Here is a 55,704-nt window from a genome sequence, read left to right as displayed (position 1 = left end):
GTCGACAAACCCATTGGCCTCGGTACCTTCGAGCACGACACTGATGCCGGGGTTGGTGCAGAACTGGCCCGCCCCCAGGGTGAGTGAGGCCGCCCAGCCGTTGCCGATCTCGGTACCGCGCGCGGCAACCGCATGGGGCAACAGGAACATCGGGTTCACCGAGCCCAGCTCACCGAAAAATGGAATGGGTTCGAAACGCCTCGCGCACAGGTCGAACAGCGCCCTGCCCGCTCCCAGCGAGCCGGTGAAGCCGACCGCCTTGATCAACGGATGCTGGACCAGGTGCTGCCCGACGATCCGGGAGCCACCATGGACCAGGCTGAACACCCCGGGATGAACGGCGCATTTTTCGATGGCGGCACGGATCGCCTCGGCAACGATCTCACTGGTCCCCGGATGAGCCTCATGGCCTTTGACCACAACCGGGCAACCCGCTGCCAGGGCGGACGCCACATCGCCACCGGCCGTTGAGAAAGCCAGGGGGAAATTAGAGGCGCCGAACACCGCCACCGGTCCGATCGGACGTTGCATCAGGCGGATGTCGGGGCGCGGCACGGGCTGGCGCTCCGGCAGCGCCTGGTCATGCCGGCGATCAAGGTAGTCGCCCGCCAGGATATGCGCGGCAAACGACCGTAGCTGTCCCACGGTACGCCCGCGTTCGCCCTGCAACCGCGCCTCGGGCAGACCGGTTTCCAGCGAACCGATGCTGGTGATGATCGCCGCTCGGGCCTCGATTTCATCGGCGATGGCTTCCAGGAACGTCGCACGCGACTCCCGGCTGGCCTGGCCGTAACTGCAGAAGGCCTCCTCCGCCGCTTCGCACGCACGGTTCACCAGGTCGACATCGCCTGCCGAAAAGCGCTGGGCCGGCCCGCGGATCGGGGTGTTGGAAAAGCTGCTGTCGCTTGCCACCCATCGGCCGGCGATAAGGTGTTTGCCATGCGGAGTAAAAGACATTGCACTGTCCTGAAGTTGGGATAAGTCAGCCGAAGTAGCGCACGCGAATGGCGTCGATAGCGACCGCGATAAAGATCATCACCCCGCCGATCATGCCGACATAGAATGACGGCACATTGACGATGGCCAGGCCGACCTGGATCACGGTCAGCAGCAACACCCCGCCCAGCACGCCCTTCACATTGCCGCGCCCGCCGAACACGCTGACGCCACCAATGATCGGCGCGGCGATGGCATACAGCAGGTAGCTCGAACCCTGGCTGGAGGTGATCGCCATCTGCCAGGAAGCCAGGAGAAAACCGGCCAGCGCCGCCAGGAAGCCGGAGATCGTGTAGGTGATGATCTTGACCCGGTTGACCCGTATACCGGCGGAATTCGACGCGATCGCATTCCCCCCCACGGCATAGATCGAACGCCCCAGCACCGTGCGCTTGAGCACCACGCCGATCACCGTCAGGGCCACCAGGAACACCACCGGCATCAGCGGCCAGCCGTCGATCGTCACCTGGCCGATCCAGATATAGCCGTCGGCCATGTTGGTCAGGGTCGTGCCCTGGGTCAGCGCCAGCAAGGCGCCCTGCAGAATGATCATCATCGCCAGGGTTTCGATCAGCGAGACCATTTTCAGGCGGGTGATGCACAGCCCGTTGAAGAAGCCGATCAGCGTGCCGACCGCCAGGCCGATGGCCACCGCGACGAACCAGGGCAGGCCCCAACTGGAGTACGCGAGCGCCCCCACCGCCGAGGAAAAACCGGCATTGGCCGGAATCGACAGGTCGATCTCGGCCACCAGCAGCGGCAACGCCACCGCCAGTCCCAGGGTTCCCAGCACCGTCGCCTGAACCATCACGTTCTGCAGGTTGAACAAGGTGAAGAAAAACTCGTTGAACGCACCGAACAGGACCACCAGGGCGATGAGCCAGATCCAGACGACATTGTGTAATACCCAGCCCAATACGGCCGGGCCGTTGATTCTGGTCGCGGCAGGCGACACCTCGTTGCCGGGACTGGCCAGAGTTCTCATACCCGTGTCTCCACTCTTTTTATTGTTCAACTGCCTGATCCCTGTACGGATGCGCGGATGCGCTCGACGGTGATGTCCTCTCCCGTCAATGTTTCCTTGATCGTGCCCTGGTCGAAAATGCACACCCGATCCACCGCGCGAACCAGTTCGTCGGTATCGCTGGACACGATGATCACCGCTACGCCAGCATCGCTGAGTTCGTCGATGATGCGCAGCACGTCCTGCTTGACGCCCATGTCGATGCCACGGGTCGGCTCGTCGACCATCAGCAAGCGTGGTCGGGTGGCGAGCACGCGCCCCAGGCACACCTTCTGCTGGTTACCGCCACTGAGGGTATTGACCGGATAGTCGGGGTTGGGCGCCTTGACCCCCATCGCGGCAAAGTAGTGCCCGATCACCGACGCTTCGGCCCGGGTATCGATAAAACCGAGCCGGGTCCGAGCGCCCAGGGACGACATGGCGATATTGCTGCCGATCGACATCGGTCCCACCGCGCCATCGCGCCGGCGATCGTCGGAGAGATAGGCGATACCGGCATCGAACGCCGCACGCGGGGAGCGTGGCAACACCCGCTCGGCTTCACCGGCGATGGAAAGCGTACCCAGTGCCGGATGCAGGCCGAAGATCGCGCGGGCCATTTCCTTCGCGCCAGCCCCCGGCAGACCGGTGAACCCCACCACTTCCCCCGGACCGATGTCGAGGCGATCCAGGGACAGCCACTTGCCCCGTACGCCGCGCAGCGAAATCGCCGGCGGCTTGCCGGAATGGTCGCGACGCTTGCGCTGGAACAGCTCGACGCCATGACCGATCACCAGTTCAGTCAGTTGCTCGGAGGTCATCGAGGCGATGTCCTCGCAAGTCCCGGCGAGGCTGCCGTCGCGTAACACGGTGACCGCGTCGCAGATCTCGAGGATCTCGTCGTTGTAGTGGGAGATGAAGATGAAGGTCACTCCTTCGCCCTTCAGGCGCAGCATGAAGTCGAACAGCTGGCGGCGGTCGACCACGGTCAGCGACGCCGTCGGCTCATCGAGGATGATCACCTTGCCCCCCGAAAACATGGCCCGGAGGATGTTCAGCTTGCGCCGCGCCACTGCATCCAGCTGGCCAGCCAGGACTGTCGGGTCGATGCCGGAGCCATCGAGCATCCGCGCGGCATCGGCGCCCAGCTGTTTCCAGTCGACAAAACCGTTGCGGGTCGGCCAGATCCCCAGCATCAGGTTTTCCGCGGCCGTCAGGTTGCCGATGATCATCGGTTCCTGCGTCACCAGGAATACCCCGGCCTGCTCCATGGCCTTGACGTCCACCTGTTTGAGCGGCCGACCGTCCATGAGAATCTGTCCGGAGCTGGGGATCACCTGGCCGGAGATGATCCCCACCAGCGTGGACTTGCCGGCGCCGTTCTCCCCCAGCAGGCCATGGATCGAACCCCGGCGGATCTGCGTGGTGACACCGCGCAGGGCGTGCACGGGACCGTAGCTCTTGGCGATGTTGTCGATCCGCAGGATCGTGTCGTCCATCGCTGCCCCGGCCTGGGTGTCGTGTAGGGTCATGTTGTTTTCTCACCATCAGCTTGTCGGATGAACATCGCGGCAGAGCCTCGCTCTGCTGCGACAACCGCAACCGTCACTTGGAGGGAACGCCCCAGACTTTTTCCGCGACATAACCCCAATGGCGCTTGTCGTCGATGTTGTCGGAGTTGATCACAAAGGCCGGGATGATCAGGGTCGGACCGGTCTTGCCCTGGACAATCTCTCCCGATTCCCAGAAGTAGTCCTTGTTCTGGTAGGTGCCCAGCGGCACCGCCTGGCCATTGAGGGAATACCTGGTGATCATCTCCACGGCAATGCCCCCATAGGCCACAGGGTCCTGGGACACACAGGCGTCCATGTAGCCGTCCTTGATCCAGTCAAGGGCCACCGGCTCACCGTCGATGTTGATGAAAATGACATGGCCTTTCTCGCCGACCTTCTTCCAGCGATCCTTCTGCTTGAGCGCCGCCGCGATACCGCGCGAGGGAGAATCCGAAGGGGCATGTACCGCATCGAGGTCGGGGAACTCCGACAGGGTCGACAGCGTGACCGCCTGCATCTTGTCCAGCAGTCCTTCGGTAGGACGGGCCAGGTACTTGATCTGCGGGTACTTGGCGAACACCGAGTCCATACCCTCCTTGCGCAGGCGCCAGGCCACCGAGGCCAGGGCGCCGAAGCAATTGAGCACGGTGCCCTTGGGGCTGCCGTACTTCGCGACCAGGCGCTTGACGATTTCCTCGGCGGCCATCACCCCACCCTTGAAGTTGTCGAAACTCACGGTAATCGCGACATCGCCGCCATCGGCCGGAGTGTCGATGATGCCCACCGGAATCTTGCGCTGGTTGTAGCGCTTGATGGCCGAGACAATGGCCTGGCTGTCGATCGGGTCGGAGATGATCGCCGACTGCTGGGACAACATGAGGCTTTGCCATTGGCCGAGCTGGGTGGTGGTGTCGAAGCTGGCGTTGGTTGCCTGGAACTTGCCCGATTGTGCCTGGACGGCGCGCTTGACCGACTCTTCCTGAATGACGAAGAAGTAGTAGTCCAGGCTCTTGTTGGAGTAGGCGACCGACAGCGGGGTCTGCGCGAAGGCACTGCGTCCCAGCATCGCGCCCAGTCCTAGGACCACACCGCCGGCCAACACGCTACGACGACTCACGCTAGATAGATTGACTTTTTTCATGGGATTAACTCCGACTTATTATTGTAGGTTTAATACTATCTTCAGCCTTGTTTCACGCAGGTGCGGCCTTGCCTGGAGCACCGGTTATCGCAAACGAACGTAGGAAGAGCCGTCGAAACAACCTACGACCATACCCACGGCTTCGCGGGTGAACAGGCCGTTCTCGACCACACCCGGAATACGGTTGAGCTCGATTTCCAGCGGCGCCGGATCGCGGATAACCGGTCCGCAATGGCAGTCGAGAATGAAGTTGCCGCTGTCGGTGACCACCGGCTGACCATCGCGCAGCCGGCGAATGATCGTCACCTCGTTGATGCCCTGCCCGGCCAGGATCCGCTTGACCAGGCGCTCGGTCTGCTTCCAGCCGAACTGCACCACTTCCACCGGCAGCGGGAACTGGCCCAGGCAGTCGACGATCTTGGTCTCGTCACACACACAGATCATGCGTTTGGAAGCATGGGCGATGATCTTCTCCCAGAGCAGGCAGGCACCGCCGCCCTTGATCATGTTGAACTGGCGGTCGATCTCGTCCGGGCCGTCGACGGTCAGATCGAGCTCGCCGATCTCGTTCGGATCAATGATCTCGATGCCCACTTCCCGCGCCACATCGTTGGTCGAACGGGAAGTGGTGGTGCAGGTCAGTTGCAGGCCATTGGCGACATGCTTGCCCAGTTCGCGAACGAAGAAATGCGAGGTGGTGCCGGACCCCAGGCCCAGCTTCATGCCATCGCGCACGAATTCCTCGATCACCCGGCGGGCGGCGACCTTCTTCGCTTCGTTCTGTTGGTTGCTCATCTGCTACTCCTATCGGGCAGTTCCCCCACAGGTCATGGGGGTCAAATCTTGTCGGTCCGCCATGAGTCGAGGGCGGTCAGTTGATCGGGGAACTGGCTGCCACTGGCAACGGCGATGGCGGCTACCAGCATGTTGGTGACCAGGTGATGGTTCAGCCGCGACGCCAGGGGTGTCATCAGTTCGGTATGTTCATAGGGTTTGACCGCGATCAGCACATCGGAGACCCGCGCCAGGGGACTGTCATCGGCGGCGATGGACACCACCCTGGCCCCGGCCTTGCGGGCAGCCACGGCGACATCGACCATCTGCCGGGTGTGGCCGGACTGGGAAAAGATCAGCGCCACTTCGCCTTCCCGAGCGCCTTCGGCGTGCATCTCCTGGCGCTTGCTGCCCAGCAGTGCCTGGCACCGCAGGCCCAGGCGCTGGAACTTGTGCTCGGCATCCAGGGCGTTGACCACGGAAATCCCCGTGGCGTAGATGCCGATCCAGCTTGCCGCCTGCAACAGTCGGGCACCTTCGCCCACCCGCTCGGGCGCCAGGTCCTCGGCCAGGCGCTGGATCGCATTCAGCGAGTTGCGGCAGGTCTTGCGGACGATGTTGTCGATACTGTCATCGGGAATGATCTGCTCGTAGGCAAACGGCGCCGACGGCACCAGGCTTTGAACCAGGTGCAGCTTCAATTCCTGATAACTCTCGAAGCCGAAGCGCCGGCAGAAACGCATCACGGTCGGGTCGCTGACCGAACAGGTTTCCGAGAGCTTGGCCATGCTCATCTGCAGGACCTTCGAAGGCGAAGTGGAAACAAAGTTGGCGACCCGACGCTCGGCCCGGTGCATGTCTTTGCTTTCAAGAATGATGCGTTGCAGCAAACTGACGGTCATATCCGCTCCTTGGCGATTAGTGGGCTGCGTTGTAACAGATCGGCCAGACGGTTCAAGCGCTGCTCCGCTGAAATGTCCACATGAGGACCGCCACCCCAGGGCACCACGAAGAACGGCACGCCCGCGGCATACGCAGTCATCTGGTCGACACGGGTGTCACCGACATAGGCCCACTCCTCCGATGCCAGGTCCATCGCCTGCGCCACGGCCAGCAAATGCCCGGGGTCCGGCTTGCACGCCGGCACCGCATCGGCGCCCAGCGCGACCTCGAACAAGTCCGCCAGCCCCAGCTGCTCCAGGACCTTGCCGGTGACGGCGTGGTTCTTGTTGGTACAGATACCCAGGCGGATACCGGCCTGGCGCAGAGCCGCGAGGTCTTCGCGCACATGAGGGAAAAACCGCGTGCACCCCGCCGGATCGTCCATATAGGCATGCAGGTAGCCATCGAAGGCCCGCTGTACCTGGGCATCGTCATAAGGGATCGCGAGGTCCTCGAGGATGTCGACGATCAGGCGCCGCGGTCCGTTGCCGAGAAACGTCTCGACATGCGCGGGATCGAGTTCAGGCCAGTCGTTCAGCGCGAAACCGACATTCAGGGCCTTCGCGATATCGGATGCGCTGTCGATAAGCGTCCCGTCAAGATCGAAAATAAGCGCGGAATAGACGGACATGAATCAGACTCCAGAAAAAATGACTAATCGAAAATGGGGGCACCGAGCGCTACGAAGGTTTCCCGGAGCGTCGGATAAAGGCTGTGGTAGATACGATGGGCACGGGCGAAGACCTCGGCCGTCGCGCCATCGGGCGCCTGGCGGGTAATGGCGCGACAGCTCGCCGCCGCACTCGCCGGATCGGCCCAGACACCCATCGCCAGCCCGGCCACCAGCGCCGCGCCGAACGCCGCACCCTCGGCGGCCCCTTCGGTGGTCAGCACGTCGCAACCGAAGATGTCCGCCTGGAGCTGGCGCCACAGCGCTGAGCGTGCACCACCGCCGGAAGCCTTGATCACGTGTCCGTCGATGCCCAGGGGCTTCATCAGGGCATGCATGTCGGCCAGCGCATGCACCGCCCCCTCCATGACGGCCCGGGCCATGTCGCCGCGGTCGTGGCGCGCGGTCAGGCCGACGAAGGCAGCACGCAAGAGCGGATCGGGATGCGGGCAACGCTCACCGTTCAGATAGGGAAGAAACAGCAGGCCATGGGCACCGGCCGGGCTCTTCTCCGCTTCGGCGACGATCTGCTCGAATGACGGCACCACGCCGTTGGCCCCTGCGCAGAAGGTGTCGCGAAACCAGTTCATCGAGCCGCCGGCGTTCAACGACACCCCCATGCAATGCCATTTGTCCGCGGCCACGTTGCAGAAAATCTGCAGGCGACCGTCCGGATTGTCCCGGGGCTCGTCCAGGGCGGCGGCGAGAATGCCCGCCGTACCGATGGTGGTCTGCAGTTCGCCGGGCGCGATCACGCCGGAACCGAGGGTCTGGATAACCGAATCGCCACCGCCGCCGGCCACCGGCGTGCCCACGGGCAGGCCGAACAACGCGGCGCCCCGGGCACTGACCCGACCCGAAACGACCTGGGACTCGAACACCGGTGGCAACAACCCGGGGTCGATGCCCAGTTGCTCGATCAACCCGCTCGCCCATTGCCGCGAACGCACATTGAACAGGCCCGTGCCCGAGGCGTCGGAGACTTCGCTGGCAATTTCGCCGGTCAGGCGCAGGCGCAGATAGTCCTTGGGATTGAGCACAGTGCTCAAGCGCGCGAAAAGCTCGGGCTCATGCCGCTGCATCCAGACGATCTTGCCGCCGGTATACCCCACCAGCATCCGGTTGTCGGTGGCCTTCAGCAAACCGTCCAGGCCACCGGCGGTGGCGGTGATCCACTCGCACTCCGCGGCATTGCGCTGGTCGTTCCACAGGATCGCCGGGCGCAGCACCTGCTGCGCCGCATCGAGCGGCACCAGCCCGTGCATCTGACCGGAGAGCCCGACGCCGAGCAGCTCCACGCCTGGGGCCTTGGCCAACACACCGGCGATGGCGCGCCGGGCGCCGTCGATCCACAGTTCAGGGTCCTGCTCGGTCCAGCCGGGTCGAGGTTGCGAGAGCGGATAAGTCGCCGTATCGGCGGCAATCACCGCGCCATGGACGTCGAGCAGCAATGCCTTGCAGCCCGAGGTGCCGATGTCGATGCCAATGAGCGCCTGCATGGCTCAATTCCCGACGCCATGGTGCAGGCGGACATGCTTGAAGTTGAAGTACTCCAGCAACCCTTCGCGACCGTGTTCGTAACCCACGCCACTCTGTTTGCGCCCACCGTAGGGGGCATTCATGATCCCGGCATCGACGTTATTGATGGCAACGTTGCCATAGTCCAGTTGCGCCGACAGGGTATGGATGTCGGTCAGGTCCCGAGCATAGACATAGGAGGCAAGGCCGTAAGGCGTGTCATTGGCCAGTTGAATAGCTTCGGCGAGATCGTCGAAGGCGGCGACCCCCACCAGCGGACCGAAGGTTTCCTCGGTCATCACCAGCATCCGGTGCGTGCAATCGGCGATCACCGTCGGCCGGAAGAAATGCCCATGGGCAAATTCGGCGCCTTGTGGTGCCTGGCCGCCGGCGACCAGTCGAGCGCCCTTGGCCAGGGCATCCTCGAGGTGCGCACGGGTCTTGGCCAGCGGCTCGGCGGAAGCCATGGCGCCCAGGTCGGCAGCAGGCTCTTCCAGGCCGTTGCGCACCGTCAGCGCATCAGCGGCCGCGCCCAGCTTGCTGACGAACGCCTCATACAGGGAACGATGGACATAGATGCGATTGATGGCAATGCAGATCTGTCCGCAGTTACGGAAACTGCGCCGTGTCGCTCCCTTCACCGCCGCTTCCACGTCGGCGCTGGCGGTCACCACCATGGGGCAATTACCACCCAGTTCGAGGGACAGGCGCTTGACCTGCGGGCAACTGCGCTGGATATGCAGACCCACTGCGCTAGACCCGGTAAAGGCCACCTTGCTCACCTGCGGGTGTTCGACCAGGGCCTGCCCGACCTGCGAGCCCTTGCCGGTCAATACATTCACCACACCGGCCGGAATACCGGCCTCGGCGCATTTGCCGGCGATCATCAGGGCGGTGTACGGCGTCAGTTCGGCGGGCTTGATCACGATAGTGCAGCCCGCAGCCAGGCTGGCGCACAGCTTCCAGCCCACCAGCTCGGCCGGGTAGTTCCATGGGGTGATCGCCGCGACGACGCCGATCGGCTCGCGTACCACCAGGCTCTGGAAGCCGGGCTGATCGTTGGGCACGATCTCGCCATGCACGCGGCTCGCTTCTTCAGCATAAAAGTGGCAGGCCTCGGCAAGCTTGAGCACCTCGCCCTTGGCTTCATTGACCGGCTTGCCCTGTTCCAGGGTCATGATCCGCGCCATGTTCAGTGCATCGGCGGCGATCAGGTCGCCCAGGCGGTGCAAGGCAATGGCTCGGGTCTTCGGTAACTCGCGGGACCAGGAAGCAAAGGCGCGATGGGCGCCAGACACCGCCGCTTCAATCTCTTGTGCAGTCGCGGCGGCGATATGACCGATCAGTTCCCCGGTCGCCGGATTCTCCACCGGCAAGCGAGCCCCTGCGCCCTTGTGCCACTCACCATTGATAAACAAGGCGCCTTCCAGGGCGGCAATCGACTCGTAGAGAGAATTATTGTTATGCATGGGACTTCTCCGTCGCCTTTCTCTGCGGTGGAACCACTGACTTGATTCAAAAATATAGTATTGCTAGCTTTTTGCAATAGCCCTTTCGAAAATCACCCGGACAAGTGACGCACCGCCATCGCTGGCGAATGCCTGAAACACTTAATATTCGCCTTATTATTCAGAATATTAGCTATAAAAAAGGGAAAAAACCGAGAAAATGCCGATTTCTTTCATGCAAGACTGCTTGACCGTGCTCAAAATCGAAACGTAGCATTACTAGATATCAACAATAAGGAAACCGCTCATGCTGCCCACCTCACTCAAACACGCCAAACTGGTCGGTCGGGTCTGGCTACCAGGCAAAGGTCCTTCGGTAGTCATCCTGCGGGACAACCTGCTGGTCGACATTACCGAGTCGGTCGTGTCGATGGCCGACTTCCTCGACAACAACCCGGCAGAACGTTTCGACTCATTGGCCGGCGAAGCGGTTGGCGATCTGGCCGACCTGATCCTCGACCCCTCCGAGATGGGCTATCACTCCGACCGTCCCTGCCTGCTGGCGCCCTGTGACTTCCAGGCACTCAAGGCCTGTGGCGTGACGTTTGCCCGCAGCATGGTCGAGCGCGTGATCGACGAACGCACCGCTGGCGATCCGGCCCGCGCCGATGAGCTGCGGGCACGGATCGGCTCGCTGATCGGCGACAGCCTTTCCAACGTCCAGGCCGGTTCGCCCAAGGCCGCCGAGATCAAGGCTGCGCTGATCGCCGAAGGCCTCTGGTCGCAGTACCTGGAAGTCGGCATCGGTCCGGACGCCGAAGTCTTCACCAAATCCCAGCCCATGGCGGCGGTCGGTTATGGCGCCCAGGTCGGTATCAACCGGATCTCGGAATGGAACAACCCCGAGCCCGAAGTCGTGCTGGCGGTGGACAGCCAGGGCAATATCCGTGGCGCCACCCTCGGCAACGACGTCAACCTGCGCGATGTCGAAGGGCGTTCGGCCCTGCTGCTGGGCAAGGCCAAGGACAACAATGCCTCCTGCTCGATCGGTCCGTTCATCCGTCTCTTCGACGAACACTTCACCCTCGACGATATCGAGAACGCCACCCTGACCCTGTCCGTCAGCGGCCTGGACGGTTTTGAAATGTCGGGAGGCTCGAACATGGCCGAGATCAGCCGCAAGCCGGCCAACCTGGTGGCGCAGACCCGCAACACCTCGCACCAGTACCCCGATGGTTTCATGCTGTTTCTCGGCACCATGTTCGCGCCGACCCAGGATCGTGAACAAAAGGGTTCGGGTTTCACCCACAAGGCCGGTGACCTGGTGGAAATCTCGACGCCGCTGTTGGGCACCCTGCGTAATACCGTCGTCTACTCCGACGAAGCCGCGCCCTGGACCTACGGCACCCGCGCACTGATGCGCAACCTGGCAAAGCGGGGGCTGCTATGAGCCGCACAACGATGAAACTGGTGGTCACCGACCAGGCCTTCGGCAACACCCGCCATGAAAAAGCCGCGGCGGAGGCTGCCGGCGCCGGGTTCTTCGAGCATCAGTGCCGCACCGAAGAAGAAACCCTGGAAGCGGTACGGGATGCGCATGCCGTACTGAACAACTTTGCGCCGATGACCCGCCGCGTGATGCAGGCGATGGCGCCGGGCGCGGTGATCGTGCGCTACGGCGTCGGTGTCGACAACGTCGATCTCGCCGCGGCCAGGGAAGTGGGAGTGCGCGTGTGCAACGTGCCGGACTACGGCATCGAAGAAGTGGCCGATCATGCTGCCGCCATGACCCTGGCCCTGGCGCGCAAACTCGACCACTACGGCACGGGCATCCGTGAGGGCGAATGGAAGATCGCGCAAATGGTCGATGGCGTGCGCTCATTGCGCGACACCACCGTCGGCCTGATCGGCCTCGGGCGGATTGCCCGTGCCTACGCGACCCGCATGGCGGTGTTCGGTTGCCGCATCATTGGCTTCGATCCCTATGTCACCCACCAGCAGGCCCGTGCCGCCGGGATCGAGCCGATGTCCCGCGAAGAGGTCATCAGCATGGCCAACGTGCTGTCGCTGCATGTGCCACTGACGCCCGAAACCCGCCATGTCATCGATGCCGCCGCCATCGCGCGCATGCCTCGTGGGACGATCCTGATCAACTGCTCCCGGGGTGGCCTGATCGACGAAACAGCCCTGAGCGCGGCGCTGGTCGGCGGCCACCTCTCCGGTGCCGGACTGGATGTCTTCGAGCAGGAGCCCCTGCCCACCGGTTCGCCACTGCGTACCGCGCCCCATGTGCTGATGTCGCCCCACGCGGCGTTCTTCTCGGACGCCTCGGTAGACACCCTGCAGCGCCTGGCCAGCGAAGAAGCGTTGCGCGGCCTGCGCGGCGAAGCGTTGCGTTGTGCGCTGACCTGAGAGCAGACCTGGAGGGACGGACGATGAACTACCGTGAAAAACAATCGCTGACCGGCAAGCTCGCACTGGTGACCGGCGCGGGCCAAGGCATCGGCGCGGCGATCGCCGAGGCGCTGGCCGCAACGGGTGCCGAGGTGATCTGCACCGATATCCTGCGCGAACGCGCCGAGGCCACCGCGCAGGCACTCAACGCCAAGGGCTACCAGGCCCGGGCCGAGGCCCTCGACGTGACCGACAGCACGGCGGTCAATGCCCTGGCCGCCGCGCTGCCGGCGCTGGACATCCTCGTCTGCAATGCCGGCATCGTGACCAATACCCCGGCAGAAGACATGAGCGACGCCGAATGGGACAAGGTCATCGGCGTCAACCTGGGCGGCGTGTTCCGCACATGCCGCGGCTTCGGCCGGCGGATGCTCGAGGCCGGGCGCGGCTCGATCATCAATATCGGCTCGATGTCCGGGCAGATCGTCAATGTTCCGCAGCCCCAGTGTCACTACAACGCCTCCAAGGCGGGGGTGCACCATCTGACCCGGTCCCTGGCGGTGGAATGGGCCGCACGCGGTGTCCGGGTCAATGCCGTTGCGCCCACCTATATAGAGACGCCCCTGCTGCAAGGGCTGGAAAGCCAGCCCGGGCTGATCGAGAGGTGGCTCGAAATGACGCCCGCCGGGCGCATGGGCCAGCCCCACGAAATAGCATCCCTGGTGCAGTTCCTGGCATCGGATGCAGCCAGCCTGCTGACGGGCTCCATCATCACGGCCGATGCCGGCTATACATGCATATGAGGTGTCACCATGGCACAGGCTCTTGTTCTCGAAAGTCCGCGTCAACTCGCCCTGCGCGAGATCGAACTGCCCGCCGTGCTGGGCACCAGGGACGTGCGCATACGCATGGATGTAGTCGGTATCTGTGGCAGCGACATTCACTACTATCGCCATGGCCGTATCGGCCCCTTTGTGGTCGATGCACCGATGGTCCTGGGTCATGAGGCCGCCGGCACGGTGCTGGAGTGTGGCGCGGAGGTGGTCGACCTGAGTCCGGGCGATCGGGTCTGCATCGAGCCCGGCATCCCGGATTTTTCCAGCCGCCCCAGCCGTATCGGCCAGTACAACCTCGATCCGTCGCTGACCTTCTGGGCAACGCCGCCAATCCATGGCTGCCTGACCTCGGAGGTGATACACCCGGCGACGCTGGTCTATCGCTTGCCCGCCACCATCAGCCAGGCCGAAGGGGCCATGGTCGAGCCCCTGGCCGTGGGTATGCAGGCTGCCACCAAGGCCGGCGTGCAACCGGGCGACGTGGCGCTGGTGCTGGGCGCCGGGACCATCGGCATTCTCACCGCACTCTGTGCATTGGCCGCCGGCTGTGCCCGTGTGCTGATCTTCGACCCGGCCGCCGAAAAGCTGCAGAACGTCGCACACTACCCGGGAATCGAGGCACTGACCGGCCCCGACCTGAGCGGCCAGGTGGCCGCATTGACGCAAAAGCGCGGTGTCGACCTGGTCTTCGAGTGCTCCGGCGCCGCCGCGGCCTTTGTCGATCTGGCGAGTCACCTGCGTCCCGGCGGCACCGTGATCTGTGTCGGCATGCCGGCATCCACGGTGGCCCTGGATATCGTCGCGCTGATGGTCAAGGAAATCCGCCTGGTGACGGTGTTCCGTTACGCCAACGTCTATGAACGCGCGATCGCCCTGCTGGCGAGCGGCAAGATCGACGTGAAGCCGCTGATCACCGCCAGCTACCCGTTCGACCGCTCGATCGAAGCCTTCGAGCGCGCCGACCAGGCGCTGCCACGGGACGTCAAGTTGCAGATCACCCTGCCCGCATGAGCGGCATTTGAACCTCACTTTCGGGCCACGCCTGCATGGGCATGGCCCGATTGCAAGGACTGATCACTTATAATGATGCGTATACAAACGCTTCGAAGGCTGCCGCTCTAGTCGGGTTCATATTTTTTTTGCTTCGGCAATAATGTCATTCGGGTCAGCAAAACTGCTTTTGCCCTTCGCAGATACAAGCGTGACAGGACTGCCCGCTGCAAAAGTGATTGTGCCACCGGAATCAACCATATTAATGGTCACATTTGAAGCGGAGGTGAGTACGTCAATCTGACGAGCTTCTCTTTCGCTGCAGGGCCAAACATACTCAATATTGGTATCTATCTCTGTGTATCGAAGACGCCCCATAAACACCTCAATTCCCTTTCCATAAGTAAATGCAGCCTTGAACAAACACGGCTTATTTGAACAACCGAGTATCTAGTCCAAACCCTTCCTGCGAGACAAGCCTGAACTGCCCTGCCGCCAGATCGCAACTCACCAGCAGATTCCACAAGTGCAGAGTCACTGCCGAAGGAGTCAGTACAAAAGGATACGACATTTGACCCAATCAAAACGCCAAATGTCGCCAACTGACCAACAATCTATATCGCCTCGCCGCCAGCAAACATCGGCAAACGCTGCAGCATCCAGCGCAACAACTCCTGGGGCGCTGCGGCCAGTGGCCGGCCAGACTTCACCAGCAGTTTCGCCTCGATGCCGAGGAACAATGGGTGATCGATCGGGACCGCTGCCAGCTCTCCCCGGGCGATTTCCCGGTAGGCGGCGAACTCGCCGAGCAACGAGGCAAAATCCCCGGATGCCACCAGGCGCTTGAGGGCGACCAGGGAGTTGCTCAGCAGGGCCGGCCGCACCTCGATCCCTTCGGCGAACTCCAGCATCTTCAGCGCATGACCGATGCCAAATGTGCTGGGCGTCAATACCAGCGGACAGGCCAGCATGTCCGCGACGGTGGCCGACCCTCCGCGTAAAGCCAGCGGATGATCGGGGCGCACCAGCAGAATCAGCGGTTGCGGCGACGTGGCCCGGTACTGGATATGCGGATGCGCGGGAGGATTGTAGGCCAGCCCGATGTGCGCACGATTCTCGGCGACCTCGCCCAGCACGTCGTCGACCGGCAGGATATCCAGGCTGATATCGAGTTTCGGATACTGCTTGCAGAACGGCGCCAGAACGCTGTCTGCCAGGGTCTCGACATAGCCCTCGCTGGTGACCACCCGCACATGCCCCTGCTGCAGGCCCTTGATGGCCTGCAACTGGTCTTCGAGCCGCTCCTGGTGCGATCGATAGCCACGCCAGAACTCCAGCAGGTGCGCGGCGGCCTCGGTTGGCCGGACACCACGGGCCTGGCGTTCGAACAGCCTGGCGCCGAGTTCTTCTTCCAGCAGCTTGATCTGGCGCGTGATGACCGAAGGCGAGGTATTGATGTTGTCCGCCGCCCCACGAATCGAACCGTGGACCAGCACCTCATGAAAATACCGCAGCCGTTGTTGATTGATCTCGCGCACGACGGGGCACTCCTCCGGACATGACTGTTGCTTGCAGGGCAACGATACATGAACTTGGTTGCTCTTGCTGATACCGACAGGCCGGAGCACCATGACTGGCAACAAACACAGACCCACGAGGAACCCACATGCTTTTACACCTGTCGACCTGGGCCGAGATCGGACAATTTCTCCAACGCAGCCGGACCATCGTGGTTCCCATCGGGTCCAACGAGCAGCATGGACCGACCGGCCTGCTGGGCACCGACTGGATGTGCCCGCAGATCATTGCCCATGAGGCGCAGAAAAACGCCGATATCCTCATCGCACCGACCTTCAATATCGGTATGGCCCAACACCATCTCGGCTTCGCCGGAACCATTTCCCTGCGGCCTTCGACTTTTATCGCCGCCATCGGCGACTGGACACGCTCGCTGGCCGGCCATGGCTTCGAGAAAATCCTTTTCCTCAATGGCCACGGCGGCAATATCGCCTCGATTGAAGCGGCGTTCTCGGAGCTTTACGCCGAAGCCAGTTTCGCCCGGCGCCCGGCAGGATTCGCCCTGAAGCTGTGCAACTGGTGGGATCTGGAGGGAGTCGGTGAACTGGCCCGCCAACAGTTTCCGACCGGGCATGGCTCCCATGCCACGCCATCGGAGATTGCGATCACGCAATGGGCCTATCCGGAAGCCATCAAGTCCGCCGAGTACTCACCGCAGATCGCACCCTCGGGCCCCATCCGCGAAGCCCTCGACTTCCGTGCCCGTCACCCGGACGGCCGCATGGGTTCGGACCCGGCCCTGGCGACACCGGAAAAAGGTCGCGAACTGGTGATGCTGGCGGCACAGAGCCTGGTGCGCGAACTCGATGCCTTCAGCCGGGAACCGATGCCCGGTTGAGTCGGCGCCCGAGACACGAGCGCACTCCCGCGGCGGACCGTCCAAAGCCCGCCCCGGGAAGGACATGCCGTCCGGGCGCTCAGCAGGTCCAGGCACTGTCGCTGTCGACCGCCAGGGCGTAGCGCTCGATAGCCTGGGCACACAGGCTGCGATCGAGATGCCCTTCGTCGGCCAGTGCCGACAAGGCGGCCAGGACGATGTGATGACGGTCCACCTCGAAAAAGTCGCGCAACGCCGCCCGGGTATCGCTGCGCCCGAAGCCGTCTGTCCCCAGCACGCAGTAGCGCGACTCGATGTATGAGCCGATCAGCTGCGGCAAGGCGCGGACATAGTCCGACACCGCAATCACCGGCGCGCCCTTGGGCAGGCAGTCGGCCAGATGGCTTTGCCTGGCGTGTTCCAGCGGGTGCAAACGGTTCCAGCGTTCGACCTCACGGGCCTCCCGGGCCAGTTCGCTGAAACTGGTGACGCTCCAGACTTCACTGTCGATCTGCCAGTCGCTGGCCAACAGTTCGGCGGCCGCCTGGGCTTCGCGCAGGATCGTGCCCGAGCCCAGCAGCCGCACCTGGCCTTTCGGCGTCGGTTCCCCCGGCTCGCTCAAACGGTACATGCCACGAATGATGGATGACTCTACCCCCTCAGGCAGCGAGGGTTGCGCGTAGTTTTCATTCATCAGGGTGACGTAGTAGAACTCGTCGACCTCATGTTCCATCATCTGGCGCATACCGTGATCGAGGATGACCGCGAACTCGCTGGCAAAGGCCGGATCGTAGGCGCGACAGTTCGGGATGGTGGAGGCGATCAGGTGGCTGGAGCCGTCCTGGTGCTGCAGCCCCTCGCCACCCAGGGTGGTACGCCCCGCGGTCGCGCCCAGCAGGAAACCTCGCGCCCGCTGGTCGGCAGCGGCCCAGATCAGGTCACCGACACGCTGGAAACCGAACATCGAGTAGTAGATGTAGAACGGCAGCATGCGCAAGCCGTGGACCGAATAGCTGGTGGCCGCCGCCACCCAGGAGCTGATGGCGCTGGCCTCGCTGATCCCTTCTTCGAGTATCTGGCCGTCGGTAGCTTCGCGATAGCTGAGAATCGAACCGATGTCCTCCGGCTCGTAGCGCTGCCCGACGCTGGAGTAGATGCCGATCTGTCGGAACAGGTTGGCCATGCCGAAGGTACGGGCCTCGTCGGCGACGATGGGAACGATCCTCGGTCCCAGTTGCCTGTCCTTGAGCAGGTTGCCGAGCATCCGCACAAAGGCCATCGTGGTGGACATCTCCTTGCCCTCGGCCCGGGTGGAGAACCCCGCATACCCGTCGATGGCCGGGACAGTCACCGGCGCGGCTTCGCGGTTGCGCGACGGTACGCTGCCGCCGAGCAGTTCGCGGCGATGGCGCAGATAACGCATTTCCGCACTGTCTTCAGCCGGTTTATAGAAGCTCAGGGTTTCCACTTGTTCATCCGACAGCGGCAGGCGGAAACGGTCGCGAAAGGCCAGCAGCGCTTCCCGATCGAGTTTCTTCTGCTGGTGCGTGGTCATCTTGCCCTGCCCGGCCTCCCCCATGCCGAAGCCTTTCTTGGTCTGGGCCAGGATCACCGTCGGCCGGCCTTCGTGCAGGCTCGCCGCCCGGTAGGCGGCATGGATCTTGAGCATGTCATGGCCGCCGCGCTTGAGACGGTCGATCTGTTCATCGCTCATGCCTCGAACCAGCCGGGCCAGGGCTTCGTCCTGTCCAAAGAAGTGTTCGCGGTTATAGGCGCCGTCCTTGGCGGCAAAGGTCTGGAACTGGCCATCGACGGTTTGCGACAGCGTACGCACCAGCAGGCCGTCATCGTCCCGCGCCAGCAGCGCGTCCCAGTCCGAGCCCCAGACCAGCTTGATCACGTTCCAGCCAGCTCCCTGGAACAACGCTTCCAGTTCATCGATGATCCGCCCGTTGCCGCGCACCGGACCGTCCAGGCGCTGCAGGTTGCAGTTGACCACCCAAGTCAGGTTGTCCAGCCCTTCCCGGGCCGCCAGGGTCAGGGCCGACATGCTTTCCGGCTCATCCATCTCGCCATCGCCGAAGACGCCCCACACATGGCGGTCGGTGGTGTCCTGCAGGCCGCGATGGTGCAGGTAGCGCATGAACCGCGCCTGGAAAATCGAGCTGATGGGACCGATGCCCATCGAGCCGGTGGGGAACTGCCAGAAGTCCGGCATCAGCCAGGGATGCGGGTAACTGGACAAGCCCTGGACACCGGCCTTGCGCGCGCTGATCTCCTGGCGATAGTGCTCCAGTTCGCGCTCGCCCAGGCGCCCTTCGAGAAAGGCGCGGGCATAGATGCCCGGTGCCGAGTGCGGCTGGTAGAACACCAGGTCGCCGTCGAAGCGATCGCCACGGGCCCGGAAGAAATGGTTGAAGCCGACCTCGAACAGGTCCGCCGCACTGGCATAACTGGCGATATGTCCGCCCAGTTCGCCATAGGCGCGATTGGCGCGGACCACCATGGCCAGGGCATTCCAGCGGGTAATCGATGCCAGGCGTTCCTCGGTGGCGAGGTCGCCGGGAAAGCGCGGTTGTTGCTCGACCGCAATGCTGTTCACGTAGGGACTGTTGGAGGGCGGCTGCCAGGCGACTGCCGGGGTCCGCGCGATCTCGGCCAGCATGTCGAGCACCTGCCTGGTTCTCTGCGGGCCGCTGTTGGCCAACAGCGACTGCAAGGCGTCACGCCACTCCTGCAGTTCATCGCTGTCTGCCGTGGCTTGTGCAATGGAATCGATAGAGTCAAAACGGTTCATTGGCGCCTCCTCTTTTTCTTATTAGTCTATGCCGGGCCAGGCAATTTTTTTGACCGTTATGAAGCAAAAACCGCATGCTTTGCGGCATAAAAGTCCGCCAACAATAAAACTGGAAGCATAATGAACTTCGATAATATCGACTTGAAGATCCTCCGGGAGCTGCAAAGGGACAGCAGCCTGTCCAACGTGGAATTGGCCAGGCGCGTGCATCTCTCGCCCTCGCCCTGCCTGACTCGCGTCAAGGCCCTGGAGGCCTCCGGCTGCATCCGCGAATACGTGGCCCTGCTGGCGCCCGAGCACCTGGGCCTGCGTTTGAACGTGTTTATCTCCATCAGCCTGAAACAGCAGGGACGCGAGGCGCTGCAGAATTTCGAACGGCAGATCTGCGAATGCGACGAAGTGATGGAGTGCTACCTGATGACGGGCGACGCCGATTATCTGATCCGCGTGGTCATGGCGGACATGCAGGCGCTGGAGCATTTCATCATCGAACGGCTGTCGCCGATGCCGGAAGTCGAAAAAATCCGCTCCAGCCTGTCGTTGAAACAGGTGCGCTACAAGACAGCCCTGCCGTTGAGCAAGGAGCACTGAGCCGCTTCGCCCCAGCCGCCTCGTTTGCGGAACGGGGCGAGGGTCTTCCCGTGCCGGCAGGAAACTCCCGGGCACAAATCAGTTTTCCTGCTGTGACCATGGCCCGTTTTGCAGAGGATCCAGGCTTCTGCCACTCGGATCTTGCCCATGAATCTCTCACCTTCCCTGCCGCAGGTTGGCGCCGTCGCCCTGCTGGCTCTTGCTCCAGCCTGCTTCGCCAGCACCTGGGTCATCACCGACTCGGCCCATCCCGTTGAAGTACCGGCGGACGTCCGCCTGATCCATCTCGATCGCCTCGATCACCTGGAGGTGATGCTTTCCAAGGGCCTTCCCGCCGACCCTGAAGAGGCACAGGCGGTATTCCAGGAAAACATGACCGCCGAATCCAGCGCGGACATCAGTCGTGCCCACCAGGACATCGTGGACGCCTGGAGCCTGGGGATCACCCGGATCCCGGCCGTTGTCGTCGATCACCGCTATGTCGTCTATGGCGATCCGAATCTGGAGCGGGCACTGGCGAAGATCGAACGGTTCCGGAGGGGCAAGCCATGAGTCATCGTTTACCGCGATGGGTTGCCAGGTCATGGCTTCCGGCATGGCTGGCGCTGTCCTATTGCGCCATGAGCCCGGCCCTGGACACCGCAGCCATCGTTCCCAGCGTCGCGTCGTCGAGCTGCCTGGAATACCAGGTCGTGGGGGTGTGCTACTGGTTGCGTTGCACCACCTTCGGCTGCGAGGTCAAAACTTCTTCGAAGGTTCGCCATTACGTACCGGATGCCGTGGTCTCCAGCTACTCTTCGACAGGACGCAATCCCTGGGTCGAAGTCCGGGCCCTGAGCGCGGCCACCCCGGGGGCACAGGGTGGCGGCAGCGGCACCAGCGGCGCCCCGCACGAAAACAATCTCTCGGTGTTCAAGAACGTCGACGTGATCGGTCATCCCGGAATCGCCGCGTTCAATGCCTTTGCCAGCGGCTCGGGCTACACCTGCGAAGGTGCCGGCACGCCCTATGTGCCCAATCTGCTCAGCACCCTGGACACGCTCGGCTGGCGCCACGGCATTCCGGAAAGCGTCTTCCCGCAGTCACTGATCCCGGGACTGCGGGAAATCGGCAGCCGGCTCGCGTCGAACCTGTGGGGAAGTGTCTACCCGCGCAGCGGCTTTGTGCACCAGCCCGACGACTACAAGGCTTCCGCCGTGACGGCCCAGCGCGCGGGCGACATCGTGACCCGCCCCGGACAGGCACATGTCTATCGACCACTTCTGGCGCCGGCCGGTCCGGGCTACTGGCCTGCCGGGGAGCTGCGCGAGTCCGATGCGCAGACCGGCAAATGGCAGGCGTTGACGCCCACCGCCAGTACCACCTGTTCGGTCTTCCCCGAACCGGGGCCCCACCTCCAGGCCATCGATGGCGGCTACGCCTGGTCGCTGTGGCGCCCCTACACCTGCTGCAAGCGAGAAGGACAGACCTTTCTCGGCAGCACCGGCCCTCACTGATTGTCTTTCATCACGGAGCACTGCCATGACTCGGATATCCCTTTTTCCACGCCCTTGCCCCAGCCCCTGGCCGGTCCTGATCGTCGCCCTGGCCAGCCTGCCCCTCCTCGCCGCCCCGCCCGGTTTCAGCGGTGCCGGCAGTGTCATCGGTGACGACGTGTTGTACCGCATCGGCGGCGGCAATGCGGTGAACATGGGACGTGCCGGCAGCATGCAAAGCATCGGCGTCGGCGTGGGCTGGAACAACAATCTCATGTGCGGAAACATGGACCTGTCCACCACCCTGCATAACCAGCTCAACGGCATCACCGACGGTTTCCAGAGCATCATGGGCAGCCTCATCCAGAACGCCACCGGTGCCGTCGCCTCGCTGCCGGCACTGATCATCCAGCGAGCAGACCCGGGCCTGTACAACCTGCTCACCAACGGCATCCTGCAGGCCCGGCTGGACTTCGACCGGTCCAAGGCCAGTTGCCGTGCCATCGCCGAACGCATGGTCAACGTCGCCGGCAACCAGAGCAGTTGGGGCGCCCTCGCCGAAGGCCAGGCGCTCAAGGAGGCCATTGTCCAGAACCAGGACGCCGTGGCCGTGACCGCCCAGGCCGAATCAGACAAGGGCAACACCGGCATTCCCTGGGTGGGTGGCGACAAGGCCGGCGGCAAGCAGCAGCCACCGATCCAGGTGATCGGGGAGGTGACCCGGGCCGGCTACAATCTGCTCAATGGCCGCAGCGCCACGGATACCGCGAGCATCGCGCCCGCCGCCTGCAACAGCGGCCTGCTGTGCGATACCTGGCAGTCCCCGGATGAGGCAGCGGCGTTTGCCAACCGCGTTCTCGGGGAAGTCCAGCAGCAGACCTGCGAAGGCTGCACCCCGAGCACGGCCACCGCCGGGGTCGGCCTGACCCCGCTGATCCAGGAAGAGTACGAGAGCAAGCTGCAGGCGCTGCAAGCGCTGATTGCCGGCAGCAAGCCGACCAGCCTGGAGAATCTGGCCGAGGCCGGCAGCCATTCGATGCCCATCACTCGCGGCATCATCACTGCCTTGCGCGACGAACCCGATCAGGAACTGCTGGCGCAACGCCTGGCTTCGGAAATCGCCGTCACCAGCGTGCTGGAAAAGGCCCTGCTGCTGCAACGCGCCCTGCTGGCCGGCAACAAGGAACCCAATGTCGCCGCCAACGAGATCGCCACGCAGACCATCGACGGCGAGCGCGACGCCTTGCAGCAGGAAATCACCAACTTGCGGACCGAGCTTGAACTGCGGCGTTCGCTCACCAGCAACTCCCCCGCCGCCATCATTGCCCGTCATCAGGAACGCAAGGACAACTCGCGCACCATCTACGAAGGCGACCCGGACACCAACCGCCTCGAATCGATGGAAAAAAACCTCAACGGCAACGGCCACGGCAGTCCACGCCCCTGATCAGGCGCGCCCTCGCCGCCATCTTGCCGCGGGGCGCGTCCATCAACCGGCCGTCACACCAGCCCTTGTTCGATCCAGCTCTGGACAAGGCTCCAGACCATGGTCAGGTTCAATTCCGGCTCACATTCGGTCATCCCCATGGCGACGAGCAGCACCGCTCGCGGGTCCCCCGGGTCCGTCGCCTGTTCCTTGGTCAGGCGCACCCAGTGCTCCCAGAGGCAGAGTTCCTCCTCGGCACCGACCTGGGGCCAGCGGCCCTTGCGATGGGGGATGCCCAACATCGTGCGGCGGATGGCGACTTCCTTGGCCGACAGGCCGAAAAGCTCGAGGATCATCGGAGAACTGGCACCCAGGGTGATCGCGCGGCTGATCAGATCCTCCTCCTCGCTGTCCTTGACGTGGCTCAGCAGCCGGTGGACGACCGGACCATTCACCACCACCTTGAACCAGGGCACCGGCGAGTTCACCAGGGCCCCCATGCAATGGGGATCGATCAGGGTCTGCAGGTCTTTCTCTTCAAGGCCCATGGCCAGGCAATTGCGCAACTGGCCGTTCTTGATGTTGTTCATGATCTGAAAGGCGACTGCCAGATTCAAGGCGTGCACATAAACCTCCACTACTCCATGTGTCAGATAACGGCCCCGCTCTCGGGCCGGTCATTGTCAGTTTCAGCAATCCTTCGGCTCGGCGACATCCCGGCAATAGTCCCCACGCTCGACACTCAGTATCTCGACACCCGCCCAGCCCTCCATGCGACAGGCCAGCTCATAGACAAAGCGCCGGTTCCTCGATTGCTCAGTGCTGAGCTTGAGTTGGACGGTGCAGACGTCTTCGCCAGTGGTATCAGGACTCAAATCCATTTGTTGTTCTCCCTGTGATCGCTATCGCATCAGGCGCGATAGACGCTGATGGCTTAGCGGCCGAAGTGAACTTTCCTCGGCTGGCCTGCGAAATCATTCCACAGGTTCACAGCCACATCCGTCTCCACAACCGCCCAGGTTTGTGATGTCCTAATTATGTAGTTTTCCGACATGGAACTTTCTGTCAGACAAAGCGCTTGATTGGAGGGAAAAGGCAGGCATCGCTTGTGAGGCGTGCTTTCACCTTCGTCGATCCGGCAAAAGGATCGCACCGGGCCGGCGTTGCTTTCTGTTCGCAAGCCTTCCGCTACAGGCCGGATAACCGTCCTGAAGTGATGCGCAGGATCTGATCCGCCCGGTCGAACAGTCGATAGGCCGTGCCCTGCTCCGATTCGACGAACAGGCTCGTCATGGGCCCGAGGAACTGCGTGAATTCAGCGTCGGTACAGGTGGGCAGGAAGATCGACAGCACCCGCGGATCGTAGAAGCGAAACAGCAGGCGCCTGCCGTCTTCCGTCCGTACCCGCAGAAACTTCTTGAAGTGCAGGCGGACCCGCGACATCGCCAGCGAGGCCGGGGCTACGATGAAGATTCCCCAGGCATTGCCCCAGCCCCTTTCCAGCAGTTCCAGGGTGGCCGGCGACCCACGTGTCAGTTGCACAAGGTAAGGCGCAGCGGCCCGCAGGCGCGGAGTCAACTGCCCGGAGTACAGGCACCAGAATCTCAGCGAGCCGTAGCGCACCGCTCTGGATATTCCCGGATCGCGCGCGCCGTCGAGCAGCCAGTACACCTGATGATCGGCGCCCTCCTGAGAATCGGGCCATAACAGTGCGGTCAGTTGCTCGAGTTCGCCGGCGTTCATCCCTGCCCCTGTTCCAGGCGTTGCAACCGCGCGCGCTCGCATTCCTCACAGAACGGCGTCGCACTTCTGGCCGCCTCCTCCAGCATCGCCGCCTCGACATCCTGTGCGGCGTCGACACTCTCCCGCGATACTGGCACCACCGTCGCCAGTTCGATCTGGGTCCTGGGGACGGGGGCAGGTCCTGTCGGGCGCGGTGCCGGTGGCCTGGCGGCAGCCCCGACGGCGGATCCCGGCTGCCGGACCGGCGCCGTCGGTTGCCGGGCAAGCAGATACGCACACAAGGTGCCGGACTGCAGCCTGCGCGATAGCTGCCGCAGGACTTCTTCGTCGGCCAGGAAGTGGGTCACGGGCAACTGGCCCGAGAGCAAGGTGCGCACGCGATGGATCTCGCCAGGGCCCTGGAAATAGCGCCGGACAAAACTTTCCACCTGCCATGTCTCGCGCAGGTCTATTTTCGTCGCCGGCGCGTCACCGCCGTCGGCCCCATTCCTTGACCCGGATCGAGCAGTGCCCGTCTCGGTTCGATCGCGGATTTCGATCCGGTCCAACCCGCTGAAAAAACATAACTGCATCGGCCGAGGGTCCCCCAGGGAAGAAACAATGCGCGGACATCGGCTGCCGCCTTGCAGGGGCCGTCAACGCACACGCCAGGCCCTGACTACCATAGCAGCTCAATCCATTTGCGCTGGCGCGCCGATAGCCCTGCACGCGCCGCGTCGGCCCATCGGGCAACCTGTCATTCGACTGCAATACAACCCTGCCTAAGATCGCCCCGCGTTCAGGTCAATTGATTACCCGTATCGGCCTTCGAGGTGTATCCCGAGGCCGATTTTCAAGGATAGGAATCTACGCGCGTAGATAACCGTGAAAACACGGCAACAGCGCGGTTATCGACACCAGGACAGAGCCTTTCGACAGGCCTGTGCGGGCCATCCTCAGATCAGGAGTTTTTTGATGTCCACAGTTGAAAGTGCCGCTCGATCCACCGCCTTCGGGGCGCGTGGTGCAGCGGATGAAAGTTTGATGACCCCGCAGGGACGCCGGGAGTTGTATCGCGCCACCCTCGCCTGCTGGCTGGGCACGGCCATGGAGTATGCGGACTTCGCCCTCTATGGCCTGGCCGCCGGGCTTATCTTCGGCGACGTGTTTTTCCCCAATGTCAGCCCGGCCATGGCCCTGCTTTCCACGTTCGCGACCTGGTCCGTGGGCTTTGTCGCACGGCCGATCGGGGCGCTGTTCTTCGGCTGGCTGGGCGATCGCAAGGGGCGCAAGGTGGTGATGATCGCCACCGTGGTGCTGATGGGCGCTTCCACCACCCTGATCGGCCTGATCCCCGGTTATGCATCGATCGGTATCTGGGCCCCCATCTGCCTGGTGGTGCTGCGCTTCACCCAGGGTTTTGGTGCCGGGGCCGAACTGGCTGCGGGTACGGTGATGCTGGGCGAATTCGCCCCGGCCAGACGCCGGGGCCTGGTCTCGTCGGTGATTGCCCTCGGCTCGAACAGCGGCACCCTGCTGGCTTCGATGGTCTGGCTGGCCGTGGTGCAAATGGATCAACAGCAATTGCAGGAATGGGGATGGCGCATTCCCTTCCTGTGCAGCTCGCTGATTGCCCTGGCCGCCCTGTGGATCCGCCGCAATCTGCGGGAAACGCCGGTGTTCGAACTCAGGAAGGCCGAGTTGCAGGCCCAGCGTGACAACAGCATCGCCTCCCTCGCCAGCCTTGAACAGCCTGCCGGGTTCTGGAAAGGCAGCCGCTCCTTTTTCACCATGATCGGTCTGCGTATCGGCGAGAACGGCCCGTCCTATCTGGCCCAGGGGTTTATCGTCGGCTATGTGGTGAAGGTGCTCGCGGTGAACAAATCGGTCGCGACCCAGGCCGTGTTGATCGCCTCGATCCTGGGTTTCCTGATCATCCCGCTGGCCGGCTGGCTTTCCGATCGCTTTGGTCGACGCATCATCTACCGCTGGTTCTGCCTGCTGCTGATGCTCTATGCCTTCCCCGCCTTCATGTTGCTCGACTCCCGCGACCCGACCATCGTCACCGCCACCATCGTGCTCGGCATGGGCCTGGCGTCCCTGGGGATCTTCGGCGTGCAGGCGGCCTGGGGGGTTGAAATGTTCGGCGTGAGAAACCGCTACACCAAGCTGGCCATGGCCAAGGAACTGGGTTCGATTCTCTCAGGCGGCACCGCGCCACTGATCGCCGCCGCGCTGCTGTCCTGGACCGGTCACTGGTGGCCGATTGCGACGTACTTTGTCGCGATGGCGGGGATTGGCTTGCTGACGACCTTTGTCGCACCGGAAACCCGGGGCCGCGATCTCAACGCACTGGAAGATGCCATCTGACCGGCCAACAGTTGGCCCCCGTTCATCCGACTGCGCCGCCCCGGTTGCATGAACCCGGGCAATGACACTGCGCATCAACAGCACGGCACTGAAACAACCCGCTGCATCACCGAGAACTTCCAACGCCTCATAGAAGGCGCAAACCCGCACGGCCGTTATTGACTGGCCGGGCAAAACCACGCCTGTCCATCGGCAAACTCATAGGAGCAACGTAATGAAAAGAGCCACTCTCGCACTGGCGGTAACCAGTAGCATCCTGGCCCAACAGGCAACGGCCGCAGGCTTTATCGAAGACAGTACCGCCGCGGTCAGCTCGCGCACTTACTACCTGCGCAGTGACAATCCCAACGCCCCGGGTGTCGACCAGGACGAAGTGACACAGGGTTTCAAACTGGACTATCTCTCGGGTTTCACCCAGGGAACGGTCGGCTTCGGCCTCGATGTCCAGGCCATGCAGGCCTACAACCTCTCCGGGGGTATCCAGCACCCGAACGCCAATACGCAGAACTCATTCGCCCCCGTGGATTCCGACGGCAGCCCGGTCGACAGCTGGAGCCGGCTGGCGGGCAATGCCAAGGTGCGGGTGTCGAAGACCGAGTTCCACGCCGGCGGCGCACTGTCGCCCAACCTGCCGATCCTGGTGGCCAACGATGGCCGGCTGCTGCCGCAAACCTTCGAAGGGGTGACGGTGACATCGAAAGACATCGACAACCTGACCATCAACGCCGGGCAACTGAGTCGCTCGACGGGACGCGCGTCCTCCAATGCCACGGGACTGGCGATCGCCGGCGGCACCCGCGCCAGCAACCATTTCACTTATGCCGGCGCGGACTGGAAAGTGACGCCGGATACCACCCTGCAGTACTACCACGCCGATCTGAGCGATTATTACAAACAGGACTTCTTCGGTCTCTTGAATACGACCCGAATCAGTGACAACTCCAGATTCAAGACCGACCTGCGCTACTTCAACAGTACTTCCCAAGGCAAGAATGGCACGACCGGCTATCTCTTCAATAACAACGGCGGTTATGCCAGCGAACCCGGGAAAGTCGACAACAGCACCTGGAGTGCCGCTTTTACCTACTACCTGGGCGGCAGCGCGTTCATGCTGGGGCGCCAGCAAGTGTCCGACTCGGGCGGCGTGGTCTATCTGAACCAGGGCAGCGTGCTCGGCGGTGCCGGCAACAACGAAGGCAACGGCGGCGCCAGTGTCTATCTGATTACCGACGTGATGGATAACTCTTTCATCCGCGCGGGAGAAAACACCAACTTTGCCCAGTACTCCTATGACTTCGCGGCACTTGGCGTACCCGGCCTCTCGGCATCGGCCCTCTATCTCCATGGCGACCACATCCGTGGCAACGACGGTTCCCGCTACTCGGAATGGGAACGTGACATGCGCATCGACTACGTGGTGCAGAGCGGTTTCCTCAAAGGTTTCGGCACCTCGCTGCGCGAAGGCAGCTTCCGCAGCGGCATTCCGAACGTCGCCGCGGTCGATCAGGCCCGGCTGATCTTCAGTTACACCTACACCTTCTTCTGATCAGTCGACACAAGGCCGGGAAAAGGGGCTGCAGGCGGCTCAAGGGAACCCCCTCCAGGGGTCATCAAACTGAAATAAAACAGCAGTGATAATGTCCTATGTCATACATCGGTAATGGTCTGCTCATGAAGTGCCGCTTCCCTTCATCCACCCCAGCCCCCTTTTCCGTTTTTTTTCGGCGCGGGAATCTACGCGAGTAGACCCGCTACCCAGAAGCCTTCGGATGTCTGTCCGCTCACAAGAAATGGAAGGTAATCTTGACGAAACAGAATGCAAGCCGCGTGACCCGGGACGATGTCGCCCGCGAGGCCGGAACCTCGGTGGCGGTGGTCAGCTACGTGATCAACAACGGCCCCCGGCCGGTCGCCAAGGCTACCCGCCAGCGCGTGCTGGACGCCATCAAAAGCACCGGTTACCGACCCAATGGTGTGGCCCAGGCACTGGCCTCCGGCAAGACCAGGACCTATGGACTGGTCGTTCCCAACATCTCCAATACCTTCATCGCCTCCTTTGCCCATGCCCTGCAACAGGAGGCCCTGGATAACGGCCTGGTCATCCTGCTGGGTGACTCGGGCGACTGCCGCAAGCGCGAGTTGAACCTGATCAACAGCCTGCTGAGCCAGCGCGTCGATGGCCTGTTCTACACCAGCGTCGACCGTCATCCGCATATCGACCTGATCCAGGCCAGCGGCACGCCGTTCGTCATGCTCGACCGGGTCGACCCCAGGCTCGCCGTCAATATGCTGCGGGTCGACGAACGCGCCGCGGCCCGCCAGGTCACCGCGCACCTGCTGGGCCATGGATACCGCGAGGTCGGCATCATCGCTGGGCCGCTGGACATGCTCAACGCCCAGGATCGTCTGAACGGCTGGCGTGACGCATTGACCGAGAACGGGATCGAGGAGCGTCCCGAATGGATATTCCCCGCGAGCTACACACGCCAGGGTGGCTATGACGCGACCCGGCGCATGCTGGCCGAAGGTCGCCCTCCCCGTGCCTTGTTCTGCTCCAACGAGGCCCAGGCCATAGGCTGCATCCGCGCCCTGTCGGAGCACGGCCTGAAAGTCCCCGGGCAGGTAGCGCTGGTCTGCTTCAACGGCACCGAGGAATCGGCGTTCTACGCCCCGTCACTGACCACCGTCTGCCAACCCGTCAGGGAAATGGCCAAGGCCGCCATTGCGATGCTGCTGGCCTGGGATGGCGAGGTGAAACTGCAAGAGTTTTCCCATCGCCTGGTGATTGGTGAGTCCTGTGGATGCCATGTCGTGAAAACACCGCAAGCCTGAAAAAAAGAAGGTGGAATGAAACGTTTAATCATTGATTGCGATCCGGGGAATGGGATCGCAGGTGCGAATGTCGACGATGGTCTGGCATTGGCGCTGGCACTGGCCGCTCCGCAAATCTCCCTTGAACTGGTAACCACTGTCGCGGGCAATACGCCCAGCGCCGTGGGCTACAACGTCGCCCGGGACCTGATGGCCAGGGTCGGTCGCTCCTTGCCGGTGGTCCGCGGCAGCACCCAGGCCTTGCAGGAGCCCGGCGCGCCCTGGCGCGATGCACTGGACAATACCGTGCACAAGCGTCAGTTGGCCCATCTGTGGCAGGACGTACGCCCGCCCCTCGCGTTCGACGCACCGGAGCAGGAAGCGGCTGACGCCATCGGCCAGCTGATCTGCGCCAACCCCGGGGAAATCACCCTGGTGGCGATCGGGCCGCTGACCAACGTGGCGCTGGCCGTCGAACGTTATCCGCAGATGGTCACGGCGGTCCGGGAAATCGTGATCATGGGCGGCGTGTTTGCCCTGGATGACTACATCAAGGACACCAACTTCGGCTTCGATCCCGAGGCCGCGCAGCGGGTCCTGAATTGCGGCGCACCGATCACCCTGGTGCCCCTGGATGTCACCACGCAGACCCTGATGACCCACGACGACCTGGACCGTATCGAACGCCTCGACACGCCCCTGGCGGATTTTGTCTGCGAGACCTTCCGGCCCTGGATCGATTATTCGATCGCCACCCGCAGCCTGACCGGCTGCTGGATACATGACGCCCTGGTCATCGCCTGGCTGCTCGATCCCGATGTCGCCACCTCGACGCCGTACTACACGGAAGTGGAGTTGCGTGCCGGTCGCACGCGCGGCAAGAGCTGGCGCTACAAGCAACCGCTGCGACTGGATGTGGCCATCGCGCCATCCACCAGCGGCCTGGTGAACATCCTGCAGACCGTGGACAACCCATTGTTGCTGGAGATCATCGAAAGGTATCTGTCGATCAGGCCCGGCCCGACTGCGGCGGCTCCGGCGTGAGCCGGCGCTATCGATCGCACGCCACTTGCGCCAGCAACCACTGCTTGAACGCCTCGGCCGCCGGCGAACCCTCGGTCCCCTCCCGCTGCACGATGTAGTACGCCAGATCACACGACAGTGCATCACCGAACGGCCTGACCAGGCGGCCCGCCGCCAAGTCAGCCGCCACCAGGCTGCGCCTGCCCAGCGCCACGCCATTCCCGGAAATAGCGGTCTGCATCACCGCCGCCGAGTCGTTGATCTGCAAGCCGCGCCGGGCATCGTCGTATTCGAAGCCTGACCGGCGCAGCCAGGTTTCCCAGGTGGGGAACGCCGTGACACCGCGCATGGAAACGTCGTGCAGCAGCGGATGATGCTGAAGATCCGCGGCGCTCGCCAATGGATGCGCGCCGCTCAACAGCGCCGGACTGCACACCGGAAAGAACTCTTCAGCCATCAGGTAGGTGACTGTCAGGCCCGGCCAGTGTCCCGCGCCGAAGCGGATGCCCAGGTCCATGCGGTCCGTGGCGAAGTCCACCAGTCTGCCGTTGGTATCGAGCCGCAGCTCGTACTGCGGATACAACGTCTGGAAACCTTCCACCCGCGCCAGCAGCCACTTGTCCGCGAAGGCCGGTGGTACGGTCACGGTGATGCCGGGGCTGTGTTCGCCGGCCTTGAACCGGGCTACCGCCGAACTCAGCAGATCGAAGCCGGCCTGCAGATCCGCCAGCGCGGATACCGCCACCTCGGTGAGTTCCAGTCTCGCAGGTCCGCTGCGCGAGCGATGAAACAGCACCACCCCATGGGTGTCCTCCAGTCCCCTGACCAACTGCCCGATAGCCGCGGGCGACACGTTCAGTTCTTCGGCGGCACGGACGTAGCTCAGATGCCTGGCGGCGGCTTCAAAGGCGCGCAGGGCATTCAGATGATGGGGGGCTCTCATGAGGTGGACCTGATCGTTCAAACCAGTCCCATTGTGTCCGTCCGCCGGGAAAACAGGAATGAAAATTTCCAGCCCCAGGGGCCCGGCCCGGACCTGGATTCAGGCAGCACAGTTTTTCTATCCCGGGTGCACAGATCTTCTGATTTGGCGAGCGGATCACCGGCGACGATAGTGGTCCCCAGGCCAGAACAGCCTCACAGACTCTCAACCCCTCGACGGAGAACGACCATGAAACTGACCGACAAAGTTGCCCTGATCACTGGCGGCACTTCCGGTATCGGCCTGGAAACCGCCCGCCAATTTCGTGCCGAAGGTGCCCAGGTCATCGTCACCGGCATCCATCCAGGCCGCCTTGAAGAAGCCCGCCGCGAACTCGGCCCCGAGGCCCTTGTGATCAGCGCGGACCTGCGCAAGCCAGCCGACCTGGCCCGTGTCATCGATACCATCCGCAGCCGCCATGCACAGATCGACGTGCTGTTTGCCAACGCCGGTGCCGGCACCGCCGCGCCCCTGGAAGCCGTGACCGAAGAGCAGATCGATGAACAGTTCGCGCTGAATTTCAAAGGCCTGTTCTTCACTGTCCAGAAAGCCTCGCCCCTGCTGGTAACAGGCAGCAGCGTGATCCTGACCACCTCGTTCCTGAACCGTGTCGGTGCGCCGGGCCTGTCGATCCTCTCGGCCAGCAAAGCCGCCGTGCGCTCCCTGGCGCTGACCCTGGGCGCGGAGCTGGCGCCACGGGGTATCCGTGTCAACGCGGTCAGCCCCGGCCCGATCAGCACTCCGTTCCACAGCAAGCTGGGACTGTCGGAGTCCGAGCTCAGCGCGGTCGCCGCCAGCATCGAGTCCCAGGTACCGCTGGGGCGTTTTGGCGAGGCGGAGGAAATTGCCCGCACGGTGGTGTTCCTCGCCAGTGACGACTCGTCGTTCATGACCGGTTCGGAAATCATTGTCGACGGCGGTCTTTCACACTTCTAGGGCACACAACCGCGCACTGTCTTGCCACAGTTGCCGGGCCACCTCATCACGGCGAGCGAGCTCGGACGGTTCCGGCCAGGTCAGCTCGCCTCTCACCAGGGACGCGTACAGACGCCCTTTCGGCGGGACAATCCGCCCCAATGCCAGGTCGGCCAGAAGCTCGCCGGCCTGCAGGCGCATGCCCTCGGCGAAGTACGGGCTCAATGCCGAAGGCGGCGCCGGCAGTGCCCCCGAAGGCAGGTTGCGCCCCAGGCCGGTGCCGGGGACATAACCCGGGTTGTAGGCGATCACCCGCATCCGGCGCGAGCGGGTCTCGGGCAACGCCTCGAAGGCGCGCGCTGTCAGCAGGTTGCACAGCTTCGAGGTGGCATAGGCCCGGAATCCCGATTCGAAAGGGACGCTGCCCCGCACCGCCTTGCCCAGGTCAAGATGGGCCAGTTGTTGCGCATCGACGGAGGAAAACGGCGCCACCGGACTGAACTGCGGGTCATGGGTATTGCTGGTCGTCAGCACCACGATCGCCTCACGGGCCAGCGCCGGCGCCAGCAGGCGCAGCAGCAGGTAGTGGCCCAGGTGATTGACCGCAAAGGTGCTCTCGTAGCCGTCCACCGTGCGCGCCGCCGTCGGAAAGCCCAGCCCGGCGTTGAGCACCAGGGCATTGATCTTCGTGCTGCCCAGCGACTCGATCACTTGCCGGGCGAACTGCCGGACGCTGTCCAGCCTCGCCAGTTCCAGCGGCAGGCGGGTCGTGCGCCCGCCGATGATCAATCGTGTGCCAGGGACCTCAGCCAGTCGCTGTGCCGTCACTTGCCCCAGGCCGAACGTCCCGCCGGTCATGATGATCGTATTCATGCGCCAGGCACCTCGACCAGCACTACTTCGGTGTCTTCGATCGCCTCGACCAGCAACCCGGCCTCCTCGCTCACGGCAAGACCGTCCCCCGCCTCGACCCGCTCGCCGTTGACCGTCAGCACCCCGAACGCCGGTACCAGGTAGCCTTGGGATGCCGGCGACCAGCGATAATCCAGGCGCTGCCCGGCCTTGAGCGTCGCGCCGAGAACCCGGGCATCGGCGCAGATCGGCAAGGCGCTTTCATCACCCGGCAACCCGCTGGCCAGCACCACCCATTGACCGGCCCGATCAGACTTGGGAAAAGGCCGCGTGCCCCAGGCGGGAAGCCCGCCTTTTTCCCGCGGCCGCAACCAGATCTGGAAAAGCCGCAACGGGACACCATCGGCATTGCGCTCTTCATGCCGGATGCCCGTGCCGGCGCTCATCACCTGCACGTCACCGGACTCGGTACGACCTTCCCCGCCAAGACTGTCGCGATGGCTCACCGCGCCTTCCAGCACATAGGAAACGATCTCCATGCTTTCATGGCCATGCATGGGAAAACCGGTGCCGGGCGCAATCCGGTCATCATTCCAGACCACCAGCGCCCCTAGCGGCCGATGGGCGGGATTGCCATCGGCGCTGACCCTGAAGTGATGGTGGGCCTTGAGCCAACCAAAGTCGCCGCCGCCGAGATCGGCCTTGAATCGATGCTCCAACATATCGGTGCCTGCACAGTAGATGAACGGCCAAAGGCGGCCGGTTGCCCTATGTGAAGAGGATAAATTTGAAATGAACCTGGAAGAACAGCTTCAAAAACAACGATAGGTTGTAGAAAATAGAACGACGCGCACCCCACGAGATTGGCCATGGATCATCTGACCGACCTGAACAACATGTACCTCTTCGCCAAAGTGGTGGACCACGGCGGATTCACCGCAGCGGCGCAGGTCCTGGGATTGCAGACCTCGAAGCTCAGTCGGCGCGTCGCCGCTCTCGAAGCGGAACTGGGAGTACGCCTGCTCAATCGCAACTCGCGACGGATCTCGTTGACCGATGCCGGTCGGCTGTTTTACCAGCACTGCGTGGCGCTGGTGGAGGAAGCCCGGGCGGCGAAGACCGCCATTGACCAGACGCGCGCCTCGCCTCAGGGCGTGGTACGCATCAGTTCCCCATTGGGCGTGCTGCAGATGGGTGCCAGGGAGATTCTGACGCAGTACATGGTGGACAATCCGGCGGTACGGATCATGCTCGATGCCACCAACCGGCGCGTGGATATCATCGAGGAAGGGTTGGATATCGCCCTGCGGGTACGCTTGTTGCCGCTCGAAGATTCGGACCTGACATTGCTGCCCCTGCTCGACTCCCGGCGCATCCTGGTGGCGAGCCCGGCCTTGCTGGCGCAGCACCCTGCCCTCACTGACCTGGACGATCTGGCGGGCATGCCGACCCTGGCCATGGCCAACACCAACGACAAATACCAGTGGCATTTCCTGGCACCGCATCCGGTTGTCTTCAGCCACCAGCCAAGGCTGGCCACCGACGATCTGGAGACACTCCGTGCCGCCGCCCTGAGGGGAATCGGTATCGCCCAGCTACCGGCCAACCTGGTACAGGACGATCTGGCGCGGGGCCGCCTGTTGCCGGTCCTGCCCGAGCGCCCATCGCCCGCCGGCAGCCTGCATGCCATCTTCCCTTCCCGGCGAGGCATGGTCCCCGCCGTGCGCGGCGTGCTGGACGCCCTGCTGGCCGGATTCAACCCACAGCGATCTCAGAACACCAGCTTGTAGCCGATCGAGAACAGCATCGCCGCCAGGAACGGTCGCAACAACCCGTCCGATACCCGCCCGGTCAGATGGCTGCCGATATAGATCCCCGGCAGCGACCCCATCAGCAAAAAGCCCAGCAGTTCCCAGTTCATGTTGCCCATGCTGGCATGCCCGAGACCTGCTACCAGGGTCAGCGGCACCGCATGGGCGATCTCCGTGCCCACCAGGCGCCGGGTCGGCAGAAACGGATAGAGGATAAACAGCGCCACCGTCCCCAGGGCGCCGGCGCCGATGGAGGTCAAGGCGACCATGGTGCCGAGGATGAGGCCGGTCAGCACCGTCAGCCCGTTCAACTTCGGCGCACTGATCAGCGAATGATCGACACCCCGCCGATGGGCAAACGCCAGCAGCTTGTTCTTGAACAGCACCGCCAGCGCCGTCAGCAGCAGCACAAAACCCAGCGACCGCTTGATCACGCTGTTCAGGGCTTCAGGCGCGGTATGCAGGCTGCTCAGGAACCACAGGGTCAAGAGCACCGCCGGCACGCTGCCAAGGGTCAGCCAGCCGGTGATCTTCCAGTCGATATTGTCGTTCTTCTTGTGAACCAGCACGCCGCCGGACTTGGTAATCGCCGCGTACAGCAGATCGGTGCCCACGGCGGTCGCCGGGTTGATACCGAACCACAGCAGGATCGGTGTCATCAGAGAACCGCCACCGACACCCGTCAACCCAACGATAAAGCCGACCACCAAGCCTGCCACGACAAAACCGAAATTACCGACATCCATTAGCAAACCCTGGAGAATCTAGCGAGACGACAAAAAAACTGGCGGGCAGCATAGCGGCTAATGTTATGACCGTTTATAAGAATATAATCTAACGTTATAACCAGAAGTACTCACCTGCCCCGCTGCAATCATCGCGACCAGCACCACGCCTCCAGCTCGCATCGTCCTCCCGCATAACCAGGGACCAACGGTTTCCGGATCTTTCTCACTGAAAATGGCGGGTGGCAGGCCGAAGACAGGGGCGACAAGCTTGCGCTCACCGCCCCGGCTGCCACTCCGGATAACGGGCACCCTCTTCGTACGCCAGCCACGGCAGGTCGTGGGACACCCAGATATGGTGTTGGCCAATGAGTCCCGGGTCATCATCCAGCGTGGCGATCCGCAGGATCACCAGTGGCAGGTGTGGCCGCTCGGCCATCAGGTGCGAACCGCATCGCGAACAGAAATGCCGCAGCTTGCCAGGTGAGGACTCGAAGACCGTCAATGCCTCCTCGCCCTTGACCCAGCGAAAATGCTCGCGCCGCACCCCAGCCGTGGGGGCAAACACAGCCGCATGGGTTTTACGGCAGGTATGACAGTGACAATGCCCTATGGGCATATCGAGACTATCGACCTCGTATTCAACGGTTCCACATGCACAACTGCCTTTCATGCCTGCCTCGATCACCCTCAGTACTGGGGCGCCATCCTAGCGTGGCGCCATCGGGACTGACAGCCGCTATTCCACGCGCATGCAGCGATAGGCCTCGGTCCGATAAGGGAAGGCAATGCTCTCGCGCCCCCTCAGGGCCGGATGGGTGTCGATCAGTTCCTGGAGTTGCCCGCCAACCTGGGCCTTTTCGGCGGGCGGCAGCGCGGCAATGAAACTGACCGACATGAAGCGGTCGATGATCACTTCCCGGGCCGTGCCCACATGGGTATAACCAAGGCAACTCAGTTCGGGCGCCGAGAAGTAGCGACCGGTGAAAGGCTTGCGCCAGGCACCAGTATGGAAACGTGGTGTGTCGCCCTCGTAGGGGGTGATGATCCGGGTAATCGCCGCGACCCAGTCAACCGACTCGTCCCGGACATTCCACACCAGCCCGAGCCGACCACCGGGCTTGAGTACACGGTGGATCTCGGCCAGCGCCGCCTCGTGGGCGAACCAGTGAAACGCCTGGGCACAGAGCAAGGTGTCGGCAAACCCGGACTCCAGAGGCATGGCCTCGGCGGTGCCCGGCAAGGCCCGCACTGCCGGCAGACGGGCAACCAGTTCGGCACGCATCGCCTCGACCGGCTCGATGGCGGTGACCGTGGCGCCGGTCGCCACCAGCAGGCGGGTGAATTTACCGGTGCCGGCCCCGAGGTCGATCGCCTGCCCTTGCGCGTCGACACCCAGGGTGTCGCGCAGCCAGGACTGCAGCTCAACGGGATAGTCAGGGCGCCCCTGGGCATAGGTTTTTGCTTCAGCGCTGAAACCGATTTGTGCAGCCTTGTGAACGCCCGACATGCTCAGCCCCTGGTAGATTGATCCGCTGGGTATTACCCGGTTCATATTACCCGGTTCATGTTACAGGCTCAGTCATCCAGCGCCTTGGGGGCAGGCGGCGTTTTACCCGGTTTTTCCACCTTGCCAGGCTTGGCGCCTTTCGCCGGCTTGGCCTCGGCGGCCGCCGCCGGTGGTGGCGGTGGCGTCGGGACCACGGTTTCCTTCTCCGAGGCCGGCAACGCATCGACCGCGCTGAACACGTCCTTCAACGGCAACGGCCCGTCATGCTCGAGGATCTTCTGCTGGCCATCCTTGCCCACCAGGATCACCGTGGACTTGCCCTCCGGCGTGACCCCCAGCTTGAGCCCGCGAATCAGGGCCATGGTGGTCGGTTGTTCCATGTATTTGTTGGCACGCTTGCCCACGGTCTGTGCCACCTCGTAGAGCACCAGCTGGCGCTCGTCGAAGGCCTTCTGGTTGGCCGGGTCGTCGAGGGCCTTTTTCAGGCTGACCAGGGTCGGGTCCGCCGTACTCGGCGCGATCACGATCAACGCCCGGCTTCTCCCGTAGTCCTGGGTCAGCGGAGAATCGATATCGGCCGCCCACGAGGGGCCGGACACGAGCAGCGACAGCGCAACGAAGGTCAGAGACCGGATGAACATACACACCTCCTTTGAATATTCATGGGGTAATGATTGCGCATCGTAGGAAAAGATCCATGCCAGACCGACTTATTTCTCAAAATTCAGGTAACGGGATCTTTCTTCCAACAAGATATCGAACAGCGCCTGGGCCGCGGCGGACAGTTCATGGCCTGGTTTGGTCAGCACGCCGATGGCCCGCTCCACCACCGGATCATGCAAGGTGATGCAACGGGCGCCCAGCTCGCGCATCTGCCCGACGCACAATGCCGGTACCGCGCTCACGCCCAGGCCGCTGGCAACCATCCGCCCCACCGTCGCCAACTGATGGCTCTCGAACTCCACCGGCAGGGTCATATCCCGCGCCCGCAGGTGCTCCTCCAGCATCACCCGCACATTGGAGGGGCGCTGCAGGGTGATAAAGGGCTCCTTGAGCAACGAGTTCCAGTCGATCTCCTCGCGCTCGGCCAACGGCGAATCCGCGGGGACCACGGCCACGAAACGATCGACATACAACGGCGTGAAGGTCAGCGACGAGTTCTGCAACGGTTCGAACGCCACCCCCAACTCCACCTGGCGATCGCCCACCATCTCCAGCACCTGCTCGTTGACCACGTCGTTCACCGCGACATTGACCTGCGGATAACGGGCACGGAAGGTCTTGAGGATCGGCGGCAGCAGGTTGCCGGCAAACGACGGCATCGCCGCCAGGGTCACCCGGCCACGCTGCAGGGTGAAGCGCTGGCGCAGCTCGTCCTCGGCATTGTCCCAGTCGGCGATCAGTCGCCGGGCCAGGGGCACAAGGGCTTCGCCCTCCGGAGTCAGCGCGACATTGCGGGTATTGCGACTGAACAGGCGGCCGCCCAATCCTTCCTCCAGCGCCTTGATGGTCAGGCTCAGGGCCGATTGCGACAAGTAAAGACGTTCGCCCGCCACCGCGAAGCTTAAACTCTGGGCAACGGCGAGAAAGGCCCTAAGCTGTTTGACGGTCATCGGCATCGTCTCGGCATGAATAGCTATTATTGAGCTTTATCAATCAATCAAACCTAAAAATCAACTTAACAAATATATTTCCCGGAGCAACACTCTACTCAAAGGCCGCTCGGGCCACGAACAACAAAAGAGGATCGTGCATATGGCAGGTTTCGATAAACGCGTGGCGTCCTACGAGGAAGCCCTCGCCGGCCTGGAAGACGGCATGACCGTGCTGTCCGGCGGCTTCGGTCTGTGCGGCATTCCGGAAAACCTGATCGCCGAGATCAAGCGCAAGGGCACCCGCAACCTGACCGTGGTCTCCAACAACTGCGGCGTCGACGGTTTCGGACTCGGCGTACTGCTGGAAGACCGGCAGATCAGCAAGGTCGTGGCCTCCTATGTGGGCGAAAACGCCCTGTTCGAGAAGCAGTTGCTCAGCGGCGAGATCGAAGTGGTCCTGACGCCCCAGGGCACCCTGGCCGAGAAAATGCGCGCCGGCGGCGCCGGGATCCCGGCCTTCTTCACCGCCACCGGCTACGGCACCCCCGTCGCCGAAGGCAAGGAAACCCGCGAATTCAATGGCCGTCCGTACCTGATGGAAGAGTCCATCACCGGTGACTTCGCCATTGTCAAAGGCTGGAAGGCCGACCATTTCGGCAACGTGATCTATCGCCACACCGCCCAGAACTTCAACCCGCTGGCCGCCACCGCGGGCAGGATCACCGTGGTCGAAGTCGAGGAGATCGTCGAACCGGGCGAACTGGACCCGGCGCAGATCCACACCCCTGGCATCTACGTCGACCGGATCATCTGCGGCACGTTCGAGAAGCGCATCGAACAGCGCACCGTGCGCAAGTAAGCCGGCCCCCTCGACTAACGGAGAACAATAAATGGCACTTTCCCGCGAACAAATGGCCCAGCGCGTCGCCCGCGAACTGCAGGACGGCTTCTACGTGAACCTCGGCATCGGCATCCCGACCCTGGTCGCCAACTACATCCCGGCCGGCATGGAAGTCATGCTGCAATCGGAAAACGGCCTGCTCGGCATGGGCTCCTTCCCCAGCGAAGATGAAGTCGATGCCGACATGATCAACGCCGGCAAGCAGACCGTGACCGCCCGTATCGGCGCGTCGATCTTCTCCTCCGCCGAATCCTTCGCGATGATCCGCGGCGGCCATATCGACCTGACCGTGCTCGGCGCCTTCGAAGTCGACGTGCAGGGCAACATCGCCTCGTGGATGATCCCCGGCAAGCTGGTCAAGGGCATGGGCGGCGCCATGGACCTGGTGGCCGGTGCCGAGAACATCATCGTCACCATGACCCACGCCTCCAAGGACGGCGAGTCGAAGCTGCTGCCACGCTGCAGCCTGCCGCTGACCGGCGCCAACTGCATCAAGCGCGTACTGACCGACCTGGCCTACCTGGAAATCGAAAATGGCGCTTTTGTCCTCAAGGAACGCGCACCTGGCGTCAGCGTCGAAGAGATTGTCAGCAAGACCGCGGGTAAACTGATCGTTCCCGACCACGTGCCTGAAATGCAGTTTTCCTGATGAGGAATGAAGCGATGCAAGATGTAGTGATTGTCGCCGCCACCCGTACCGCGGTGGGCAGCTTCCAGGGTTCGCTGGCCAGCATCAGCGCCGTCGACCTCGGTGCCGCGGTGATCCGCCAGTTGCTGAGCCAGACCGGCCTCGACGGTGCCCTGGTCGATGAAGTGATCATGGGCCAGGTGCTGACCGCCGGCGCCGGCCAGAACCCCGCGCGCCAGGCCGCGATCAAGGCCGGCCTGCCCCACGCGGTACCGGCCATGACCCTGAACAAGGTCTGCGGCTCGGGCCTCAAGGCCCTGCACCTGGCGGCCCAGGCCATACGCTGCGGCGATGCCGAGGTGATCATCGCCGGTGGCCAGGAAAACATGAGCCTGTCCAACTACGTGATGCCCGGCGCCCGCACCGGCCTGCGCATGGGCCATGGCCAGCTGGTCGACACCATGATCAGCGATGGCCTGTGGGATGCGTTCAACGACTACCACATGGGCATCACCGCCGAGAACCTGGTGGACAAGTACGGGATCAGCCGCGAAGCCCAGGATGCCTTCGCCGCCGCGTCGCAGCAGAAAGCCGTGGCCGCCATCGAGGCCGGGCGTTTTGTCGACGAAATCACGCCGATCCTGATTCCCCAGCGCAAGGGCGATCCGCTGGCGTTCGCCACCGATGAACAGCCACGCGCCGGCACCACCGCCGAGTCCCTGGGCAAGCTCAAGCCGGCCTTCAAGAAAGACGGCACGGTCACCGCCGGCAACGCCTCGTCGCTGAACGACGGCGCCGCCGCGGTGATCCTGATGAGCGCCGCCAAGGCCAAGGCCCTCGGCCTGCCGGTCCTGGCGAAGATCGCGGCCTACGCCAATGCCGGCGTCGATCCGGCGATCATGGGCATCGGTCCGGTCAGCGCCACCCGCCGCTGCCTGGACAAGGCCGGCTGGTCCTTGGAACAGCTGGACCTGATCGAGGCCAACGAGGCTTTCGCGGCCCAGGCGCTGTCGGTGGGCAAGGAACTGGGTTGGGACGCGGCCAAGGTCAACGTCAACGGCGGCGCCATCGCCCTCGGCCACCCGATCGGCGCCTCGGGCTGCCGGGTGCTGGTGACCCTGCTGCACGAGATGATCAAGCGCGATGCGAAAAAAGGCCTGGCGACCTTGTGCATCGGCGGCGGTCAAGGCGTGGCCCTGGCCATCGAGCGCTAGACCCGGCGTACGGGCGGAGCGGGCTTGCCCGCTCTGCTGCTATCCTCGATCGATGCCCCTTTGCGCATCGAGCGAGTCCAACCGCATGATTCTTGTCCTGCTGCCCCACTCCGATTACGACCCCACCGAAAGCAGCGTGCCCTGGCAATACCTGCATCGCGCCGGTATCGACGTTCGCTTCGCCACTCCGCAAGGCACCCCGGCCCATGCCGATCCACGCCTGGTGGAACAGGGTTTCGGCCTGCTGAACCCGTTGCTGATGACCCGCAAGGCCGATCTGCAAAGCTACCAGGCGATGCTAGCCGACCCGCATTTCCAGCAGCCGCAGACCTACGCCGAGGTCGACCCCGCTCAGTTCGACGGCCTGCTGGTTCCCGGCGGCCATGCCGAGGGCATGCGCAGCCTGCTCGAGTCGGACGCGGCACAACGCATCGTGCTGCATTTCTTCAAGACCGACAAACCGCTCGCTTCGGTCTGCCACGGTCCCCTGCTGCTGGCCCGCACCCTCGACCCGGATACCGGGCGCTCGGTGCTGTACGGGCGCAAGGTCACCGGCCTGCTGGCGGCCAGCATGGAACTGGCGGCCTGGCTGATCACCGCGCCCTGGCTCGGTCGCTACTATCGCACCTACCCGCAAACCGTCGAGGCGGAGATCAAGGCCGCACTGGCCAGCCCGAAGGACTTTGTCCCCGGGCCACCGGCACTGCTGCGTGACTCGGCGAGCAAACCCGGGCGTGGCTTCGTGGTCCGCGACGGCAACCTGCTGACCGCCCGCTGGCCGGGTGACTGCCATCGCCTTGCCGCTGAATGGCTGCAGATGCTCAAGCAGCCGCATACCGCTTAGGCCTGTCGCTCCAGCAATCGGCGGCTGACAAAGCTGAAGCCCAGGACGATAAAGATCAGCACACCGGTAGCGACCTGCTGCCAGTAGAAATTCCAGCCGATCAACAGCAGGCCGTTGGCGATGACATTGATGAACAGCACACCCAGCAACGTCCCCGGAATATTCGCCCGCCCCTGGCGATTCAAGGTAGTACCGATGAACACCGCGCCAATGGCGTTGAGCAGGAACGCATTGCCAGACAGCGGCACGTAGGCGCCGACCGTGGAACTGAGCAGGATCCCTGCCAACCCGCAGGCCAGGGCAGCGGCCAGGACCACACTGGTGATGATGCGTCGCACCGACAATCCCGAGTAATACGCCAGCAACGGCTGGGTCCCTTGGGCCAGCAGTTCACGGCCCAGGCGGCCACGGGCCAGAACCAGGCCATAGACCAGGGCCAGGCCGATCACGATCAGCAACGGCAAGGGCAGGCCCAACGGACTCAGGCTCGCCAGTTCCGGCTTGAAGGCCTGGGCGATATAGATGGGCTGACCGCCGTCCGACAGCAACTGCTGGGCGCTGGTGCCGATAAACAAGGTGCCCAGGGTTGCCAGGAACGGACTGATCCGCAGCCCGGCGATCAAGCCCGCGTTCACCGCTCCCACCAGCAAACCCGCCACCAGCGCTGCCGGCACGGCTACGGCGAGCCCGTGACCGGCATTGAGCAGCACGACAAAAGCGAAGCTGGCGAAATCCAGCGCCGTGCCGACCGACAGGTCGATGCCACCCGCCGCCACCGCGTAGGTCATGCCGATGGAGACAATGGCCAGCAGGACAAAATTGTTCAGCACCAGGCTCTTCAGGTTGCCACTGCTGAGAAAGCCCGGCGCCAGCCAGGCAAAGAGCAGGACAATCCCCAGGAATACCAGGGGCAAGGTGAAGGGCAGCAACGAGCGCACGCTCGCCACCGGGTATGCAGGCACGGCCCTCATGAAGGTTCACCTCGATTCAGTGCACTGGAAGCAGCGACTACCAGCAGGATCAGTACACCCTGCACCCCGTTGACCCAGAAACTGGACAGGTTCAGCAACTGAAAGCCGTTGATGAGAAAGCCGATCAACAGGGTCGCCAGCAAGGTGCCGGGGATACTCGCCACCAGCCGCCGGGAAAACACCACGCCGAGAAAGGCAATCGCCACCACCGACAGCAGCATGTCACCGGAGCCGGTGGTACTGCCGCTGAAGAAGGCTGCCGAACACAACGCCGCCACGGCCGCACACAGCCCCGACAGCAGATAGCTGGAAAACACGTAGGCCGTCACCGCAATCCCAGCCGCCTGCGCAGCCTGGGGGTACTCGCCGACGGCATGCAGGCGCAGTCCATAAGCGCTGTGCTGGATCAGCAGGGTCAGCAATCCGGCCATCGCCAGCAGCACCCAGGCCAACGCCGGCACCGCCAGCCAGGTCCCGCCACTGAGCAGGTCGAGCAACGGCGAATCAGTGGGCACCACGGTATTTTCGGTGAGGACCAGTTCCAGCCCGGCCAGCACATTCATGCTCGCCAGCGTCGCCAGCAACGGTGGCAAGCGCAGCACCACCACGGCCAGGCCATTGAGCAGACCCACCGCGAGGCCGCAGCCCAGGGTCAGTGGCAGGCTTGCCAAGAGGTCCAGGCCGGCATTGTTGAGTCGGCTGAACACCGCCGCGCACAGCCCCAGGTTGGCCGCCAGCGACAGGTCGAGCCCGCCGGCCAGCACATTCGAGCCACCGCCGATGATCACGCAGGTCAGGCCGAAGGCCAGTACCCCGAGGATCGCCGACTGGCTGAAGACATTGGCGATATTGCCCACGGACAGGAAGTTCGGCGCCGCCAGCGCAAACCCCAGCAGAATGACCAGGAACACGCCCAGGGAACCCCGCCGCAACAGCAGCACCCACAAACGCCGGGACAGGCCCGGCGCAGTGCTCGCAAGGGACAACTCATCAGGCCGGGACATGCGCCACCTCCCTGCTCGCCGAGCCGATGCTCCGGGCCCGCACCGCGCCCGTGGCACAGGCCAGCAACTGGTCGCTGTCAGTCTCGGCGGCGCGGAACTCGCCGGCGATCTCGCCCCGATGCAGCACCAGGATCCGGTCGCTGATACCGAGCAGTTCCGGCAGGTCCGAAGACAGCACCAGCACCGCGGCCCCCTCTGCCACCAGGCGCCCGATCAAGCGGTAGATCTCCACCTTCGCCCCGACATCCACACCGACACAGGGCTCGTCCAGCAGGTACACCGCCGAACGTCGGCTCAGCCATTTGCCCAGGGCGACCTTCTGCTGGTTGCCACCGCTGAGCTGACTGACCGCGGCCTGGGGCCCCGGCGTCTTGATTGCCAACTCATCGATCAGCCGCAGGCTTTCCGCCAGTTCCTCACGCCGGCTCAGCCAACCCCAACGGCTGAAGCGTCGGAGTCCGGCCAGGGTCAGGTTCTCCAGTACCGAGAGAACCGGGGCGATCCCCTGGCTGCGCCGCTCTTCCGGCACCAGGGCAATCCCCGCGGCGATGGCCTGGCCCGGCGACCGCAGACGCAACAGACGGTCCTCCAGGTGAATACTGCCGCTGTCGGCCCGGACTACGCCAAACAGGGTCTTGAGCAAGTCCTTGGCGCCCGAGCCGACCAACCCGGTCAGGCCGACGATCTCGCCACGCCGCAGTTCCAGGTCGATCTGCCGATAGCGCCGGGCCAGGCTCAGCGAACGCACCCGCAGCAGCACCTCGCCGGGCTCTACCGGCATCTTGGGGTACATCTCGCGGACCTCGCGATTGACCATCAACCGGGCGATCTGCGCGCTGGAGGTCTGGCGCGGTTCGACCACCGCCACATCCCGGCCATTGCGCAACACCGTGACCTGATCGCACAGGCTGTCGATCTCCTGCAGGTAATGGGAGATGTACAGGATCGACAAACCCTGGTCGCGCAAGCGCTTGACGATCCGCAGCAACTGGTCGACCTCGCGCTTGACCAGGGCCACGCTCGGCTCGTCGAACACCAGGATCTTCGGCTTGCGGATCAGCGCCCGGGTGATCTGCAGCACCTGGCGTTCGGCACTGTTCAACTCGCCGACCAGCGCCCCCGCCGGTAGTTGCAGGTCGAAATATTCCGCCAGCAGGCGCTCGGCCTCGCGCTGCTGCCGGCGCCGGTCGACAAAGGGGCCACGGCGCAGCTCATGGCCAAAAAACAGCGCTTCGCCCACGGTGAAACGGGTCGGCAACAGTCGCTCCTGATGGATGAACTGCACACCGAGGGCTTCCACCTGGCGTGGTGACAACGCGGCATACGGCTGGCCGTCGATGCGCAACTGCCCGGAGTCCGCCTTGTGGATACCGGCCAGGATCTTGATCAGGGTCGACTTGCCCGCCCCGTTCTCGCCCACCAGGCCGTGGATGGTGCCACGCTCGACTTTCAGGCTCGCATCGTCCAGCGCCAGGGTCGCGCCGAAGCGCTTGTGCAGATGCTCCAGATGCAATGCCGGGGCTGCCGTCATCAGTCACCCCGCAATTGCTGGACCTGCGCCAGGTTACTGGCGGTGGTCAGCAATGTCGGTACGTGGGTTTCCCTGGGCAGGTCATGCTGCCCGGCCAGATAGCGGGCGACGTTCTGCACCGCGGTCTTGCCGATCAGTGCCGGCTGCTGCGCGACGACCGCGCCCACCGGTGAATCCGCCTGGCCCAGCAACTCCAGCACCTCCGGAGTGCCATCCACGCCGTAGGTCTTGATCTCGGTGCGCCTGGCGTCGATCAGCGCCTTGCTGGCGCCCAGCTGCGGGATGTCCCATGCGGCCCAGATCGCCGAAATGCTGCCTGCCGGGTACTTGTTGAGCAAGGCGGAAACCTGGGAGTAGGCATCCTGCACGGTGTTGGGAATCACATCGCGCAGTTCCGGCTCGATGATCTCCAGTTGCGGGTGGTCCTTGAGCGCCAGCTTCAACTGGTCGTAGCGGATCGCGCAGACCGGCACGCCGTAGAAACCGTTGAATACCAGGATCCGGCCCTTGCCACCGGCATCCTTGATCAATTGATCGGCCAGGGCGCGGCCGGTGGCGACGTTGTCCGAGGTGGTGTTGTTGAGGCTGTACTGCGAAGGCGCATCGATGGTGAACAGCGGAATACCGGCCTTGCTGATGCGCTTGAGCCAGGGATCGATGACGCTGAGCGTGCCGAGGGTCTGGATGACCGCGTCGGGCTTCTGGGTGACCACCGTCTGCAACTGGGTCACCAGGTTCTTGTCATTGCGCCCGGCATCCAGGGTGATCGGCGTGCCACCGAGACGCTTGATCTCGTCGACCTGGGCCTGGAACGCCTTGATATCGAAATAATGACTGGTGCCGGTCATGCTCACGGCAATGCGCTTGCCGGCCAGGGACGGTACGGTGTCGTCCCCTTCGGCGGCCAGGGAGGCGCCGGCGTGGCCCAGCAGCAACGCTGCGCCGAGCCAGACAAGAGGTGAAAACAGGGAACGGGTGCAAGGCATACGGAGCTCCGCTGAGCGACGGGTGAAAGGGTTCACCCGATCGTATTGCAGAGCCCATGCCATTATTTTAAACGAATAAAATCAATAAGTTGTGACGAAATCGATTATCACGCCCTGTGCATCCGGGGAACAAATGTCGAATCACTGTTGCCCTGGCAACAGTTGCGCAGAAACCGACGAAAGGTATTCAAGACTGTCATTTCTGACAGTAGCCAGCCGTCTCGGCACGGCTCACATTGTCGGCAGCAGTCACTTTCACCGATTGAGATGCTTTTGGGAGAAATGCCATGAGCGATAGCGATCCACGCAAGAAATATAAGCTTCCCCCCTACGAGAAATACACCATCACCTCGGCGGAGGAAGGCAAGGCGCCTTACTACGTGTGGCGGCCAGAAGGCGGGCAATTGGTCAATGACGCCGATCCTGATGCGGACCCTTATGCCTCCACCGGTGGTTTTGGTTCAATTGGAGACGCCAAGGCGCGCATAAACGAAAGCGCCGCTAACTGACGACCGCCTATATGCCGCCGGACAGAAGCGTTTCCAGGGCCGGCGTATGCACAAAGCACAACTTGTTGCCTTCCGGGTCGCGGCAATAGGCGCCGTAATAATCGGCCGAGTAATCGGGGCGCAGGCCCGGCGCCCCTTCATCCCTGGCACCCAGCGCCAGGGCCCGGTTCCAGGCGGCCCGCACCGCCGCCTGGGACGGCGCGGCAAAGCTCACCTGCACCCCGTTGCCCCAGGTCGCCGGCAGGCCGTTGAACGGCTCCTGGACAAAGAACTGCGGCCAGCCGCGCCCCGGCAACTGCCAGCCGGCGCCGGGGGGGCCGTTGTCCTGGTCATCGTCCATGCGCACCAGGCCCAGTTCGGCCAGCACCGCTTCGTAGAACGCAATCATGCGCGGCAGGTCCCGCGCTCCAAGCTGGATATGGCTGAACATGGCAGTCGTCCTGGGGTGGGTTGGCGGTCTCAGTCGAGCTTGAACGCATCATCCAGCGGAATACGGTAACCGTTGGCCAGCCGATTGGTCTCGTTGGCCATGCCGACCACCGCCTGCAACTCGCCGAACATCGCCTCGGTCATCCCCGCCTTGCGTGCCGCCGCCGTATGGGAAGCGATGCAGTACGGACAATTGTTGGTGACGCTGACGGCGACGTAGATCAGTTCCTTGGTCAACGGATCCAGCGCACCGGGGGCCATGATTTCCTTGAGGCTTTCCCAGGTCCGGCGCAGGGTCGGCGGATGGGCCGCCAGGCATTTCCAGAAGTTGTTGACCTGCTCGACCTTGCGGGTCTGCATGATGTCGTCGTACACCGCCCGCACTTCGGGGCTGGCTTCTTCGTATTCGATCAGATGCTTGGATGACATGAACGGTCCTCGGGGGAATGGATACCGGTGAATGATCAAGGTCTACAGCGAGGGATCAGATGTACCGCATCGCCCGCGCGAACGAAAGCTCCCGGGACTCTCCCCGGTCCACTGCTTGAAGGCCCGATGGAAAGCGCTGGGCTCGCGGAAGCCGACTTCCTGGGCAATCTCGGCAATGCTCAGGCTGCTGCCGCGCAGCCGTTCGAAGGCCATGGCCCGGCGGACTTCGTCCTTGATCTCCTGATAGGAAAAACCTTCGCGCTGCAAGGCTCGGCGCAGGCTGGCGAGGTGGATGCCGAACTCGCCGGCCAGTTGCTCCAGGGTCGGCCAGTGGTCGTAGCCACAGGCCCGCAAGCGCTGGTGGACACGGGCACTGAAGCCTTCGCGATTGCGGAAACGGATGAACACCGACTGCGGCGCGTCCCGCAAGAAGGTATAGAGCGACTTGCGGTCCTGCAACACCGGCAGGCGCAGGTACTCCCGGTCGAACTCGATCTCGGTGATGGCCGCATCGAATTCCACGTAGGCGCCCCAGAGCAGGTGTTCGTCGCCATGGGGCGGCCGGGCATGGGCAAACCGCGCGCGGCTGATGGGAATCCGCCGCCCGGCCAGCCAGCACATCAGCCCGACGATCAGGATCAGGAAGGTTTCGGTGATCACCGCCTGCAAGTAGGGATCCCTGGTAGCGGTTTTCATCACCACGACCACCCGCTTGCCCCGTACCTGCACCTGGGCCTGGATATCGCGCAGGAACAGCGCGAAATACTCCAGGGACAGCCCCAGCGCCTTGCCCACCGTCGGCGCCTGGATCAGGCCGCGGCAGATCAGGGCAAAGCTGCCGATGGGCATGCCGTGGGAATCGAAGCCGAAAAACTCATCGCCCAGCTCGCGGATCACCGTCAGCCAGAGTTGCGCCAGCAGCCTGGGCGCGACCCTTTCGCCCAGTTCGTCCACGGAACGCTCGCTGAAACCCGCCGCCTGCAACAGCTCGGCGACCCGCTGTGGACGGTCGAGAAAGCGCACCAGCAGGGCCTTGACGAAATACGACGACACCGAATGTTTTTCTTTCATGAATCCCAGGCTGCATATGGCAAAAAATAACAATTTTACTGAGCAGTTTCGGCATAGGCCGGACCGACACCCGGCCCTAGACTTATCGGCCAGGTGAACCTTACTTCAGATCGGGTGACAGGTGCGGATTGCCGAACCCCGTGGGAGCCGGCTCCTGCAAGGTCGCGACCTGCTCCGCCTGTCGATCACAACAACAAACCAGGAGTGCCCCATGTCCAAGCCCGAAGTGTATATCGTCAGCGCCGCCCGGACCGCCATCGGCACCTTCGGCGGCGCCCTGAAGGATGTCGCCCTGAGCGAACTGGCCACCACCGCCGTCAAGGCCGCCCTGCAACACAGTGACCTCGACCCGGCCCTGGTCGGCCATGTGGTGATGGGCAATGTGATCCCCACCGACACCCAGGACGCCTACCTGTCCCGCGTCGCCGCCATGAACGCCGGCATTCCCAAGGAAACCCCGGCCTACAACGTCAACCGCCTCTGCGGTTCGGGCCTGCAGGCGATTGTCTCGGCGGCCCAGACCCTGCTGCTCGGCGATGCCGAAGTGGCCATCGGTGCCGGTGCCGAATCCATGAGCCGCGGCCCTTACCTGCTGCCATCGGCACGCTGGGGCGCGCGCATGGGCAATGTCCAGGCGATCGACTACATGCTCGGTATTCTCCATGACCCGTTCCATGGCATCCACATGGGGATCACCGCAGAAAACATCGCCGAACGCAACGGTATCACCCGTCAGATGCAGGATGACCTGGCCCTGGAAGAACAGCTGCGGGCCCGTCGCGCCATCGACGAGGGTCGCTTCGTCTCGCAGATCGTCCCGGTGGAAGTACGCAGCCGCAAGGGCACCGAGCTGTTCAGTGTCGACGAACACCCGCGCGCCACCTCGCTGGAGCAACTGGCGCAGATGCGCACCGCCTTCAAGAAAGACGGCACGGTCACGGCCGGCAACGCCTCGGGTCTGAATGACGGAGCGGCCGCCCTGCTGCTGGCGACCGGTACGGCGGTCCAGGCCAACGGCCTCAAACCCCTGGTCCGCCTGGTGGCCTATGCCCACGCCGGGGTCGAACCCGAGCTGATGGGCCTCGGCCCGATCCCGGCCACCCGCCTGGCCCTCAAGCGCGCCGGCCTGACCGTCGCCGACCTCGACGTGATCGAGGCCAACGTCGCCTTCGCGGCCCAGGCCTGCGCGGTCAGCCAGGAACTGGACCTCGACCCGGCCCGGGTCAACCCCAACGGCTCGGGGATTGCCCTCGGCCACCCGGTGGGTGCCACCGGCGCGATCATCGCCACCAAGCTGATCCATGAATTGCACCGTACCGGCGGGCGTTATGGCCTGGCGACCATGTGCATCGGCGGCGGGCAAGGCATCGCGGTCATCTTCGAACGAATCTGAAGGACAACACCTATGACTATTCAACGTATCGCCGTGATCGGCGCCGGCATCATGGGCAACGGCATCGCCCAGGTCTGCGCGGTCGCGGGCCTGCAGGTCAGCCTCATCGACGTGTCCCAGGCCGCCCTGGACAAGGGCCTGGCAACCCTCACCGGCAATCTGGACCGCCAGGTGCGCAAGGCCGTGATCAGCGCCGAGGACAAACAGGCCGCGCTGGGCCGCATCCGCCTGAGCAGCGACTACGCGGTGCTGGCCGATGCCGAGCTGGTGATCGAGGCCGCCACGGAAAACCTCGAGCTGAAAAAGCGCATCCTCAAGCAGATCGCCGAAGTCGTGGACGACACATGCATCATCGCCACCAACACCTCGTCACTGTCGATCACCGAGCTGGCGGCGGCCATCGCCCTGCCCGAGCGCTTTATCGGCCTGCACTTCTTCAACCCGGTGCCGATGATGGGCCTGCTGGAAGTCATTCGCGGCCTGCAGACCAGCGATGTCACCCACGCCAGCGCCCTGGCCCTGGCCACGCAGATCGGCAAGACGGCGATCACCGCGCGCAACCGCCCGGGCTTCGTGGTCAACCGCATCCTCTGCCCGATGATCAACGAGGCAATCTTCGTGCTCCAGGAAGACCTGGCCAGCGCCGTGGATATCGACGCCGGCATGCAACTGGGCTGCAACCAGCCGATCGGCCCGCTGGCCCTGGCCGACCTGATCGGCCTGGACACCCTGCTGGCGATCATGGAGAGCCTGCACTCGGGCTTCGATGAACCGAAATACCGGCCGGCGCAGTTGCTCAAAGAAATGGTCGCGGCCGGTTACCTGGGTCGCAAGAGCGGCCGCGGTTTCTACTCGTACGAGCGCTGAGACGGCCATGGCCCGGGCCGCTCTCGCCACCCCGCCGCTGCCGGGAGAAGTCATCCCGGCCAGGGCCTCGCGCCACCTGGAGACCCGGGCAAAAGCCGTGGCGCTGTTTGCCCGGCGCGGGTTCGCCCAGGTCGGCCTGCGGGAACTGGCGGGACACCTGGGCATCCAGGCGGGCTCGATCTACAACCATATCGAGAGCAAGGAAACCCTGCTGTTCGAGCTGATCGAAAGCCTCTACCTGGACCTGCTGGACATCGTCACCCCACCGGTGCGGGCCTCGCGCTCGGCGCAAAGGCGCCTGGACGAACTGATCGCCGCCCATCTGGACCTGCATCGCGACAAGGGTGATTTCTTCCGGGTCGCGGAGCACGAGTTCCACTGCCTGGAGGCCTCGCACCAGGCCGTGGTGCTGGTGCTGCGTCGACGTTATGAAAGCCACCTGATCAAGCTGCTGACGCCCCTGGGCCTGTCACCCGACGAGACCCTGGCGCTGACCACCGTGCGCACCTTCCTCTGCCTGCTGAACAACCTGCCGGCCTGGACCGATGAAGCGGGGCTGGAGCCGGGTACCTATCGCGCACTGATGCATGACATCGCGCTGGGGGCGGTGAAGGGCGCGCTTGCCCACAAAGGCCCTGGTCCCCGCTAGCGTTCAGGCACAGCCCGATCTTCCTCGAACGACCGCCATCCGCTTCGACGAAGCGGGCTGCCGGTCGGATCAGGCCATCACAGGCAGGTCGCGACCGCCGCCAGTCGCCGGGCACCGATCGGCTTGCTGGTGGTGGCGTAGTAGTCGACCACCGTGCCTTCGGCGTCGCGGCGGACATCGACGAAATACTCCGAACCGCGGGTATAGACGGTCGAACCGCCCTTGTAGCCCGGTTGCAGGTAGGCCGCGGCATCCACGTCGAAGACCGCCTCGTCCTGCCAGGAGAACTGGATGCACTGGGCGACGACATTGTCGGCCTTGGCCGAGGTAAAGGTCTTGGTCGGCCCGGTGGTGCGGGTCTGATTCATGCCGGGACTCATGCACCCCGCCAACGCTACTGTCGCCAACGCCCCGATTAACATCCGCATGACCGTTCCCTGCTCCGAAAAAAAGAAGCGACTTTAGCATTGAGTCCGCGCAATACGAATCTGATTTCCACCCCGCCTGGTTCAGATACGGGTTGCAACCGCGGCATGTTGGTCCAGACTATCCATGGCCCCACTCGAACAGGCATAAATGCAGACAAGACCTGCACTTATCCCGGTTGTATCGGGCAAATTTGCACTGTTACGATCGACCATCGTTCGTCCGCCGAACGCACTCAAAAAGACAATAAAAGCAGGGAGTTAGTAATGACTGCTCGGGTTTCATCCTCCGCTGCCACGGATTTCGACAACACCTCGGCCGACGTCCTGGCCGACGTGCGCAACCATATCGGCCACCTGACCCTCAACCGCCCCGCCGGCCTCAACGCCCTGACCCTGGACATGATCCGCCTGCTGCAACGCCAGCTCGATGCCTGGGCCGAGGATCCGCATGTCCACGCCGTCACCCTGCGCGGAGCCGGCGACCGTGCATTCTGCGCCGGCGGCGATATCCGCTCGCTCCATGACAGCTACCAGAGTGGCGGGCGCCTGCACGAAGATTTCTTCGTCGAGGAATACGCCCTCGACCTGAGCATCCACCACTACCGCAAGCCGGTGCTGGCGCTGATGGACGGTTTTGTCCTCGGCGGCGGCATGGGCCTGGTACAGGGCGCCGACCTGCGGGTAGTCACCGAGCGCAGCCGGCTGGCCATGCCGGAAGTCGGCATCGGGTATTTCCCGGATGTCGGCGGCAGCTATTTCCTGCCGCGCATTCCCGGCGAAATCGGTCTCTACCTGGGAGTCAGCGGCAGCCAGATCCGTGCCGCCGATGCGCTGTATTGCGGCCTCGCCGACTGGTATCTGAGCAGCGACAAACTCAACGAACTGGACCAGCGCCTCGACCAGCTGGAGTGGCACGACACGCCCCTCAAGGACCTGCAGGGCCTGCTGGCCAGGCTCGGCGTGCAGACTTTGCCCGATGCCCCGTTGGACAAGCTGCGCCCGGCCATCGACCACTTCTTCGCCCTGCCCGACGTGCCCAGCATGGTCGAGCAGTTGCGGGAAGTGACCGTCGCCGACAGCCATGAGTGGGCCCGGGAAACCGCCGACCTGCTGGAGACCCGTTCACCGCTGGCCATGGGTGTGACCCTGGAGATGCTCCGTCGTGGCCGGCACCTGAGCCTGGAGGAATGCTTCGCCCTGGAACTGCACCTGGACCGCCAGTGGTTCGAGCACGGGGACCTGATGGAAGGCGTGCGCGCCCTGCTGATCGACAAGGACAAGAAGCCCCGGTGGAACCCACCGATCCTGCAGGCACTGCGGCCCGAGCAGGTCGCCCGCTTTTTCCACGGCCTCGACACGGGCAGGAACTGAACCATGCACGATATCGAACTGAGCGAAGAACAAGTGATGATCCGCGACATGGCCCGGGACTTCGCCCGTGGCGAGATCGCGCCGCATGCCCAGGCCTGGGAAAAGGCCGGCTGGATCGACGACGCCCTCGTCAACAAGATGGGCGAACTGGGCCTGCTGGGCATGGTGGTGCCCGAGGAATGGGGCGGCACCTATGTCGACTATGTGGCCTACGCCCTGGCCGTGGAAGAAATCGCCGCCGGTGACGGCGCCACCGGCGCGCTGATGAGCATCCACAACTCGGTCGGCTGCGGACCGATCCTCAACTACGGCAGCCAGGCCCAGAAGGAAACCTGGCTGGAAGAGCTGGCCACCGGCCGGGCCATCGGCTGCTTCTGCCTTACCGAACCCCAGGCCGGCTCAGAAGCCCACAACCTGCGCACCCGTGCCGAACTCAAGGACGGCCAGTGGGTGATCAACGGCGCCAAGCAGTTTGTCAGCAATGGCAAACGGGCCAGGTTGGCGATCGTCTTTGCCGTGACCGATCCGGAACTGGGCAAGAAAGGCATTTCCGCCTTCCTCGTCCCCACCGACACCCCTGGATTTATCGTCGACCGCACCGAACACAAGATGGGCATCCGTGCCTCGGACACCTGCGCCGTCACGCTGAACCAGTGCAGCGTGCCCGAAGCCAACCTGCTGGGTGAGCGTGGCAAGGGCCTGGCGATTGCCCTGTCTAACCTGGAAGGCGGCCGCATCGGCATCGCCGCCCAGGCCCTGGGCATCGCTCGCGCCGCCTTCGAGGCCGCGCTGGCCTACGCCCGGGACCGCGTGCAGTTCGGCAAGCCGATCATCGAGCACCAGAGCATCGCCAATATGCTGGCCGACATGCATACCCGGATCAACGCCTCGCGCCTGCTCATCCTGCACGCGGCGCGCCTGCGCAGCGCGGGCCAGCCGTGCCTGTCGGAGGCTTCGCAAGCCAAGCTGTTCGCTTCGGAAATGGCCGAGAAGGTCTGCTCGTCAGCGATGCAGATCCATGGCGGCTACGGGTACCTGGAGGATTATCCGGTGGAGCGCTACTACCGCGATGCGCGGATCACGCAGATCTACGAAGGGTCGAGCGAGATCCAGCGGATGCTGATCGCCCGGGAACTCAGGCACTATCTGGTGTAACGCCAGAAAACATCGCCGGCAAGCCGGCTCCCACAGGTTTTTGGTTGGTCACCTATTTG

Annotated in this window: 57 protein-coding genes and 1 pseudogene (1 of these 58 only partly in view); 25 read left to right on the top strand and 33 right to left on the bottom strand. The window is 63.6% G+C overall.

The features are described 5' to 3' along the window. From HX881_RS00385 to HX881_RS00345, 9 genes are all read right to left on the bottom strand, one after another. A protein-coding gene (locus HX881_RS00385) for an aldehyde dehydrogenase (NADP(+)) (protein WP_177082126.1) crosses the window boundary here: on the bottom strand, positions 1-957 show its 5' portion. The gene continues 558 nt to the left of window position 1, outside the view; 957 of the gene's 1,515 nt are visible here — the first part of the coding sequence; it begins with the start codon at positions 955-957; its stop codon lies off the left edge, out of view. A gap of 25 nt (positions 958-982) precedes the next feature. Then, entirely contained in the window at positions 983-1,981 is a 999-nt protein-coding gene (locus HX881_RS00380; protein ID WP_177082125.1) for an ABC transporter permease, read from the bottom strand. A gap of 26 nt (positions 1,982-2,007) precedes the next feature. After that, complete coding sequence (locus tag HX881_RS00375; RefSeq protein ID WP_177082124.1) at positions 2,008-3,531, bottom strand: sugar ABC transporter ATP-binding protein; 1,524 nt, start codon at positions 3,529-3,531, stop codon at positions 2,008-2,010. Positions 3,532-3,604: 73 nt separating this feature from the next. Continuing rightward, positions 3,605-4,693: a sugar ABC transporter substrate-binding protein gene (locus HX881_RS00370; RefSeq protein WP_177082123.1), complete on the bottom strand. Its 1,089-nt coding sequence runs from the start codon at positions 4,691-4,693 to the stop codon at positions 3,605-3,607. Between the two features lie 84 nt (positions 4,694-4,777). Continuing rightward, on the bottom strand, positions 4,778-5,488 hold the full coding sequence (gene rpiA / locus HX881_RS00365) for a ribose 5-phosphate isomerase A (RefSeq protein WP_017127524.1): 711 nt from the start codon (positions 5,486-5,488) through the stop codon (positions 4,778-4,780). Positions 5,489-5,529: 41 nt separating this feature from the next. Continuing rightward, on the bottom strand, positions 5,530-6,369 hold the full coding sequence (locus tag HX881_RS00360) for a MurR/RpiR family transcriptional regulator (protein ID WP_017127525.1): 840 nt from the start codon (positions 6,367-6,369) through the stop codon (positions 5,530-5,532). Beyond that, positions 6,366-7,040 (bottom strand): HAD family hydrolase, encoded by a 675-nt coding sequence (locus HX881_RS00355; RefSeq protein WP_177082122.1) that lies wholly within the window; start codon positions 7,038-7,040, stop codon positions 6,366-6,368. The genes HX881_RS00360 and HX881_RS00355 overlap by 4 nt, the downstream gene beginning before the upstream one ends. Before the next feature lie 23 nt (positions 7,041-7,063). Further along, on the bottom strand, positions 7,064-8,578 hold the full coding sequence (gene xylB / locus HX881_RS00350; protein ID WP_017127527.1) for a xylulokinase: 1,515 nt from the start codon (positions 8,576-8,578) through the stop codon (positions 7,064-7,066). Positions 8,579-8,581: 3 nt separating this feature from the next. Then, complete coding sequence (locus HX881_RS00345) at positions 8,582-10,066, bottom strand: aldehyde dehydrogenase family protein (RefSeq protein ID WP_017127528.1); 1,485 nt, start codon at positions 10,064-10,066, stop codon at positions 8,582-8,584. A gap of 286 nt (positions 10,067-10,352) precedes the next feature. Between HX881_RS00345 and HX881_RS00340 the strand changes: the two genes are divergently transcribed. Genes HX881_RS00340 through HX881_RS00325 form a run of 4 tightly spaced genes read left to right on the top strand, consistent with a single transcriptional unit; the run spans position 10,353 to position 14,286 of the window. Next, positions 10,353-11,495: a fumarylacetoacetate hydrolase family protein gene (locus HX881_RS00340; RefSeq protein WP_177082121.1), complete on the top strand. Its 1,143-nt coding sequence runs from the start codon at positions 10,353-10,355 to the stop codon at positions 11,493-11,495. After that, the gene (locus HX881_RS00335; protein ID WP_085983789.1) at positions 11,492-12,457 is read left to right on the top strand and encodes a C-terminal binding protein; all 966 of its coding nucleotides are present in this window, start codon (positions 11,492-11,494) and stop codon (positions 12,455-12,457) included. The genes HX881_RS00340 and HX881_RS00335 overlap by 4 nt, the downstream gene beginning before the upstream one ends. Before the next feature lie 23 nt (positions 12,458-12,480). Then, positions 12,481-13,242 (top strand): SDR family NAD(P)-dependent oxidoreductase, encoded by a 762-nt coding sequence (locus tag HX881_RS00330; RefSeq protein WP_017127531.1) that lies wholly within the window; start codon positions 12,481-12,483, stop codon positions 13,240-13,242. A 9-nt stretch (positions 13,243-13,251) separates the two neighbouring features. Continuing rightward, positions 13,252-14,286 carry an NAD(P)-dependent alcohol dehydrogenase gene (locus HX881_RS00325; protein ID WP_017127532.1) on the top strand — a complete coding sequence of 345 codons (1,035 nt, stop codon included), beginning with the start codon at positions 13,252-13,254 and terminating at the stop codon, positions 14,284-14,286. 117 nt (positions 14,287-14,403) lie between these two features. Here HX881_RS00325 and HX881_RS00320 read toward each other — a convergent pair whose 3' ends face one another. The 3 genes and pseudogenes from HX881_RS00320 to HX881_RS00315 form a co-directional block, all read right to left on the bottom strand. Further along, on the bottom strand, positions 14,404-14,688 hold the full coding sequence (locus HX881_RS00320) for a hypothetical protein (protein ID WP_146049235.1): 285 nt from the start codon (positions 14,686-14,688) through the stop codon (positions 14,404-14,406). A gap of 7 nt (positions 14,689-14,695) precedes the next feature. Further along, a pseudogene (locus tag HX881_RS32670) lies at positions 14,696-14,830 on the bottom strand (RES domain-containing protein); the annotation flags it as partial. Positions 14,831-14,879: 49 nt separating this feature from the next. After that, positions 14,880-15,803 carry a LysR family transcriptional regulator gene (locus tag HX881_RS00315; RefSeq protein WP_017127533.1) on the bottom strand — a complete coding sequence of 308 codons (924 nt, stop codon included), beginning with the start codon at positions 15,801-15,803 and terminating at the stop codon, positions 14,880-14,882. A gap of 128 nt (positions 15,804-15,931) precedes the next feature. Here HX881_RS00315 and HX881_RS00310 point away from each other — a divergent pair, with 128 nt between their 5' ends. Then, complete coding sequence (locus HX881_RS00310; RefSeq protein ID WP_017127534.1) at positions 15,932-16,681, top strand: creatininase family protein; 750 nt, start codon at positions 15,932-15,934, stop codon at positions 16,679-16,681. Positions 16,682-16,760: 79 nt separating this feature from the next. Here the strand turns inward: HX881_RS00310 and mdeB are convergent, their stop codons facing one another. After that, positions 16,761-19,457, bottom strand: coding sequence for an alpha-ketoglutarate dehydrogenase (mdeB, locus tag HX881_RS00305; RefSeq protein WP_177082120.1), 2,697 nt, complete (start codon positions 19,455-19,457; stop codon positions 16,761-16,763). A 117-nt stretch (positions 19,458-19,574) separates the two neighbouring features. Here mdeB and HX881_RS00300 point away from each other — a divergent pair, with 117 nt between their 5' ends. The 4 genes from HX881_RS00300 to HX881_RS00285 all read left to right on the top strand — a co-directional run bounded on the left by HX881_RS00300 (position 19,575) and on the right by HX881_RS00285 (position 22,970). After that, positions 19,575-20,048, top strand: a complete 474-nt coding sequence (locus HX881_RS00300; protein WP_370591011.1) for an Lrp/AsnC family transcriptional regulator — start codon at positions 19,575-19,577, stop codon at positions 20,046-20,048. A 147-nt stretch (positions 20,049-20,195) separates the two neighbouring features. Beyond that, positions 20,196-20,600: a TIGR03757 family integrating conjugative element protein gene (locus tag HX881_RS00295; protein ID WP_103033049.1), complete on the top strand. Its 405-nt coding sequence runs from the start codon at positions 20,196-20,198 to the stop codon at positions 20,598-20,600. After that, positions 20,597-21,544, top strand: coding sequence for a TIGR03756 family integrating conjugative element protein (locus HX881_RS00290; RefSeq protein ID WP_042935956.1), 948 nt, complete (start codon positions 20,597-20,599; stop codon positions 21,542-21,544). The genes HX881_RS00295 and HX881_RS00290 overlap by 4 nt, the downstream gene beginning before the upstream one ends. A 25-nt stretch (positions 21,545-21,569) precedes the next feature. Beyond that, complete coding sequence (locus HX881_RS00285; protein ID WP_017127540.1) at positions 21,570-22,970, top strand: integrating conjugative element protein; 1,401 nt, start codon at positions 21,570-21,572, stop codon at positions 22,968-22,970. Between the two features lie 53 nt (positions 22,971-23,023). Here HX881_RS00285 and HX881_RS00280 read toward each other — a convergent pair whose 3' ends face one another. The 4 genes from HX881_RS00280 to HX881_RS00265 all read right to left on the bottom strand — a co-directional run bounded on the left by HX881_RS00280 (position 23,024) and on the right by HX881_RS00265 (position 25,120). After that, positions 23,024-23,575: an STY4526/YPO1902 family pathogenicity island replication protein gene (locus HX881_RS00280; protein WP_052328584.1), complete on the bottom strand. Its 552-nt coding sequence runs from the start codon at positions 23,573-23,575 to the stop codon at positions 23,024-23,026. Positions 23,576-23,638: 63 nt separating this feature from the next. Beyond that, positions 23,639-23,830: a hypothetical protein gene (locus tag HX881_RS00275; protein WP_017127542.1), complete on the bottom strand. Its 192-nt coding sequence runs from the start codon at positions 23,828-23,830 to the stop codon at positions 23,639-23,641. Positions 23,831-24,137: 307 nt separating this feature from the next. Next, complete coding sequence (locus HX881_RS00270; RefSeq protein WP_177082119.1) at positions 24,138-24,692, bottom strand: DUF4123 domain-containing protein; 555 nt, start codon at positions 24,690-24,692, stop codon at positions 24,138-24,140. Then, positions 24,689-25,120 (bottom strand): hypothetical protein, encoded by a 432-nt coding sequence (locus HX881_RS00265; protein ID WP_177082118.1) that lies wholly within the window; start codon positions 25,118-25,120, stop codon positions 24,689-24,691. Before HX881_RS00265 ends, HX881_RS00270 begins: the two co-directional genes overlap by 4 nt. A gap of 526 nt (positions 25,121-25,646) precedes the next feature. Between HX881_RS00265 and HX881_RS00260 the strand changes: the two genes are divergently transcribed. The 4 genes from HX881_RS00260 to HX881_RS00245 all read left to right on the top strand — a co-directional run bounded on the left by HX881_RS00260 (position 25,647) and on the right by HX881_RS00245 (position 30,896). After that, positions 25,647-27,041 carry an MFS transporter gene (locus tag HX881_RS00260; RefSeq protein ID WP_177082117.1) on the top strand — a complete coding sequence of 465 codons (1,395 nt, stop codon included), beginning with the start codon at positions 25,647-25,649 and terminating at the stop codon, positions 27,039-27,041. A 214-nt stretch (positions 27,042-27,255) separates the two neighbouring features. Beyond that, complete coding sequence (locus HX881_RS00255; RefSeq protein ID WP_017127546.1) at positions 27,256-28,587, top strand: OprD family outer membrane porin; 1,332 nt, start codon at positions 27,256-27,258, stop codon at positions 28,585-28,587. Between the two features lie 257 nt (positions 28,588-28,844). After that, a complete protein-coding gene (locus HX881_RS00250) occupies positions 28,845-29,873 on the top strand; it encodes a LacI family DNA-binding transcriptional regulator (protein WP_177082116.1) in 1,029 nt (342 codons plus the stop codon). 15 nt (positions 29,874-29,888) lie between these two features. Beyond that, positions 29,889-30,896 carry a nucleoside hydrolase gene (locus HX881_RS00245; RefSeq protein WP_177082115.1) on the top strand — a complete coding sequence of 336 codons (1,008 nt, stop codon included), beginning with the start codon at positions 29,889-29,891 and terminating at the stop codon, positions 30,894-30,896. Between the two features lie 7 nt (positions 30,897-30,903). Here the strand turns inward: HX881_RS00245 and HX881_RS00240 are convergent, their stop codons facing one another. After that, on the bottom strand, positions 30,904-31,818 hold the full coding sequence (locus tag HX881_RS00240) for a LysR substrate-binding domain-containing protein (protein WP_017127549.1): 915 nt from the start codon (positions 31,816-31,818) through the stop codon (positions 30,904-30,906). Positions 31,819-32,046: 228 nt separating this feature from the next. On the opposite strand from HX881_RS00240, the gene HX881_RS00235 reads away from it, so the two are divergent. Further along, positions 32,047-32,793 carry an SDR family oxidoreductase gene (locus HX881_RS00235; RefSeq protein WP_017127550.1) on the top strand — a complete coding sequence of 249 codons (747 nt, stop codon included), beginning with the start codon at positions 32,047-32,049 and terminating at the stop codon, positions 32,791-32,793. On the opposite strand, the gene HX881_RS00230 is transcribed toward HX881_RS00235, so the two are convergent. After that, on the bottom strand, positions 32,782-33,645 hold the full coding sequence (locus tag HX881_RS00230) for an SDR family NAD(P)-dependent oxidoreductase (RefSeq protein WP_177082114.1): 864 nt from the start codon (positions 33,643-33,645) through the stop codon (positions 32,782-32,784). The two genes, HX881_RS00235 and HX881_RS00230, sit on opposite strands and share 12 nt — an antisense overlap. Beyond that, positions 33,642-34,346 carry a pirin family protein gene (locus tag HX881_RS00225; RefSeq protein ID WP_177082113.1) on the bottom strand — a complete coding sequence of 235 codons (705 nt, stop codon included), beginning with the start codon at positions 34,344-34,346 and terminating at the stop codon, positions 33,642-33,644. Before HX881_RS00225 ends, HX881_RS00230 begins: the two co-directional genes overlap by 4 nt. 147 nt (positions 34,347-34,493) lie before the next feature. On the opposite strand from HX881_RS00225, the gene HX881_RS00220 reads away from it, so the two are divergent. Further along, positions 34,494-35,414, top strand: coding sequence for a LysR substrate-binding domain-containing protein (locus HX881_RS00220; protein ID WP_177082112.1), 921 nt, complete (start codon positions 34,494-34,496; stop codon positions 35,412-35,414). Here the strand turns inward: HX881_RS00220 and HX881_RS00215 are convergent. The 5 genes from HX881_RS00215 to HX881_RS00195 form a co-directional block, all read right to left on the bottom strand. Continuing rightward, on the bottom strand, positions 35,396-36,181 hold the full coding sequence (locus HX881_RS00215) for a sulfite exporter TauE/SafE family protein (RefSeq protein ID WP_017127554.1): 786 nt from the start codon (positions 36,179-36,181) through the stop codon (positions 35,396-35,398). The genes HX881_RS00220 and HX881_RS00215 overlap by 19 nt on opposite strands. Before the next feature lie 256 nt (positions 36,182-36,437). Further along, positions 36,438-36,833, bottom strand: coding sequence for a GFA family protein (locus HX881_RS00210; protein ID WP_042935958.1), 396 nt, complete (start codon positions 36,831-36,833; stop codon positions 36,438-36,440). Between the two features lie 66 nt (positions 36,834-36,899). After that, positions 36,900-37,670: a class I SAM-dependent methyltransferase gene (locus HX881_RS00205; RefSeq protein ID WP_177059701.1), complete on the bottom strand. Its 771-nt coding sequence runs from the start codon at positions 37,668-37,670 to the stop codon at positions 36,900-36,902. A gap of 68 nt (positions 37,671-37,738) precedes the next feature. Next, entirely contained in the window at positions 37,739-38,311 is a 573-nt protein-coding gene (locus HX881_RS00200; RefSeq protein ID WP_177082111.1) for a DUF4174 domain-containing protein, read from the bottom strand. A gap of 69 nt (positions 38,312-38,380) precedes the next feature. Then, positions 38,381-39,283, bottom strand: a complete 903-nt coding sequence (locus HX881_RS00195; protein ID WP_042936020.1) for a LysR family transcriptional regulator — start codon at positions 39,281-39,283, stop codon at positions 38,381-38,383. 142 nt (positions 39,284-39,425) lie between these two features. On the opposite strand from HX881_RS00195, the gene HX881_RS00190 reads away from it, so the two are divergent. From HX881_RS00190 to HX881_RS00175, 4 genes are all read left to right on the top strand, one after another. After that, positions 39,426-40,124 (top strand): CoA transferase subunit A, encoded by a 699-nt coding sequence (locus HX881_RS00190; RefSeq protein ID WP_017127559.1) that lies wholly within the window; start codon positions 39,426-39,428, stop codon positions 40,122-40,124. 31 nt (positions 40,125-40,155) lie between these two features. Continuing rightward, the gene (locus HX881_RS00185) at positions 40,156-40,815 is read left to right on the top strand and encodes a CoA transferase subunit B (protein ID WP_017127560.1); all 660 of its coding nucleotides are present in this window, start codon (positions 40,156-40,158) and stop codon (positions 40,813-40,815) included. Between the two features lie 14 nt (positions 40,816-40,829). Continuing rightward, the gene (locus HX881_RS00180; protein ID WP_103032986.1) at positions 40,830-42,008 is read left to right on the top strand and encodes an acetyl-CoA C-acetyltransferase; all 1,179 of its coding nucleotides are present in this window, start codon (positions 40,830-40,832) and stop codon (positions 42,006-42,008) included. Positions 42,009-42,093: 85 nt separating this feature from the next. Then, positions 42,094-42,852 carry a DJ-1/PfpI family protein gene (locus tag HX881_RS00175; RefSeq protein ID WP_177082110.1) on the top strand — a complete coding sequence of 253 codons (759 nt, stop codon included), beginning with the start codon at positions 42,094-42,096 and terminating at the stop codon, positions 42,850-42,852. On the opposite strand, the gene HX881_RS00170 is transcribed toward HX881_RS00175, so the two are convergent. The 4 genes from HX881_RS00170 to HX881_RS00155 are packed head-to-tail and all read right to left on the bottom strand — an operon-like array spanning position 42,849 to position 47,344. After that, positions 42,849-43,823, bottom strand: a complete 975-nt coding sequence (locus HX881_RS00170; protein WP_042935962.1) for an ABC transporter permease — start codon at positions 43,821-43,823, stop codon at positions 42,849-42,851. The two genes, HX881_RS00175 and HX881_RS00170, sit on opposite strands and share 4 nt — an antisense overlap. Next, positions 43,820-44,827, bottom strand: coding sequence for an ABC transporter permease (locus HX881_RS00165; protein WP_177082109.1), 1,008 nt, complete (start codon positions 44,825-44,827; stop codon positions 43,820-43,822). The genes HX881_RS00170 and HX881_RS00165 overlap by 4 nt, the downstream gene beginning before the upstream one ends. Further along, the gene (locus tag HX881_RS00160; protein ID WP_177082108.1) at positions 44,814-46,358 is read right to left on the bottom strand and encodes a sugar ABC transporter ATP-binding protein; all 1,545 of its coding nucleotides are present in this window, start codon (positions 46,356-46,358) and stop codon (positions 44,814-44,816) included. The genes HX881_RS00165 and HX881_RS00160 overlap by 14 nt, the downstream gene beginning before the upstream one ends. Further along, on the bottom strand, positions 46,358-47,344 hold the full coding sequence (locus tag HX881_RS00155; RefSeq protein ID WP_177059720.1) for a sugar ABC transporter substrate-binding protein: 987 nt from the start codon (positions 47,342-47,344) through the stop codon (positions 46,358-46,360). The genes HX881_RS00160 and HX881_RS00155 overlap by 1 nt, the downstream gene beginning before the upstream one ends. Before the next feature lie 287 nt (positions 47,345-47,631). Here HX881_RS00155 and HX881_RS00150 point away from each other — a divergent pair, with 287 nt between their 5' ends. Then, on the top strand, positions 47,632-47,853 hold the full coding sequence (locus HX881_RS00150; protein ID WP_177082107.1) for a hypothetical protein: 222 nt from the start codon (positions 47,632-47,634) through the stop codon (positions 47,851-47,853). Positions 47,854-47,860: 7 nt separating this feature from the next. Here HX881_RS00150 and HX881_RS00145 read toward each other — a convergent pair whose 3' ends face one another. Genes HX881_RS00145 through HX881_RS00135 form a run of 3 tightly spaced genes read right to left on the bottom strand, consistent with a single transcriptional unit; the run spans position 47,861 to position 49,782 of the window. After that, entirely contained in the window at positions 47,861-48,283 is a 423-nt protein-coding gene (locus HX881_RS00145) for a VOC family protein (RefSeq protein WP_017127566.1), read from the bottom strand. Positions 48,284-48,312: 29 nt separating this feature from the next. After that, positions 48,313-48,711: a carboxymuconolactone decarboxylase family protein gene (locus HX881_RS00140; protein WP_017127567.1), complete on the bottom strand. Its 399-nt coding sequence runs from the start codon at positions 48,709-48,711 to the stop codon at positions 48,313-48,315. Positions 48,712-48,753: 42 nt separating this feature from the next. Beyond that, positions 48,754-49,782, bottom strand: coding sequence for an AraC family transcriptional regulator (locus HX881_RS00135; protein ID WP_177082106.1), 1,029 nt, complete (start codon positions 49,780-49,782; stop codon positions 48,754-48,756). Between the two features lie 211 nt (positions 49,783-49,993). Between HX881_RS00135 and HX881_RS00130 the strand changes: the two genes are divergently transcribed. Genes HX881_RS00130 through HX881_RS00120 form a run of 3 tightly spaced genes read left to right on the top strand, consistent with a single transcriptional unit; the run spans position 49,994 to position 52,691 of the window. Next, a complete protein-coding gene (locus HX881_RS00130; RefSeq protein WP_177082105.1) occupies positions 49,994-51,175 on the top strand; it encodes an acetyl-CoA C-acyltransferase family protein in 1,182 nt (393 codons plus the stop codon). Between the two features lie 12 nt (positions 51,176-51,187). Beyond that, a complete protein-coding gene (locus HX881_RS00125) occupies positions 51,188-52,042 on the top strand; it encodes a 3-hydroxybutyryl-CoA dehydrogenase (protein ID WP_177082104.1) in 855 nt (284 codons plus the stop codon). Positions 52,043-52,049: 7 nt separating this feature from the next. After that, positions 52,050-52,691, top strand: coding sequence for a TetR/AcrR family transcriptional regulator (locus tag HX881_RS00120; RefSeq protein ID WP_177082103.1), 642 nt, complete (start codon positions 52,050-52,052; stop codon positions 52,689-52,691). 77 nt (positions 52,692-52,768) lie between these two features. Here HX881_RS00120 and HX881_RS00115 read toward each other — a convergent pair whose 3' ends face one another. Further along, complete coding sequence (locus HX881_RS00115) at positions 52,769-53,119, bottom strand: hypothetical protein (protein WP_177082102.1); 351 nt, start codon at positions 53,117-53,119, stop codon at positions 52,769-52,771. 264 nt (positions 53,120-53,383) lie between these two features. On the opposite strand from HX881_RS00115, the gene HX881_RS00110 reads away from it, so the two are divergent. Together HX881_RS00110 and HX881_RS00105 are read left to right on the top strand one after the other, a co-directional pair. After that, on the top strand, positions 53,384-54,490 hold the full coding sequence (locus HX881_RS00110; protein WP_177082101.1) for an enoyl-CoA hydratase/isomerase family protein: 1,107 nt from the start codon (positions 53,384-53,386) through the stop codon (positions 54,488-54,490). 3 nt (positions 54,491-54,493) lie between these two features. Next, positions 54,494-55,645, top strand: a complete 1,152-nt coding sequence (locus tag HX881_RS00105) for an acyl-CoA dehydrogenase family protein (protein WP_177082100.1) — start codon at positions 54,494-54,496, stop codon at positions 55,643-55,645. The last annotated feature ends 59 nt before the right edge of the window (positions 55,646-55,704 follow it).

Source organism: Pseudomonas gingeri, assembly GCF_013386115.1.
Classification (GTDB): Bacteria; Pseudomonadota; Gammaproteobacteria; order Pseudomonadales; family Pseudomonadaceae; genus Aquipseudomonas; species Aquipseudomonas gingeri.
Note: the sequence above shows the minus strand (reverse complement) of the source record. Positions and strands in the feature narration are given on the sequence as shown.

Bases quoted from the DNA above. Each gene is read 5' to 3' on its own strand.
- HX881_RS00380 (WP_177082125.1), bottom strand. From the start codon at position 1,981: ATGAGAACTCTGGCCAGTCCCGGCAACGAGGTGTCGCCTGCCGCGACC.
- HX881_RS00375 (WP_177082124.1), bottom strand. From the start codon at position 3,531: ATGACCCTACACGACACCCAGGCCGGGGCAGCGATGGACGACACGATC.
- HX881_RS00370 (WP_177082123.1), bottom strand. From the start codon at position 4,693: ATGAAAAAAGTCAATCTATCTAGCGTGAGTCGTCGTAGCGTGTTGGCC.
- rpiA (WP_017127524.1), bottom strand. From the start codon at position 5,488: ATGAGCAACCAACAGAACGAAGCGAAGAAGGTCGCCGCCCGCCGGGTG.
- HX881_RS00360 (WP_017127525.1), bottom strand. From the start codon at position 6,369: ATGACCGTCAGTTTGCTGCAACGCATCATTCTTGAAAGCAAAGACATG.
- HX881_RS00355 (WP_177082122.1), bottom strand. From the start codon at position 7,040: ATGTCCGTCTATTCCGCGCTTATTTTCGATCTTGACGGGACGCTTATC.
- xylB (WP_017127527.1), bottom strand. From the start codon at position 8,578: ATGCAGGCGCTCATTGGCATCGACATCGGCACCTCGGGCTGCAAGGCA.
- HX881_RS00345 (WP_017127528.1), bottom strand. From the start codon at position 10,066: ATGCATAACAATAATTCTCTCTACGAGTCGATTGCCGCCCTGGAAGGC.
- HX881_RS00340 (WP_177082121.1), top strand. From the start codon at position 10,353: ATGCTGCCCACCTCACTCAAACACGCCAAACTGGTCGGTCGGGTCTGG.
- HX881_RS00335 (WP_085983789.1), top strand. From the start codon at position 11,492: ATGAGCCGCACAACGATGAAACTGGTGGTCACCGACCAGGCCTTCGGC.
- HX881_RS00330 (WP_017127531.1), top strand. From the start codon at position 12,481: ATGAACTACCGTGAAAAACAATCGCTGACCGGCAAGCTCGCACTGGTG.
- HX881_RS00325 (WP_017127532.1), top strand. From the start codon at position 13,252: ATGGCACAGGCTCTTGTTCTCGAAAGTCCGCGTCAACTCGCCCTGCGC.
- HX881_RS00310 (WP_017127534.1), top strand. From the start codon at position 15,932: ATGCTTTTACACCTGTCGACCTGGGCCGAGATCGGACAATTTCTCCAA.
- mdeB (WP_177082120.1), bottom strand. From the start codon at position 19,457: ATGAACCGTTTTGACTCTATCGATTCCATTGCACAAGCCACGGCAGAC.
- HX881_RS00295 (WP_103033049.1), top strand. From the start codon at position 20,196: ATGAATCTCTCACCTTCCCTGCCGCAGGTTGGCGCCGTCGCCCTGCTG.
- HX881_RS00290 (WP_042935956.1), top strand. From the start codon at position 20,597: ATGAGTCATCGTTTACCGCGATGGGTTGCCAGGTCATGGCTTCCGGCA.
- HX881_RS00285 (WP_017127540.1), top strand. From the start codon at position 21,570: ATGACTCGGATATCCCTTTTTCCACGCCCTTGCCCCAGCCCCTGGCCG.
- HX881_RS00275 (WP_017127542.1), bottom strand. From the start codon at position 23,830: ATGGATTTGAGTCCTGATACCACTGGCGAAGACGTCTGCACCGTCCAA.
- HX881_RS00270 (WP_177082119.1), bottom strand. From the start codon at position 24,692: ATGAACGCCGGCGAACTCGAGCAACTGACCGCACTGTTATGGCCCGAT.
- HX881_RS00260 (WP_177082117.1), top strand. From the start codon at position 25,647: ATGTCCACAGTTGAAAGTGCCGCTCGATCCACCGCCTTCGGGGCGCGT.
- HX881_RS00255 (WP_017127546.1), top strand. From the start codon at position 27,256: ATGAAAAGAGCCACTCTCGCACTGGCGGTAACCAGTAGCATCCTGGCC.
- HX881_RS00245 (WP_177082115.1), top strand. From the start codon at position 29,889: ATGAAACGTTTAATCATTGATTGCGATCCGGGGAATGGGATCGCAGGT.
- HX881_RS00240 (WP_017127549.1), bottom strand. From the start codon at position 31,818: ATGAGAGCCCCCCATCATCTGAATGCCCTGCGCGCCTTTGAAGCCGCC.
- HX881_RS00235 (WP_017127550.1), top strand. From the start codon at position 32,047: ATGAAACTGACCGACAAAGTTGCCCTGATCACTGGCGGCACTTCCGGT.
- HX881_RS00230 (WP_177082114.1), bottom strand. From the start codon at position 33,645: ATGAATACGATCATCATGACCGGCGGGACGTTCGGCCTGGGGCAAGTG.
- HX881_RS00225 (WP_177082113.1), bottom strand. From the start codon at position 34,346: ATGTTGGAGCATCGATTCAAGGCCGATCTCGGCGGCGGCGACTTTGGT.
- HX881_RS00220 (WP_177082112.1), top strand. From the start codon at position 34,494: ATGGATCATCTGACCGACCTGAACAACATGTACCTCTTCGCCAAAGTG.
- HX881_RS00215 (WP_017127554.1), bottom strand. From the start codon at position 36,181: ATGGATGTCGGTAATTTCGGTTTTGTCGTGGCAGGCTTGGTGGTCGGC.
- HX881_RS00210 (WP_042935958.1), bottom strand. From the start codon at position 36,833: ATGAAAGGCAGTTGTGCATGTGGAACCGTTGAATACGAGGTCGATAGT.
- HX881_RS00205 (WP_177059701.1), bottom strand. From the start codon at position 37,670: ATGTCGGGCGTTCACAAGGCTGCACAAATCGGTTTCAGCGCTGAAGCA.
- HX881_RS00200 (WP_177082111.1), bottom strand. From the start codon at position 38,311: ATGTTCATCCGGTCTCTGACCTTCGTTGCGCTGTCGCTGCTCGTGTCC.
- HX881_RS00195 (WP_042936020.1), bottom strand. From the start codon at position 39,283: ATGACCGTCAAACAGCTTAGGGCCTTTCTCGCCGTTGCCCAGAGTTTA.
- HX881_RS00190 (WP_017127559.1), top strand. From the start codon at position 39,426: ATGGCAGGTTTCGATAAACGCGTGGCGTCCTACGAGGAAGCCCTCGCC.
- HX881_RS00185 (WP_017127560.1), top strand. From the start codon at position 40,156: ATGGCACTTTCCCGCGAACAAATGGCCCAGCGCGTCGCCCGCGAACTG.
- HX881_RS00180 (WP_103032986.1), top strand. From the start codon at position 40,830: ATGCAAGATGTAGTGATTGTCGCCGCCACCCGTACCGCGGTGGGCAGC.
- HX881_RS00175 (WP_177082110.1), top strand. From the start codon at position 42,094: ATGATTCTTGTCCTGCTGCCCCACTCCGATTACGACCCCACCGAAAGC.
- HX881_RS00170 (WP_042935962.1), bottom strand. From the start codon at position 43,823: ATGAGGGCCGTGCCTGCATACCCGGTGGCGAGCGTGCGCTCGTTGCTG.
- HX881_RS00165 (WP_177082109.1), bottom strand. From the start codon at position 44,827: ATGTCCCGGCCTGATGAGTTGTCCCTTGCGAGCACTGCGCCGGGCCTG.
- HX881_RS00160 (WP_177082108.1), bottom strand. From the start codon at position 46,358: ATGACGGCAGCCCCGGCATTGCATCTGGAGCATCTGCACAAGCGCTTC.
- HX881_RS00155 (WP_177059720.1), bottom strand. From the start codon at position 47,344: ATGCCTTGCACCCGTTCCCTGTTTTCACCTCTTGTCTGGCTCGGCGCA.
- HX881_RS00150 (WP_177082107.1), top strand. From the start codon at position 47,632: ATGAGCGATAGCGATCCACGCAAGAAATATAAGCTTCCCCCCTACGAG.
- HX881_RS00145 (WP_017127566.1), bottom strand. From the start codon at position 48,283: ATGTTCAGCCATATCCAGCTTGGAGCGCGGGACCTGCCGCGCATGATT.
- HX881_RS00140 (WP_017127567.1), bottom strand. From the start codon at position 48,711: ATGTCATCCAAGCATCTGATCGAATACGAAGAAGCCAGCCCCGAAGTG.
- HX881_RS00135 (WP_177082106.1), bottom strand. From the start codon at position 49,782: ATGAAAGAAAAACATTCGGTGTCGTCGTATTTCGTCAAGGCCCTGCTG.
- HX881_RS00130 (WP_177082105.1), top strand. From the start codon at position 49,994: ATGTCCAAGCCCGAAGTGTATATCGTCAGCGCCGCCCGGACCGCCATC.
- HX881_RS00125 (WP_177082104.1), top strand. From the start codon at position 51,188: ATGACTATTCAACGTATCGCCGTGATCGGCGCCGGCATCATGGGCAAC.
- HX881_RS00120 (WP_177082103.1), top strand. From the start codon at position 52,050: ATGGCCCGGGCCGCTCTCGCCACCCCGCCGCTGCCGGGAGAAGTCATC.
- HX881_RS00115 (WP_177082102.1), bottom strand. From the start codon at position 53,119: ATGCGGATGTTAATCGGGGCGTTGGCGACAGTAGCGTTGGCGGGGTGC.
- HX881_RS00110 (WP_177082101.1), top strand. From the start codon at position 53,384: ATGACTGCTCGGGTTTCATCCTCCGCTGCCACGGATTTCGACAACACC.
- HX881_RS00105 (WP_177082100.1), top strand. From the start codon at position 54,494: ATGCACGATATCGAACTGAGCGAAGAACAAGTGATGATCCGCGACATG.